Origin of the sequence: Microtetraspora malaysiensis, from assembly GCF_001528665.1 — a bacterium.
Taxonomy (GTDB): domain Bacteria; phylum Actinomycetota; class Actinomycetes; order Streptosporangiales; family Streptosporangiaceae; genus Microtetraspora_A; species Microtetraspora_A malaysiensis.
Genome location: NZ_BBYJ01000039.1, coordinates 1 through 55,285 on the forward strand (window position 1 = coordinate 1; position 55,285 = coordinate 55,285).

Annotated in this window: 59 protein-coding genes and 1 tRNA gene (1 of these 60 cut by a window edge); 38 read left to right on the forward strand and 22 right to left on the reverse strand. The window is 69.7% G+C overall.

All coding sequences use genetic code 11. The features are described from left to right. Positions 1-105 (reverse strand): transposase (locus AWQ71_RS44790; protein ID WP_169806719.1); only part of this gene is annotated, 105 nt, incomplete at its 3' end. A 269-nt stretch (positions 106-374) separates the two neighbouring features. On the opposite strand from AWQ71_RS44790, the gene AWQ71_RS36675 reads away from it, so the two are divergent. Further along, positions 375-755 carry a hypothetical protein gene (locus AWQ71_RS36675; RefSeq protein WP_218002118.1) on the forward strand — a complete coding sequence of 127 codons (381 nt, stop codon included), beginning with the start codon at positions 375-377 and terminating at the stop codon, positions 753-755. 23 nt (positions 756-778) lie between these two features. Here AWQ71_RS36675 and AWQ71_RS36680 read toward each other — a convergent pair whose 3' ends face one another. Next, positions 779-1,639 (reverse strand): helix-turn-helix domain-containing protein, encoded by an 861-nt coding sequence (locus tag AWQ71_RS36680; protein ID WP_218002119.1) that lies wholly within the window; start codon positions 1,637-1,639, stop codon positions 779-781. Here AWQ71_RS36680 and AWQ71_RS36685 point away from each other — a divergent pair. The 3 genes from AWQ71_RS36685 to AWQ71_RS36695 all read left to right on the forward strand — a co-directional run bounded on the left by AWQ71_RS36685 (position 1,605) and on the right by AWQ71_RS36695 (position 5,173). Next, the gene (locus tag AWQ71_RS36685; RefSeq protein ID WP_067142991.1) at positions 1,605-2,147 is read left to right on the forward strand and encodes a TIGR03086 family metal-binding protein; all 543 of its coding nucleotides are present in this window, start codon (positions 1,605-1,607) and stop codon (positions 2,145-2,147) included. The genes AWQ71_RS36680 and AWQ71_RS36685 overlap by 35 nt on opposite strands. A gap of 562 nt (positions 2,148-2,709) precedes the next feature. Then, positions 2,710-3,756, forward strand: a complete 1,047-nt coding sequence (locus AWQ71_RS36690) for a beta propeller repeat protein (protein ID WP_157570799.1) — start codon at positions 2,710-2,712, stop codon at positions 3,754-3,756. Positions 3,757-4,465: 709 nt separating this feature from the next. Then, on the forward strand, positions 4,466-5,173 hold the full coding sequence (locus AWQ71_RS36695) for a carbonic anhydrase (protein ID WP_067142997.1): 708 nt from the start codon (positions 4,466-4,468) through the stop codon (positions 5,171-5,173). A 484-nt stretch (positions 5,174-5,657) separates the two neighbouring features. Here the strand turns inward: AWQ71_RS36695 and AWQ71_RS43510 are convergent, their stop codons facing one another. After that, positions 5,658-6,002, reverse strand: a complete 345-nt coding sequence (locus AWQ71_RS43510; protein ID WP_218002120.1) for a hypothetical protein — start codon at positions 6,000-6,002, stop codon at positions 5,658-5,660. A 597-nt stretch (positions 6,003-6,599) separates the two neighbouring features. Further along, the gene (locus tag AWQ71_RS36705; protein WP_218002121.1) at positions 6,600-7,241 is read right to left on the reverse strand and encodes a maleylpyruvate isomerase N-terminal domain-containing protein; all 642 of its coding nucleotides are present in this window, start codon (positions 7,239-7,241) and stop codon (positions 6,600-6,602) included. A 233-nt stretch (positions 7,242-7,474) separates the two neighbouring features. On the opposite strand from AWQ71_RS36705, the gene AWQ71_RS36710 reads away from it, so the two are divergent. The 3 genes from AWQ71_RS36710 to AWQ71_RS36720 all read left to right on the forward strand — a co-directional run bounded on the left by AWQ71_RS36710 (position 7,475) and on the right by AWQ71_RS36720 (position 10,314). Beyond that, positions 7,475-7,870: a tautomerase family protein gene (locus AWQ71_RS36710; protein WP_067143007.1), complete on the forward strand. Its 396-nt coding sequence runs from the start codon at positions 7,475-7,477 to the stop codon at positions 7,868-7,870. A 153-nt stretch (positions 7,871-8,023) separates the two neighbouring features. Continuing rightward, positions 8,024-9,289, forward strand: coding sequence for an IS256 family transposase (locus tag AWQ71_RS36715; RefSeq protein WP_157570804.1), 1,266 nt, complete (start codon positions 8,024-8,026; stop codon positions 9,287-9,289). Positions 9,290-9,330: 41 nt separating this feature from the next. Further along, positions 9,331-10,314 (forward strand): tyrosine-type recombinase/integrase, encoded by a 984-nt coding sequence (locus AWQ71_RS36720; RefSeq protein WP_067143013.1) that lies wholly within the window; start codon positions 9,331-9,333, stop codon positions 10,312-10,314. A 100-nt stretch (positions 10,315-10,414) separates the two neighbouring features. Here AWQ71_RS36720 and AWQ71_RS36725 read toward each other — a convergent pair. Further along, positions 10,415-10,488: transfer RNA gene (locus tag AWQ71_RS36725), tRNA-Gly, on the reverse strand. A gap of 214 nt (positions 10,489-10,702) precedes the next feature. Here AWQ71_RS36725 and dcd point away from each other — a divergent pair. The 3 genes from dcd to AWQ71_RS36740 all read left to right on the forward strand — a co-directional run bounded on the left by dcd (position 10,703) and on the right by AWQ71_RS36740 (position 13,070). Then, positions 10,703-11,278 (forward strand): dCTP deaminase, encoded by a 576-nt coding sequence (gene dcd / locus AWQ71_RS36730; RefSeq protein WP_067143016.1) that lies wholly within the window; start codon positions 10,703-10,705, stop codon positions 11,276-11,278. Between the two features lie 175 nt (positions 11,279-11,453). Beyond that, complete coding sequence (locus AWQ71_RS36735; protein WP_067143018.1) at positions 11,454-12,071, forward strand: DUF47 domain-containing protein; 618 nt, start codon at positions 11,454-11,456, stop codon at positions 12,069-12,071. Further along, complete coding sequence (locus AWQ71_RS36740) at positions 12,072-13,070, forward strand: inorganic phosphate transporter (protein WP_067143020.1); 999 nt, start codon at positions 12,072-12,074, stop codon at positions 13,068-13,070. It abuts the gene before it with no gap. A gap of 56 nt (positions 13,071-13,126) precedes the next feature. Here the strand turns inward: AWQ71_RS36740 and mshD are convergent, their stop codons facing one another. Continuing rightward, on the reverse strand, positions 13,127-14,029 hold the full coding sequence (gene mshD / locus AWQ71_RS36745; RefSeq protein ID WP_067143023.1) for a mycothiol synthase: 903 nt from the start codon (positions 14,027-14,029) through the stop codon (positions 13,127-13,129). A gap of 109 nt (positions 14,030-14,138) precedes the next feature. On the opposite strand from mshD, the gene AWQ71_RS36750 reads away from it, so the two are divergent. Then, entirely contained in the window at positions 14,139-15,911 is a 1,773-nt protein-coding gene (locus tag AWQ71_RS36750) for a bifunctional metallophosphatase/5'-nucleotidase (RefSeq protein ID WP_067143027.1), read from the forward strand. A gap of 67 nt (positions 15,912-15,978) precedes the next feature. Here the strand turns inward: AWQ71_RS36750 and AWQ71_RS36755 are convergent, their stop codons facing one another. Continuing rightward, positions 15,979-16,698, reverse strand: a complete 720-nt coding sequence (locus AWQ71_RS36755; protein WP_067143029.1) for a winged helix-turn-helix transcriptional regulator — start codon at positions 16,696-16,698, stop codon at positions 15,979-15,981. A 369-nt stretch (positions 16,699-17,067) separates the two neighbouring features. Here AWQ71_RS36755 and AWQ71_RS36760 point away from each other — a divergent pair, with 369 nt between their 5' ends. From AWQ71_RS36760 to AWQ71_RS36810, 12 genes are all read left to right on the forward strand, one after another. Next, entirely contained in the window at positions 17,068-17,316 is a 249-nt protein-coding gene (locus AWQ71_RS36760; protein ID WP_067143032.1) for a MoaD/ThiS family protein, read from the forward strand. A 62-nt stretch (positions 17,317-17,378) separates the two neighbouring features. Further along, positions 17,379-18,059 carry an LmeA family phospholipid-binding protein gene (locus AWQ71_RS36765; RefSeq protein WP_067143035.1) on the forward strand — a complete coding sequence of 227 codons (681 nt, stop codon included), beginning with the start codon at positions 17,379-17,381 and terminating at the stop codon, positions 18,057-18,059. 31 nt (positions 18,060-18,090) lie between these two features. Beyond that, positions 18,091-18,603: a sigma-70 family RNA polymerase sigma factor gene (locus AWQ71_RS36770; RefSeq protein ID WP_067143038.1), complete on the forward strand. Its 513-nt coding sequence runs from the start codon at positions 18,091-18,093 to the stop codon at positions 18,601-18,603. Then, positions 18,600-19,397, forward strand: a complete 798-nt coding sequence (locus AWQ71_RS36775) for an anti-sigma factor family protein (protein WP_067143040.1) — start codon at positions 18,600-18,602, stop codon at positions 19,395-19,397. The genes AWQ71_RS36770 and AWQ71_RS36775 overlap by 4 nt, the downstream gene beginning before the upstream one ends. Continuing rightward, positions 19,394-19,921, forward strand: coding sequence for a thioredoxin family protein (locus tag AWQ71_RS36780; RefSeq protein ID WP_245658886.1), 528 nt, complete (start codon positions 19,394-19,396; stop codon positions 19,919-19,921). The genes AWQ71_RS36775 and AWQ71_RS36780 overlap by 4 nt, the downstream gene beginning before the upstream one ends. Positions 19,922-20,042: 121 nt before the next feature. Further along, positions 20,043-20,126, forward strand: a complete 84-nt coding sequence (locus tag AWQ71_RS44795) for a putative leader peptide (RefSeq protein ID WP_352231756.1) — start codon at positions 20,043-20,045, stop codon at positions 20,124-20,126. Between the two features lie 56 nt (positions 20,127-20,182). Beyond that, positions 20,183-20,593, forward strand: coding sequence for a DUF4395 domain-containing protein (locus AWQ71_RS36785; protein WP_067143043.1), 411 nt, complete (start codon positions 20,183-20,185; stop codon positions 20,591-20,593). Next, positions 20,590-21,429, forward strand: coding sequence for a sulfurtransferase (locus tag AWQ71_RS36790; protein WP_067143046.1), 840 nt, complete (start codon positions 20,590-20,592; stop codon positions 21,427-21,429). Before AWQ71_RS36785 ends, AWQ71_RS36790 begins: the two co-directional genes overlap by 4 nt. Then, positions 21,429-21,731: a DUF1416 domain-containing protein gene (locus AWQ71_RS36795; RefSeq protein ID WP_067143049.1), complete on the forward strand. Its 303-nt coding sequence runs from the start codon at positions 21,429-21,431 to the stop codon at positions 21,729-21,731. The genes AWQ71_RS36790 and AWQ71_RS36795 overlap by 1 nt, the downstream gene beginning before the upstream one ends. A 106-nt stretch (positions 21,732-21,837) precedes the next feature. Beyond that, entirely contained in the window at positions 21,838-22,083 is a 246-nt protein-coding gene (locus tag AWQ71_RS36800) for an AbrB/MazE/SpoVT family DNA-binding domain-containing protein (RefSeq protein ID WP_218002122.1), read from the forward strand. Between the two features lie 28 nt (positions 22,084-22,111). Further along, on the forward strand, positions 22,112-22,504 hold the full coding sequence (locus AWQ71_RS36805) for a type II toxin-antitoxin system VapC family toxin (RefSeq protein ID WP_067143051.1): 393 nt from the start codon (positions 22,112-22,114) through the stop codon (positions 22,502-22,504). A gap of 292 nt (positions 22,505-22,796) precedes the next feature. Further along, positions 22,797-24,086, forward strand: a complete 1,290-nt coding sequence (locus tag AWQ71_RS36810; RefSeq protein ID WP_157570800.1) for a hypothetical protein — start codon at positions 22,797-22,799, stop codon at positions 24,084-24,086. A 19-nt stretch (positions 24,087-24,105) separates the two neighbouring features. Here the strand turns inward: AWQ71_RS36810 and AWQ71_RS36815 are convergent, their stop codons facing one another. The 3 genes from AWQ71_RS36815 to AWQ71_RS36825 form a co-directional block, all read right to left on the reverse strand. After that, a complete protein-coding gene (locus AWQ71_RS36815; protein WP_157570801.1) occupies positions 24,106-25,038 on the reverse strand; it encodes a hypothetical protein in 933 nt (310 codons plus the stop codon). A gap of 97 nt (positions 25,039-25,135) precedes the next feature. Continuing rightward, positions 25,136-25,813 (reverse strand): DUF4352 domain-containing protein, encoded by a 678-nt coding sequence (locus AWQ71_RS36820; protein WP_067143060.1) that lies wholly within the window; start codon positions 25,811-25,813, stop codon positions 25,136-25,138. Further along, positions 25,813-26,466, reverse strand: coding sequence for a hypothetical protein (locus AWQ71_RS36825; RefSeq protein WP_157570802.1), 654 nt, complete (start codon positions 26,464-26,466; stop codon positions 25,813-25,815). Before AWQ71_RS36825 ends, AWQ71_RS36820 begins: the two co-directional genes overlap by 1 nt. A gap of 146 nt (positions 26,467-26,612) precedes the next feature. On the opposite strand from AWQ71_RS36825, the gene AWQ71_RS36830 reads away from it, so the two are divergent. From AWQ71_RS36830 to AWQ71_RS36845, 4 genes are all read left to right on the forward strand, one after another. Next, positions 26,613-28,577 carry a hypothetical protein gene (locus AWQ71_RS36830; RefSeq protein WP_067143066.1) on the forward strand — a complete coding sequence of 655 codons (1,965 nt, stop codon included), beginning with the start codon at positions 26,613-26,615 and terminating at the stop codon, positions 28,575-28,577. A gap of 77 nt (positions 28,578-28,654) precedes the next feature. Continuing rightward, the gene (locus tag AWQ71_RS36835) at positions 28,655-32,215 is read left to right on the forward strand and encodes an ATP-binding protein (RefSeq protein WP_245658888.1); all 3,561 of its coding nucleotides are present in this window, start codon (positions 28,655-28,657) and stop codon (positions 32,213-32,215) included. An 84-nt stretch (positions 32,216-32,299) separates the two neighbouring features. Further along, positions 32,300-33,529, forward strand: a complete 1,230-nt coding sequence (locus AWQ71_RS36840; protein ID WP_067143069.1) for a MurT ligase domain-containing protein — start codon at positions 32,300-32,302, stop codon at positions 33,527-33,529. A 33-nt stretch (positions 33,530-33,562) separates the two neighbouring features. After that, a complete protein-coding gene (locus AWQ71_RS36845; protein WP_067143071.1) occupies positions 33,563-34,270 on the forward strand; it encodes a type 1 glutamine amidotransferase in 708 nt (235 codons plus the stop codon). Positions 34,271-34,343: 73 nt separating this feature from the next. Here the strand turns inward: AWQ71_RS36845 and AWQ71_RS36850 are convergent, their stop codons facing one another. Next, positions 34,344-34,706, reverse strand: coding sequence for a DsrE family protein (locus AWQ71_RS36850; protein ID WP_067143075.1), 363 nt, complete (start codon positions 34,704-34,706; stop codon positions 34,344-34,346). 103 nt (positions 34,707-34,809) lie between these two features. Here AWQ71_RS36850 and AWQ71_RS36855 point away from each other — a divergent pair, with 103 nt between their 5' ends. Together AWQ71_RS36855 and AWQ71_RS36860 are read left to right on the forward strand one after the other, a co-directional pair. Next, the gene (locus AWQ71_RS36855; protein WP_067143079.1) at positions 34,810-35,307 is read left to right on the forward strand and encodes a heme-binding beta-barrel domain-containing protein; all 498 of its coding nucleotides are present in this window, start codon (positions 34,810-34,812) and stop codon (positions 35,305-35,307) included. 157 nt (positions 35,308-35,464) lie between these two features. Further along, positions 35,465-36,460, forward strand: coding sequence for an NAD(P)-dependent oxidoreductase (locus tag AWQ71_RS36860; protein ID WP_067143082.1), 996 nt, complete (start codon positions 35,465-35,467; stop codon positions 36,458-36,460). Positions 36,461-36,900: 440 nt separating this feature from the next. On the opposite strand, the gene AWQ71_RS36865 is transcribed toward AWQ71_RS36860, so the two are convergent. Further along, entirely contained in the window at positions 36,901-39,852 is a 2,952-nt protein-coding gene (locus AWQ71_RS36865; protein ID WP_067143085.1) for a S8 family serine peptidase, read from the reverse strand. Positions 39,853-40,165: 313 nt separating this feature from the next. On the opposite strand from AWQ71_RS36865, the gene AWQ71_RS36870 reads away from it, so the two are divergent. Both AWQ71_RS36870 and ygfZ read left to right on the forward strand, forming a co-directional pair. Then, positions 40,166-40,576, forward strand: coding sequence for a Fur family transcriptional regulator (locus AWQ71_RS36870; RefSeq protein WP_066933898.1), 411 nt, complete (start codon positions 40,166-40,168; stop codon positions 40,574-40,576). A gap of 54 nt (positions 40,577-40,630) precedes the next feature. Beyond that, a complete protein-coding gene (gene ygfZ, locus AWQ71_RS36875) occupies positions 40,631-41,671 on the forward strand; it encodes a CAF17-like 4Fe-4S cluster assembly/insertion protein YgfZ (protein WP_067143088.1) in 1,041 nt (346 codons plus the stop codon). 221 nt (positions 41,672-41,892) lie between these two features. On the opposite strand, the gene AWQ71_RS36880 is transcribed toward ygfZ, so the two are convergent. After that, complete coding sequence (locus AWQ71_RS36880; RefSeq protein ID WP_067143090.1) at positions 41,893-42,705, reverse strand: hypothetical protein; 813 nt, start codon at positions 42,703-42,705, stop codon at positions 41,893-41,895. A 70-nt stretch (positions 42,706-42,775) separates the two neighbouring features. Further along, the gene (gene dtd, locus AWQ71_RS36885) at positions 42,776-43,201 is read right to left on the reverse strand and encodes a D-aminoacyl-tRNA deacylase (RefSeq protein ID WP_067143093.1); all 426 of its coding nucleotides are present in this window, start codon (positions 43,199-43,201) and stop codon (positions 42,776-42,778) included. Positions 43,202-43,309: 108 nt separating this feature from the next. Between dtd and AWQ71_RS36890 the strand changes: the two genes are divergently transcribed. Further along, positions 43,310-44,251 (forward strand): asparaginase, encoded by a 942-nt coding sequence (locus AWQ71_RS36890; RefSeq protein ID WP_067143097.1) that lies wholly within the window; start codon positions 43,310-43,312, stop codon positions 44,249-44,251. Positions 44,252-44,279: 28 nt separating this feature from the next. On the opposite strand, the gene AWQ71_RS36895 is transcribed toward AWQ71_RS36890, so the two are convergent. Beyond that, positions 44,280-45,902, reverse strand: coding sequence for a DUF2207 domain-containing protein (locus AWQ71_RS36895; RefSeq protein ID WP_067143100.1), 1,623 nt, complete (start codon positions 45,900-45,902; stop codon positions 44,280-44,282). Between the two features lie 60 nt (positions 45,903-45,962). On the opposite strand from AWQ71_RS36895, the gene AWQ71_RS36900 reads away from it, so the two are divergent. Beyond that, positions 45,963-46,934: a magnesium transporter CorA family protein gene (locus AWQ71_RS36900; RefSeq protein ID WP_174550786.1), complete on the forward strand. Its 972-nt coding sequence runs from the start codon at positions 45,963-45,965 to the stop codon at positions 46,932-46,934. A 265-nt stretch (positions 46,935-47,199) separates the two neighbouring features. Next, a complete protein-coding gene (locus AWQ71_RS36905) occupies positions 47,200-47,934 on the forward strand; it encodes an SGNH/GDSL hydrolase family protein (protein WP_067143105.1) in 735 nt (244 codons plus the stop codon). A gap of 23 nt (positions 47,935-47,957) precedes the next feature. Here the strand turns inward: AWQ71_RS36905 and AWQ71_RS36910 are convergent, their stop codons facing one another. From AWQ71_RS36910 to AWQ71_RS36930, 5 genes are all read right to left on the reverse strand, one after another. Then, a complete protein-coding gene (locus AWQ71_RS36910; protein ID WP_067143108.1) occupies positions 47,958-48,299 on the reverse strand; it encodes a DUF2516 family protein in 342 nt (113 codons plus the stop codon). Between the two features lie 142 nt (positions 48,300-48,441). Then, the gene (locus AWQ71_RS36915; protein WP_067143113.1) at positions 48,442-48,867 is read right to left on the reverse strand and encodes a hypothetical protein; all 426 of its coding nucleotides are present in this window, start codon (positions 48,865-48,867) and stop codon (positions 48,442-48,444) included. A gap of 3 nt (positions 48,868-48,870) precedes the next feature. Continuing rightward, positions 48,871-49,311, reverse strand: coding sequence for a helix-turn-helix domain-containing protein (locus AWQ71_RS36920; RefSeq protein ID WP_067143116.1), 441 nt, complete (start codon positions 49,309-49,311; stop codon positions 48,871-48,873). A 70-nt stretch (positions 49,312-49,381) separates the two neighbouring features. Beyond that, a complete protein-coding gene (locus AWQ71_RS36925; RefSeq protein ID WP_067143119.1) occupies positions 49,382-50,296 on the reverse strand; it encodes a M56 family metallopeptidase in 915 nt (304 codons plus the stop codon). After that, the gene (locus tag AWQ71_RS36930; RefSeq protein WP_281196510.1) at positions 50,296-50,649 is read right to left on the reverse strand and encodes a BlaI/MecI/CopY family transcriptional regulator; all 354 of its coding nucleotides are present in this window, start codon (positions 50,647-50,649) and stop codon (positions 50,296-50,298) included. The genes AWQ71_RS36925 and AWQ71_RS36930 overlap by 1 nt, the downstream gene beginning before the upstream one ends. 51 nt (positions 50,650-50,700) lie before the next feature. Between AWQ71_RS36930 and AWQ71_RS36935 the strand changes: the two genes are divergently transcribed. Beyond that, complete coding sequence (locus AWQ71_RS36935; protein WP_067143125.1) at positions 50,701-51,216, forward strand: O-acetyl-ADP-ribose deacetylase; 516 nt, start codon at positions 50,701-50,703, stop codon at positions 51,214-51,216. Positions 51,217-51,276: 60 nt separating this feature from the next. Here the strand turns inward: AWQ71_RS36935 and AWQ71_RS36940 are convergent, their stop codons facing one another. Further along, positions 51,277-52,065, reverse strand: coding sequence for a class I SAM-dependent methyltransferase (locus tag AWQ71_RS36940; RefSeq protein WP_218002123.1), 789 nt, complete (start codon positions 52,063-52,065; stop codon positions 51,277-51,279). A gap of 71 nt (positions 52,066-52,136) precedes the next feature. Next, positions 52,137-52,874, reverse strand: coding sequence for an SDR family NAD(P)-dependent oxidoreductase (locus AWQ71_RS36945; protein ID WP_067143131.1), 738 nt, complete (start codon positions 52,872-52,874; stop codon positions 52,137-52,139). A gap of 162 nt (positions 52,875-53,036) precedes the next feature. Here AWQ71_RS36945 and mshA point away from each other — a divergent pair, with 162 nt between their 5' ends. From mshA to AWQ71_RS36960, 3 genes are all read left to right on the forward strand, one after another. Next, positions 53,037-54,320 carry a D-inositol-3-phosphate glycosyltransferase gene (mshA, locus tag AWQ71_RS36950; RefSeq protein WP_084259713.1) on the forward strand — a complete coding sequence of 428 codons (1,284 nt, stop codon included), beginning with the start codon at positions 53,037-53,039 and terminating at the stop codon, positions 54,318-54,320. A gap of 103 nt (positions 54,321-54,423) precedes the next feature. Next, a complete protein-coding gene (locus AWQ71_RS36955) occupies positions 54,424-54,921 on the forward strand; it encodes a type III secretion system chaperone family protein (RefSeq protein WP_067143134.1) in 498 nt (165 codons plus the stop codon). Between the two features lie 25 nt (positions 54,922-54,946). Continuing rightward, positions 54,947-55,285: the 5' end (the start) of a phosphoglyceromutase gene (locus tag AWQ71_RS36960; RefSeq protein ID WP_067143137.1), read on the forward strand. It continues 405 nt past the right edge of the window; 339 of the gene's 744 nt are visible here — the first part of the coding sequence; its start codon is at positions 54,947-54,949; its stop codon lies beyond the right edge, outside the window.

Here is a 55,285-nt window from a genome sequence, read left to right on the forward strand (position 1 = left end):
AAGGTCCCGCGCGACGTGCGAGACGGGTTTGCCGGTCTCCTTGACGATGCGCACCGCTCCAGCCCGAAACTCCGGATCAAAGCGGCGCCTCGTGGTACCTGCCACGACCAAACCTCTCTCGGTTCGGTCTCCACGCTAAGAGGGGAAGCTCAGGGGTCATCCCCTCCTGGATCTCCCATGGTCGAGAACGCGCTGTCAGCTTGGGAACTGCATGGATCAAGGACCGTACGGACGCTGACCTGCGCGTGGAGCCGGTCATGAGTGACCGTGGTTGCCCCCTCGTCACCCTGCCTAATGGCACGTTAATGGCACGGTGATCGCGGCGGGATTGGAGGTGGGACGCTTCTTGGATGGATCCCTCGGAGTTTGCCGCTGTGAAGCAGCAGGTGATGGGCGAGTCGTTCCCCAGCTCTGGGGCCGACCTCGACGGCATGGCGATGGACTTTGATGCTTATCTCTGGCAGTCGCCATTGATCACGGAGGTGTCGGTTCGCCGTACCGGCGATACGAACAACCTGATCGCGGCTACGTGCTGGACCGTGCCAGAGGTTTCGACTGTGGAGATCGCGGCAGAGCTCGAACGGATCTGGTTGCGGGATCTCAGCTACTGGCACTTCGAGGTTCACATGATTACTGCGGACGAGCGGGGAGTCCGCCTTGATGCGGTGACGCAGGTCGCTCCGGACGGTTTTTACGTCACGGCCGACATTGTCACCGAGGTCGCGGGGCCGACTGCGGGAGGCGTAACAGGGTGATCATTTTCGACGGAACGCTGGGATCAGCCCTGGCTTCTGAGCCGGGCGTAGGCCGCGGGAGGCATGCCAACTGCGGCGGTGAAGTCGCGGGTCAGGTGGGCTTGATCGGTGTAGCCAAGCTCGGCGGCCAGCGTGGCGAGGTCGAGGCCCTGGTAAACCCGCTCCGCGGCCTCGTGCAGGCGGAAGCGGCGGATCACCCACTTGGGGCCGATGCCGACATAGTCCCGGAACAGCCGCTGCAACGAGCGCACCGACCGCCCCGATCTGGCGGCCAGCTCGTCGACCCTGGTCACGGACACGTCGTTCTCCACCATCGCCGCCAATGCCGCAACCTCTTCCGTTAGCGGATCCTGATGTGGCCCCAGACTCAGTAGGAACGTCTCGGTGAGCGCGATGGCGGCCTGGGCGTCGGGCTCGGCCAGGACTTGCTCGACCAGGGTCGCGCCGGCTGCGCCGTACATCTCGCTGATCTCCACGAACCGGCCGGTCAGCTGGGATACCGGACCGCCGAGGAACGGCCGGAAGCCACCCGGGCGGAAGCGTGTGCCGAGCACGCGGCCGTTGCCCCGCATCGTGTAGGAGAACCCGCCCTTGATCACTCCCGCGATCCGGCGGAAGTTCTGGGTGATCGTCATGTTCACGGTGGGGTGCGAGACGATGCGCTGTTCGTACGGCTCGGCGAGATCGGTCCACGTGACGACCCAGAAATGCTCCACGTACGCCGCAATCTCGGGCGCTGGCGCCTGCCGGACGAAATTGAACGCGTTGAGCCCCGCGTACGGGTTGACCCAGCCGCGCTGTCGCGTTTCTACAAGCCGCCCTTCGGGCAGGCGAGGCACGCTGGTCGCCATGGAAGACATGATGCCGCTGATGACGCGCGCCACCGAACGGACCGCGAGATTGGTGCGTGCGGTGCGGCAGGAGCAGCTCGGGTTCTCGACGCCATGCGCGAAGTTCGACGTCAAGGACCTGATCAACCATCTCGAATGGGTGGCGGAGATGTTCGAGTCGTTGGCTCGCAAGGGGCCGAGCGTTGAGCAGGGGCCTTACGCGGGCGACTTTCCCGAGCGAGCGGAGGGCATGCTGGCCGCCTGGTCGCGACCCGAGGCATGGGAGGGAACCAGCCCCGCCATGGGACTGCCGATGACCGCGCTGGGCCACATGTACCTCGTCGATATGGTCGTGCATGGTTGGGACCTGGCCAGAGCCACCGGTCAGGAGTACGAGCCGGACCCCGATGCCGTCTCGCGGGTGCTGCACTTCACTGACCAGATGGTGGAGATGGGCAGGCAACGCGGTGTCTTCGGGCCGCCCGTGGCAGTGCCGGACGACGCCCCACTGTTCGACCGCCTGCTCGGCGTCATCGGTCGGGATCCAGCCTGGACAGCGTGATCTGCTCCAGCCCTATTAAGACGTCGTCCAGTGGGGCGGGGTTGGTGTGTGCCGTCCTTGATCGACGAGCGGCCGGGGTTGCGTCCCAAGACGGCGGGTGACGGGAATCGAACCCGCACTGTCAGCTTGGGAATCGCATGGATCACGGCCCGTACGGGCACTGACCTGGGCGTGGGGCCGGTCAGGAGTGACCGTAGCTGACCCTTCCTCACTCTGGTTAATGGCCCTCTAATGGTCCGGCGATCAGGGTCACGGGTTACCGGCGGAGGCGCGCGCGATCCGTCCCCTGGTCCACCGAGAGATGACCTATGTCGCGTGCGGGGCAGCGATGCCCGCCGTAGAAAGGCACTCGCTCGTCCTTCTCGTTGTCAATCTTCTCTATCAGGAACGAGTCGCGTCGCCACGGCTTGTGGGTGATGTTGACGGTCCATTTCTCGTAGTACCACTCGGTGTCGTGTCCGGTAGCGTGGCGCCGCCGAGGTGATCATCCATTGATCCCGATGGTGCGGAAAGATTGGCGATACGTAGGTTCCGGCTACAGGATGATCTACTTATGCGATGGATGGCAGTGCCTCTCGCGGCAATGATCGCAGCTCTGTGCTGGGGTGTCTGGGTGATGCTGGCCGACTCGTGCCCGCCCGAGGCCTGTGACAGCGGTGAAACGGTTCCGCTCAGTGTTCCCCTTCCCGTGGACTTCGCTCGCTGGACTATCTCCCACCACCGTCCCGTCGAGCTTCCCAAGGGTGCGCCCGACTCACCCGACATCGTGAAGAGGTTTGCCCGCGATGATATTTGGGTGTTCAGCGTGAGCCACGGCGGCCTGAAAGCGGCGCGCTGGGATGGGAAGCGCTGGCTGAAATCGACCCCGCCGCTTCCAGAAGATCTCCAAATCGAGGACGTCGCCGGCACGGACTCTGATGACATCTGGATCTCGGGGTGGAGCACGCGGCTCGGGGCTCCGGGCGATCAAACCAGTCCGGACGGGACGCTTGTGCACTGGGACGGCGACCGATGGGAGCGCATCCCGGTCGCTGCGAATACGATCAACCTCGCCGCGGTAGCGAGAAACGACGTTTGGGCGCTGTTCGACGGAGAGATCATGCACTGGGACGGGCGTACGTGGACCCCAGCCTCCACGCCTGAAGTTCCGATGCCCGACTCCCTCGACGGCGAAGGCCCTGGAAGCCTGCTGACCGACATCACCGCGCTTGCCGCGGACGACGTGTGGGCTGTCGGAGCTGTCGCCACCTACTTCTGCTGCGACCAGCGGGTCTATCACCGTGATGTCGTGATGCACTGGAACGGTCACGTCTGGAATCTTTTCGACCTCGGGCTTCGCGGCCTCGACCTCCGTCAAGCGATCCCGGACGGACATGGCGGCGTATGGATAGCCACATGGCATGACGGCGAACCCTGGGCACCTATCATGATCCATTACCGCGGTGGGCGCTGGAGCAAGAGCACGCTCCCACGGCCGAACAACTCCCAGAGAGTGCAAGCCACCGAGATCAAGCTCACGGACACAGGAAAGGTCCTGGTAACCGGCATCGCCTACACCGACACCGACACCGATCTTCCAACGACCGTGGAATACAGCCTTTCCACATAGCCTCGGGGCGCTTCCTTCACAAGGACATTCGCTGCTCAGGTGGGAGCAAATTTCTCGAGCAGCCTGCGGATTAAAGAAATCGATTCGATCGAGGTCCGAGACTCTGACCTGCGGGTGCGGTGTCCGTAGACGTTCGCCGAGTTCCGTCCTCGTCCGCTCACTTGGCTGTACTCGCGGCTGCACAGCCAAGGCACTATCAGCTTGGGAATTGCATGGATCACGACTCGTAGGACCACTGACCTGCGGTTGGCGCCGGTCATGAGTGACCGTGGGTGCCCCGTCGTTACCCTCCTTAATGGCGCGCTAATGGCACGACGATCAATCTGTGACCTGGCCTTACCGCGCGGCGCCTTCCCCAACCGGTGTGACCTTCAGCATGAGCTCAGGTGGATCACGGGCCGCGCGCTGGTCGGTCAGTACCGACAAGCGCGGCGATCACGAGGAACAGGACGACCCCCCTCGAAGGATCCGTTCGTCTCGCGAGACTGCATCACGTGCGCGCCGAGAATTCATCCGTGTGAAGGACCAGCGTCCGCGTCCGGCAGTCGGACTACTACCAGGTGGGCGCCGACATCGCCCTCACCCTCGCCAGTCGAAACGGGTGTATCGTGGCAGATGTGACTATATGCAACATCAGATGTGCTGAGCGTTACATCGCCTGGTGTGTCGGCATGACAGCAGCGGATACTCCTGTTCGTCGCCAAATCACATGATCAACCGGCGAGCCCTCCTGCGCGCCGGCATCGTCGCCGGAGGCCTCCTGACCGGTGCGGTATCCGCGGGCACCGCCGTATTCGCCCGCACCGCTCAGCCGTCGAACGGGACCGCGCCGGACCAGCGTCCCGCCACCCCCGACCAGGCGTGGGCGACCCTGCGCGAGGGCAACCGCCGCTGGGTGGACGGCACCGCCACCCACCCGCACCAGGACGCCGATCGCCGCAGGGAGGTGGCGCAGAAGCAGAACCCGTTCGCGGTCGTATTCTCGTGCATCGACTCGCGGGTCCCCCCCGAGCTAGTCTTCGACACCGGGCTGGGCGACCTGTTCGTGATACGGACCGCCGCGCAGACCATTGACCCGCTGGTGACAGGTGCCGCCGAGTACGGCCCAGCCGAAATCGGCACCCCGCTCGTCGTCGTGCTCGGCCATCAGCGCTGCGGGGCTGTCACGGCCGCCGCAGAATCGCTGCACGAGCACAAGAAGCTGCCTGGCGAGCTGAGCACGATCGCTATCGTCCTGCGTTCGGCCTTCACGCGTTCGGGCGGCGACGTCGACAAGATGATCCGCATCAACACCGTCGACGTGGTGAACCAGCTCAAGAAGGACAAGCTCTTCGCTCCTCGCATCGCCAAGGGCGAGCTCAACGTCATCGGCGCGTACTACTCGATCGACACCGGTACAGTCACCCGCCTTGTCTGACCCGGCGGAAATAGAACCTTGCTCGGCGAAAGGAGGGTGCTCGCCGCGACCTTCGTCACACCGGCAACATGCTGGCCGCCACGTCCGGCGCGGGGCTCAAGGACTTGATGGCCCGGATGGGGCAGGTCCGGGCGGCCATGATCTACCAGCACGCCGTAAGCGGGGCGGACAAGGCGATCACGGATGCGATCGACAAGAACATCGGCCGCGCAAGGGACGAGGGCGAGGACGGCTCGGCGGGCGGGCTCGTCCCGTGGGCCAATTGCACGCCAATTGCACGGAAGATCGAGAAGGCTGCCAGAAATGACCTCCGAGCACTTCTCGCCGAGGGAAAATCAATATGGGCGGTCACCGACACCCGCGACGCCTTGATACTCCGCCAGGATCGGACCGTAACGGAGGCAGCTCACAGTGCTTCTGTGGCAGCCCGTACCGCCCTGCGAGACACGGCAGCTTCGCGCCTTGAAAGTGCATGGCACGCCGCCTACGCACTTAACTCCGCTCGTGCGTGGTACTGGTGCGCACCCACTTCGTCCTGACTAGCAGAAATGTGGAGCGTAGCGTCGATCCAATCCAGGAGTATGTTTTCCGGCAGCAGACTGACCGTTTCTAAGTAGCCCATGCCCCACATGCCGTCGTCGAATTCGACATGCTGGAAGCGTGCGAAAAGGCGGCCACGTACTGTCTCTGACTTCAACAGGCGTTGTAGCCACATCCTTAGAGGATCCTTCAGCCATGGTGGAACGCCTTCATGCAGATCAAGGTCTGCAGGAATTCCTGCTGCACGATCGCTGAGCGGTCGCCAGGGTTCGGAAGTCTGCTCCGTCATAGCCGTTACGCTATACCCCGCCTGGGTCCGGAGTTCAGCCCATTTAGCTGCCACCTTGGTACCCAGATGGCACAAGGGGAGACAGTACGGCCATCACGCCATCTGCGTTGGTCTACAAAGAGCGATCCACATCAGCATAAGCGCTGGCATGGCCGGTCACTCGAGTCAGCGAGTTCGTTGCGGTACGGCATGGCGGGCGTGCGGCGGGCGGCCCGAGTCGCCGTCGGCCGGGACCGGCCCCCAGGCCGCATGCCCGGCCGGCGAGCGGGCGTAGGGCCGCGAGGCGGCGCGGAGCGCCGCCCTTGATCTCTATGAGGACAATTCGGCAGACAACATGTACGGTCCATTGTCCTGTCCCGGGACATGCTTGACACATCAGTCCCATCAGTCCCAGGACATGTTTGACAGGTGTCCGGTGTCGGCCGATCTTTCGTGCGTCGTTTGCGGGTGGCGCGCTGTAGCGATGCTGGTCAGGTGGATCTGATGGGCCGACCGGTCGCGGTGAGGCACTCGTTCATTGGGTTGTTGCGGTTCGCTGAGGGCTTGCCGTTGCTGGTAGGCCCACTTGGCCTCCTGGCCTAATCCAGGCAAGTCCGCCTACAGCACGCGCAAAGCCTGGTCGACGTCACGCTCACGCCTGGCGAGCGCATGTAGCACAGCCTGATCGCCGTGCCGGTCACGGGCAGCTGCGACAAGGACATCGACCGCGATGGCGAGCGTGGCCTCGGGTGTCTGGCAGTGAACGCCCACGCTCAGGGCCAAGTCGTCGAGGTGCACTGCCAATTCGACGCATCGGGTTTGGAGGTAGCCGTCGAGCAGCATTTCCTCTCCCGGTCGGTGGAGGATGGCCACTCGCCGACCGGCTGGCTCCTGGCCCAGCCGTTGTGCCAGCCTTTGCCATGCAGCGCGCGCCTGCGCAGCCACGACGGCGGGGCCGGCGGCTGCCGTCTCCTCGCTCCGCGCGCGTACGCCGACGTTGAGTGCGGAGTCCGGCAAAGACGTGTCGACGAGCCGCGCGTAGTAGCGCACCGGTGAGACTGGCTCCGCGCCGAGTATCGCGCCGTCGATAAACCATTCGACCTGCAGGACGCTGCGCGCAAGGTGACCAGCCAGTCCACCTACCGTCATCCCCGGCAGCACTGATTCCTTCTCCCAGCAACGCGCCACCTCTGCCGTGGCCAGCAGGTGCACAGCCTGCTCGGCGCCCAGCAGATATGCCTTTCGTATCTCCTTGGTCATACGAGGCATCTTGCTCACACCAAGATAGCCACGACCGAGACGTCCGCATGGTGGAACGGTTCACGCCCGACCTGGCACACGCCTGCTACTCTCCCCGAAACTGGCCTCTCGCCAGCGGACATACCAAGCCCTGCTGGAGTACTTATGGGTTGCCGCCCAGGGGTGCAATGTGGTGGGGTCATGATTTTGGATTCATCGCCGCAGCCCGATCGATTCGATGGAAGGATTCCTGCATGCCAACCGCCCTCGTCGAGGTACGCCGCCAATACTCCGAGGCGGAAGAAGTGGCCATTATCGACGCGATTCATGGCGCACTTGTGGCCGCGTTCCTCATCCCGGCCGAGGACAAGAGTGTGCGCCTCATGGTGCACGAGCCGCACAGGTTCGCCTGTTCGCCTAGCCGGACGAAGCCCGAATTCTCGACGCTCGTGTCCATTGACTGCTTCACAGGTCGGTCTGTGCAGGCCAAGCGGAAACTGTACGGGGAGATCGTCGATCGGCTGGCGGCACTCGGCATTCCACGGGACCACGTCACGATCACCCTCCGGGAGTTCCCCACGGAGAACTGGGGGATTGGGGGAGGGCAAGCAGCCTGTGACATCGACTTGGGCTTCAACGTGAACGTGTGACGAGTCAACGCGCACCCGGAAGGTATCCACGCCGTCAAGGCAAAAACAACGCCGATCGACACTAGCCTTGGGACTGTAAGAACAACGGTGTAACTCCTGATTAAGGAGACACCTGTGACGAGTACGGTGACCCAGGCATCCGAAACGACGGACCTGGAGGACGCCGCGGTGACGCGGAAAGAGCACAAAGCGTCGGATCGCGAGCTGGTGGCCAAGCTGGTCGACCAGGCCCGCACCGAAGGGCTCGAACTGGTCGGTGAGAACGGACTGCTGGGCCGGCTGACCAAGCTGGTGCTGGAGTCGGCGCTGGAAGGCGAGATCACCGACCACCTCGGCTACGACAAGCACGATCCGGCCGGTCACGGCAGCGGCAACACCCGCAACGGCACCCGCACCAAGACGGTCATCACCGATGTCGGGCCGGTTGAGATCGCGGTTCCCCGAGACCGAGACGCCAGCTTTGAACCGAAGATCGTGCGCAAGCGGCAGCGGCGCCTGTCCGGTGTCGATGAGATGGTCATCTCGCTTGCCGCCAAGGGCCTGACCACCGGTGAGATCTCCGCTCACCTGGCCGAGGTCTACGGCGCCGAGGTCTCCAGGCAGACGATCTCCACCATCACCGACAAGGTGATCGAGGGCATGGCCGAGTGGCAGAACCGGCCGCTGGACCCCGTCTACCCGGTCGTGTTCATCGACGCCATCCACGTGAAGATCCGCGATGGGCAGGTCGCCAACCGGCCCATCTACGTCGCCTTGGCGGTCACGGTGGACGGCGAGCGCGACATTCTCGGGCTGTGGGCCGGCGACGGCGGCGAGGGCGCCAAGTTCTGGCTGCATGTGCTGACCGAGATCAAGAACCGGGGCGTCGGGGATGCGCTCATGCTGGTCTGCGACGGCCTCAAAGGGCTGCCGCAGGCCATTGAGCAGGTCTGGCCTCAGGCTGTGGTGCAGACCTGTGTGGTGCACCTGCTGCGCGCATCCTTCCGCTACGCCGGCCGCCAGCACTGGGACGCGATCGCCAAGGCGCTGCGGCCGGTCTACACCGCGCCGACGGAGGCCGCCGCGCGGGAGCGGTTCGACGAGTTCACCGAGGCCTGGGGCGAGAAGTATCCGGCGATCGTCAAGCTGTGGGAGGACGCCTGGGCCGAGTTCGTGCCCTTCCTCAACTTCGATGTCGAGATCCGGCGGGTGATCTGCTCGACGAACGCGATCGAGTCGGTCAACGCCCGCATCCGCCGGGCGGTCAAGGCCCGCGGCCACTTCCCCAACGAGCAGGGGGCGCTCAAGTGCGTCTACATGGCGATCATGAGCCTGGACCCGACCGGTAAGGGCCGCAAACGCTGGGTAACCCGCTGGAAGGCCGCCCTCAACGCCTTCGCCATCGCCTTCGAAGGCCGCCTGACCCCAACCGCCCAGTAGAGCCAATCAAAACCGAGTTACGCCGTTGATTGGACAGACCCATGATCCGTCAGTGGCGGGCCGACCTGCTCGGCAATGGCGTCTCGGTGTCGATGGCGGCCAAGGCATACCGGCTGCTGCGGGCGGTGTTGATGACGGCGGCTGAGGATGATCACATCATCCCGGCCAACCCGTGTCGGATCCGCGGGGCCGGCGACGAGCACCCAGAGGAACGCCCGGTGCTCACCGTGGCCCAGGTCTTCGAGCTGGCCGACCGCGTGGGCCGTCGTCCTGTCGGCAACGTCCGCAAGCTCAGGGATGGTGCCTACCGGTTGCGCTTCCAGCGGAACGGCGAGATGCGCACCCATCCCGAGCATTTCCACAGCCGTGCTGATGCCGAGCGAGCGCTATGGAAGATGGGCACGGACGGCCGGGCCGACTCCACCCAGGACCGGCGGTTCCGCGCCCTGGTCCTGCTGGCGACCTTCGCGAGCCTGAGATGGGGTGAGGTGAGCGCGCTACGCCGTAGTGACATCGACCTCGACGCGGGGACCGTGCGCGTCCGAGCCGCCTTCGTCGAGCGCTCCACGGGGGAGCTGGTCCTTGGCCCGCCCAAGTCCAAGGCGGGACGGCGGATCGTCGGCCTCCCACAGCCCATCGTCCAGGCGCTCAAGGAGCACATCGCGACCTACGTCCAGGACGAGCCGGGCGCGCTGCTCTTCCCAGGCGCGAAGGGCGGGGCGCTGCGGCGGAGCGGCTTCAACACCCGTACGCGGTGGGTGGACGTGGTCAAGGAGATGGGGATGCCGGGACTTCACTTTCATGACCTTCGTCACACCGGCAACATGCTGGCCGCTGAGTCAGGCGCGGGCCTCAAGGACCTGATGGCCCGGATGGGGCACGACAACGTGCGCGCGGCCATGATCTATCAGCACGCGGTACGCGGGGCGGACAAGGCGATCACGGATGCGATCGAGCGGCAGATCACCGGGCGCGATGGCGACGAGGACGGTCGCTCCGGTGAGGTCCTGGTTCCGGTGGGCTGATCAGAGCTAATGGCACGTTAATGGCACGCGAAGATCGATCAGCTCAGAAAACAATCAAGGCCCGGGTCGGGAATGTGTCCCTGACCTGGGCCTTCGCTCATGGAGCGGGTGACGGGAATCGAACCCGCGCTGTCAGCTTGGGAAGCTGATGTTCTGCCATTGAACTACACCCGCATCGGCTGTTCTGAGGAGCAACCGCGACCAACACTCTAGCGGAAACTCGGCATGGTGATGCCGTCGAGGGTGAGAAGTTTTGACGGCCTCCCCTTCCTGGGCCGGACGCCGCGACCTCGAAGGCGGTCGACCGGTCCTGGGGTTCGAGTGGCCGGAGGTGCTTCCTGTGGATGTCCGCGACCGGGGCTGAGTGGGGGCGGTTACCCTTGCACGCGTGTTGCTTTCCGACCGTGACATCCGTGCCGAAATCGAGACCGGACGGGTCAAGATCGACCCGTACGAACCGGAGATGATCCAGCCGTCCAGTGTGGACGTGCGGCTGGACCGGTTCTTCCGGGTGTTCGAGAACCACCGGTACCCGCACATCGATCCGGCCATGGAGCAGCCCGACCTCACCCGCCTGGTCGAGCCGGAGGGCGACGAGCCGTTCATCCTGCATCCGGGCGAGTTCGTGCTGGCCAGCACGTACGAGGTGATCAGCCTTCCCGACGACATCGCGTCCCGGCTTGAGGGCAAGTCGAGCCTGGGCCGCCTCGGCCTGCTCACCCACTCGACGGCCGGTTTCATCGACCCGGGCTTCGAGGGGCATGTCACTCTGGAGTTGTCCAACGTGGCCACCTTGCCGATCAAGCTGTGGCCGGGCATGAAGATCGGTCAGCTCTGCATGTTCCGGCTCAGCTCGCCCGCGGAGTTCCCGTACGGCTCCCATCGGTACGGCTCCCGCTACCAGGGGCAGCGCGGGCCGACGCCGAGCCGGTCGTTCCTGAACTTCCACCGCACGAAGGTGTGAGTCGCCGGTTCACCGGCGGCACCGTGCTTCACCAGCGTCTATGTATTAACAGATGACTACGGGGCAGCGATGAGCTTGTTACGAGCAGGCATGCATACCCTTAAGTTCGCATCCCATCCGGTTACCCGTACTCTTCTCTGCGGACTATCCCCGCACCTCACCTCTGGAGAATGACGTGCGCATGCGTCTCACGCCCCGTGAGGACAGCTATTACGACTTGTTCGCCGACTCCGCGAACAACCTCGTCACCGCATCCCGGTTCCTGGTAGAGATCATCAGCGACGGGTCGGACCGGGAGGCCCTGGCCGACAAGATGCGGGCCTGCGAACACGCGGGTGACGAGCGCACTCACGCGATCATGAAGCGGCTCAACGAGAGCTTCATCACGCCGTTCGACCGCGAGGACATCTACCGCCTCGCCTCGAACCTCGACGACGTGATGGACTACATGGAGGCCGCCGCCGACCTGATCGTCCTGTACCAGATCGACCACCTGCCCAAAGAGGTCGTCCGCCAGGTGGAGGTGTTGGAGAGGGCCGCCGAGCTGACCGCCGACGCCATGCCGCGGCTGCGCTCGATGCAGAACCTCAACGAGTACTGGATCGAGATCAACCGTCTTGAGAACCAGGCCGACCAGGTCTATCGCCGGCTGCTCGCCAAGCTTTTCAGCGGTGAGTACGAGGCGCTCATGGTCATGAAGATGCGCGAGATCATCGAGCAGCTCGAGCTCGCCGCCGACGCGTTCGAGCACGTGGCGAACACGATCGAGTCGATCGCGGTCAAGGAAAGCTAAGTGGAGCTCGCACTTATCATCGGCGTCATCGCCATCGCCCTGGTGTTCGACTACACCAACGGCTTTCATGACGCCGCGAACGCGATCGCGACCTCGGTCTCCACGCGGGCGCTGACCCCGCGGATCGCGTTGCTCCTCGCCGCCGTGATGAATTTCATCGGCGCGCACCTCGGCACCGCGGTCGCGCAGACCGTCGGCAAGGGGATCATCGACGCGCCCAACGGCGCGCACGGCCTGGTGGTCGTGGCCGGCGCCCTCATCGGGGCGATCGTCTGGAATCTCATCACCTGGTACTTCGGCCTGCCGTCGTCCAGCAGCCACGCCCTGATCGGTGGCCTGGTCGGCTCCGCCCTCGCCGCCAGCGCGACCGTGCACTGGTCCGGCGTGGTGCAGAAGGTCGTCATCCCCATGGTCGTGTCGCCCATCCTCGGGTTCGGGCTGGGCGGCCTCGTCATGATCGCCATTTTGTGGATCTTCCGTAAGTCCAACCCGCATCGCACCAGCCGGGGCTTCCGCTTCGTCCAGCCGGTGTCCGCGGCCGCCATCGCGCTCGGCCACGGTCTCCAGGACGCGCAGAAGACGATGGGCGTCATCTTCCTCTCGCTCGTCGTCGGCGGCTACGTCTCCCCGGACGCCGACATCCCCGAGTGGGTCATCACGGCCTCGGCCGCCGCCATCTCCCTCGGCACGTACGCCGGAGGCTGGCGCATCATGCGGACCATGGGACGGCGGATCATCCACCTCGACCCGCCGCGCGGGTTCGCGGCGGAGGCCGCGGCCTCGTCGGTCCTCTACACGGCCGCGATCGGATTCGGCGCGCCGATCTCGACCACCCACACCATGACCACCGCGATCATGGGTGTGGGCGCGACCAAGCGCCTCTCGGCCGTGCGATGGGGGATCGCCGGCAACATCGTGACCGCCTGGGTGCTCACGATCCCCGCCGCCGCGCTGGTGTCCGCGCTCGCCTATCTCGGCCTGCACTGGATCGTGGAGTAGCGGCCCCGACGGGGGACCGGCCCTTCGGCGGGCCGGTCCGGGACGTCGCGGGCGACTCAGCGGCGATACATCACGTCCGTGTTCCATCGGGTGAACCCGAGCGACTCGTACAGCCTGATCGCCGGCCGGTTCTCCTCGTCCACGTACAGCATCACCTGGGCGAGGCCGCGCGAACGCAGGTGCTCGATACCGGTGAGCGTCAGCGCGCGGCCGAGCCCCGATCCCTGCTCGGCGGGGTCCACGCCGACCACGTAGACCTCGCCGACGGGCTCGGCGTCCTGCCCCTCGCCGCCGTGGACCTTGGTCCAGTGGAAACCGGCGAGGGAGTCGTCCCGTACGGCGAGGAAGAAGCCGTCCGGGTCGAACCACGACTCTCCCTCGCGGAGCTCCAGGTCCTCGATCGTCCACGCGCCCTGCTCGGGGTGCGCGGCGAAGGCACGGGCGTTGAGCGCGAGCCACGCGTGCTCGTCCTTCCCCGGGACGAACGCGCGCAGCCGTACGCCGTCGGGCACGGTCACGGCGGGGAGCGGCGCGTCCAGCGGGCGGCGCATCTGCCACAGCGACCTGGCGCGGGTGAGCCCGGCGGAGGCGGCGAGCGCGGCGGCGCCGGGGTGGTCGCCGTGCGCCCAGACGCGGACCCGTCCGCCGGTCTCCGCGAGCACCGCGTCGAGCAACTGCCGCCCGAGGCCGCGGCGGCGGAGCGCCGGGCGGACGACCAGCTCCCCGCCGGATCCCTCGACGGGGTCGGCGGGATCCAGATGCGCGAACCCGGCGAGCGTGTCACCGTCGTACAGGAGTACGGCCCGGGCCCCCGGCTCGGCGCCGTGGTGTACTTGCAACATCGTGTGCTCGTTCAGCGGGCGAACCCCGTCGGCCTCCGTGGCCTCCCGAACCAGGTCCAGGATGTCGGAGACCTGCCGGTCATCGAGTCGTCCTCCGGTCACCACACGCACGTCCACGTCGCGTACCTCAGTTCCCTCTAGTGGCAAAAGCCGCCATCATGACGCGTGGCGAATCGTTGTTTCTTCGCCATCTCATGTAAAGGTCGCGGCCCTAGTGTCGTGTTCCATGACCTCTCGCACCCTTCTTCGCTTTGCGGTGGCGGGCGTCGCCGCGGCGACGGGCCTGGCGATCGCCGTGTACCCCGCGGCCGCCTCGCAGACCGCGCAGACTCCCCCTCCCAAGCAGATCCGCCTGCTCACGATCAACGACTTCCACGGCAACCTGGAGACCCCGACCGGGTCCAGCGGCCGCATCGTCAACGAGACGGGCGTGACGGTCCAGGCCGCGGGCGGCGCGGCCTACCTCGCCACCGCGATCAAGCAGAGCCGCCTCCCGGGCCGGACCGACGTCGTCGCGGCCGGCGACCTGATCGGCGCGTCGCCGCTGGTCTCGGCGGCGTTCCACGACGAGCCCACTGTGCAGGTGCTCGGTGAGCTGGGGCTTGACGTCTCCTCCGTCGGCAACCACGAGTTCGACGAGGGGCTGAGCGAGCTGCAGCGCCTGCAGAAGGGCGGCTGCCACCCCACGGACGGCTGCTCGCCCGCGGGTAAGTGGAAGGGCGCCGATTACGAGTACATCGGGGCCAACGTGGTCGACGACGCCGGCAAGAACGCGCTGCCGCCCATCGCGATCCGCGTCGTGAACGGCGTCAAGATCGGCTACATCGGCCTGGTGACCAAGACCACTCCGTCCATCGTGACGCCCGCCAGTATCGCGGGTCTCACCTTCCAGGACGAGGTCGAGGCCGGCAACCGGGCGGCCGCCTGGCTGAAGAAGCGTGGCGTCAACGTCATGGTGGCGCTGGTCCACGAGGGTGACTCGGTCGCCGCCAACCAGAGCCCGAACGCCTGCCCGCTGACCACGGGCGTGGGTAGGGCGATCGCCACCAAGCTCAGCGCGGACGTCGACCTCGTGGTCATGGGCCACTCGCACCAGGCCTACGTCTGCACGACCAAGGACCCGGCCGGCAACACCCGGTACTTCACCCAGGGGTCGTCCTTCGGCCGGGTGATGACCCAGATCGACTTCCGGGTGGACGCGAAGACCGGGGACGTCATCCGTTCCTCGGTGACGGCGGACAACAAGGTCGTCGCCGTGGACGGCGAGGCCAACAAGGGTCTCGACATCCCCAAGTACGCGGCCGACCGGAAGGTCGAGAAGCTCGTCTCGTACTGGACGTCGGCCGTCTCGACCAAGGCCAACGCGCCGGTCGGGAAGATCACGGCGGACATCTCCAACGCCGTCCCGGCGGGCGGCAGCGGCGAGACCACGCTCGGTGACGTGATCGCGGACGCCCAGCTCGCGGCGGCCAAGAAGGACGGCGGCAACGCCGACATCGCCCTGATGAACCCGGGCGGCGTCCGGACGCTCCTCACCTACGCCTCCTCCGAGGCGGGCGAGGGCGACGGGGTCGTCACGTACGGCGAGGCGTTCGCGGTGCAGCCGTTCAACAACCTGCTGCAGGCCGTCACGCTGACCGGCGCCCAGCTCAAGACCGTGCTGGAGCAGCAGTTCACGGGTGGCCCGAACGCGCAGGCGTTCACCAAGATCCTGCAGCCGTCGTCCAACCTCAGCTACAGCTACAACGAGAGCGCGGCCTGGGGCTCCCGGATCTCCGAACTGAAGATCGACGGCGTGGCGGTGGCCGACGGCCAGTCGGTCCGGGTCGCGGCCAACAACTTCCTGGTCTCGGGCGGTGACGCCTTCGCCGAGTTCACCAAGGGCACCGACCTGTGGACGTGGGACGGCGGCTTCGACGTGGACGCCTTCACCGCCTATCTCACGGCCAACTCTCCGCTGGCGCCGCCCGCGCTGACCCGCATCACCAAGATCGGCTGAGCCGTACGCCGATGAGGAGGCCCGTCCCGGCCCGGGGCGGGTCTCGTCCGGTGGGCCTGCGAAAGGCTCAATTCCGGGCGGGTTCCGGGTTGTCGTTCTCGGCCTGTTCGCCCCCGCGGTCGGGGACGAAGCGGTAGCCGACGTTCCGGACCGTTCCGATGAGTGACTCGTACTCGGCCCCGAGCTTGGCGCGCAGTCGCCGGACGTGGACGTCCACCGTGCGGGTGCCGCCGAAGTAGTCGTAACCCCACACCTCCTGCAGCAGCTGGGCCCGGGTGAACACCCGGCCCGGGTGCTGCGCGAGGTATTTGAGCAGCTCGAACTCTTTGAAGGTCAGGTCGAGCGCGCGCCCGCGCAGCCGCGCGGTGTAGGTCGCCTCGTCGATCGCCAGGTCGCCGCTGCAGATCTCGTCCGGGACCTCGTCCGCGGCGGCCAGCGACAGCCGGCCGACGGCCATGCGCAGCCGGGCCTCGACCTCGGCCGGGCCGGCGCTGTCGAGCAGCACGTCGTCCACGCCCCACTCGGCCGTCATCGCGGCCAGTCCGCCCTCGGTGACGATCACCAGCAGCGGGCAGGTGAGCCCCGTGGTGCGCAGTAGCCGGCACAGCCCCTTCGCGTGAGCCAGTTCGCGGCGGGCGTCGACCAGGATGGCGTCGGCGGGCGGGGCGTCGATCAGGGCGGAGGCCTCCGCGGGCGCGACGCGTATGGAGTGCAGCAGCAGGCCGAGTGCGGGCAGCACCTCGGCGGAGGGTTCCAGCGCGTTCGTCAGCAGGAGCAGATTGCTCACTTCGACCTCCTGGCCCCGCCCCCGCCGTGGCGGGATTGTCGAGATCGCTCGCTCACATGCCCTCCTCTTCACAAGTGAAACGGCAGGGCGCGCCGGGAGAGCACCGCGCTGTGCACGATCACAGGCTCGCCTCCTCCGCGTCATCACGGCGTGAGCCGTACAAACACGTAGGGACCCGGGGGCAACGTCGCCCAGGTCCCGTCTTTCATAGGCTAGCCCACAGGAATATTGCGTCCAATGTGAGTCGGGCGTGTAAAAAGTTCTGTACGCGACCCGTCCGCGTAACCGATCGGTCACGCACGGGTCGCCGCCGGAGCCCCGGCGAACGCGGGAGACCGGGCGCACGGCCGGCAAGTGAAGGGGAGGGACATGGCGACGGGCACCGTCCGTTACTGGGCGGCGGCGAAGGCCGCGGCGGGGGTAGCCGAGGAGCCGTTCGACGCATCCACGCTCGGGGATCTGCTGGCGGGGATCTCCGCCAACCCGGACCTGGCCCGGGTGCTGCCGCGCTGCTCCTTTCTGGTGAACGGCGCGCCGGCGGGCACACGGGAGCCGCGCTCGATCGATCTGCCCGAGGGAGCGGTCGTGGAAGTTTTACCTCCCTTTGCAGGGGGATGAGGCGCTAGGGTGAGCCGACCCGCCTTGCCCCCCGTCAGACCACGCCCCCGGAGGAAAGACGGATGCGCAAGCTCGTCGTGTTCCTGATCCTGCTCGTCGTCGCGCTCGCCATCCTGGACCGGGTGGCGGTCGCCGGTGTGCAGCGTGAGATCGCCAGGCAGATCGAGGCCAAGTACGACCTCTCGTCGACCCCGACCGTCCACATCGAGGGCATCCCGTTCCTGACCCAGGCGGTCGCGGGGAACTATCAGGAGATCACCATCGCCACCGGCCCGCTGACCCGCGAAGGGATCACGATCTCGAAGATCGACGCCACCCTGTTCGGCGTGTCCGCCCCGCTGGCCGACCTGATCCAGGACGCCTCGAAAGCCGATCTCCGTGCTGAGCGGGTGGCCGGCACCATCGTGATCTCCCGAAAGACCCTCGAAGAGCGAGCGCCCCGCGGCGTGAAGATCGAGGGCGGCGGCGACGACAAGCTGCGCGTGTCGGGGAAGATCACCGTGCTGGGCCGGGACATCCCCGTCACCGCCGACCTGAAGATCGACGCGGTCAAGGGCGGCATCCGGCTCATTCCGGCCAACGTCGAGATCGCGGGAGGCATCTCCGTGCCCAACGTGGAGCGGCTCGTCGGCTTCACCGTCCCGGTGAAGAACCTGCCGCTCAATCTCAAGGTCACCAAGGTGCGGTCCGTATCCGAGGGGCTCGCGGTCGAAGGCTCGGCGACGAATGTCCCCCTCCACTGAACCCGACGACCCGTCCCTACGTCAGGAGGGCGTGAGCTCAGCAGGAACCGCCGATGAGGAGCTCGTGCGCGTCCTCTTCGACGATCATGCCGGGCCCCTGTACGGATTCGTGCTGCGGCTGACGGGCGACCCCGGCCGCGCGGAGGACGTCGTCCAGGAGACGCTGCTGCGCGCCTGGAGGAACCCCTCGGCCATGGCCGGGCGGCCGGTGCGCGCCTGGCTGTTCACCGTGGCGCGTAACCTCGTCGTCGACCAGCACCGGGCGCGCCGGTCGCGGCCGAAGGAGACCGGCGACGAGGCGCTGGCGGTGCTGCCGGCCGCCGACGAGCTGGACAAGGCCGTCGAGTCGTGGGCCGTGGCCGAGGCGCTGGCCTCGCTCAGGGCCGAACACCGCGAGGTGCTCCTGCAGACGTACTACCGGGGGAGATCGGTGAAGGAGGCGGCGGAGATTCTCGGCATCCCGCCGGGAACGGTCAAATCGCGCACCTTCTATGCGCTCCGGGCGCTCAAGCTGGCTCTGGAGGAACGGGGGCTGGCACCATGACCTGCGACGACGACGTCCGCATCTCGCTCGGCGCGTATGTCCTGGGCGCGCTCGACGACGAGGAGACGGCCGCGGTCGAGGCGCACCTGGACGAGTGTCCGGACTGCATGGCCGAGCTCGCGGAGCTGTCCGGGCTGCCGCCGCTCCTCGCTCAGGTGACCGAGGAGGACATCCGGAACGCGGCGGAGCCGCCGCGCCAGGTGCTCGACCGCCTCCTCGCCGCCACCGTACGGCGCAGGCGCCGCTCGCGGATCACGCTCGCGCTCGCCGCGTCCGTCGCGGTCGTGGCGCTGGGCGGGACGACGTGGATGGCGTTCGCGCAGCAGGCGGCGGACACCTCGGCCGGGTCGCCGTCGATCGCGTCGGCGCAGGCGGCGCCCGAGGCGTCCGCCGCCGCACGGACTGACGCGGCCGCGGACAGCTCTGACAGGCAGCAGAAGAAGCTGAACGCGGGCGGGCAGGAGCTGTACGCCTCGATCGCCCCCACAACGGCGTCCGCGCGGCAAGGGGGCGTCGAGGTGGCGGTGCGGCTCACGCCGGACGTGGGCGGCACCCGGGTGGAGGCGACCGTCACGGGCCTGCGCGCCGGAGCGGTGGTCCGCCTCACCGCCGTGGGCGCGGACCGCAGGAGGTCCGCGGTGGCGAGCTGGTCGGCGGACGCCCAGGGGGTCGGCGCGACCCCGGTCGACTTCGGCGGGTCGACCGAGCTCCCGCTCGATGGCATCACTCAATTCGAGCTGACCACCGCTGACGGGCGGACGCTGGTGACCGTCCCGGTGAAGCACGGGGAATGACCCGTGCCGCGCGCGGGTTGTCCCTCGCGATGGTAGGGATCGTCGTCCTGCTCGCGACGCTCGCCGCCGGCCTGGTCATCGGGCTGCTGATGCGGTGGCGCGACGGCAGGCTGCGCGCCGTACGGCCGCGCGCCGGGGCGGGGACGGCGGCGAGCGGGGGCACGGCCCCGGGGGCGAGCGAGAGGGCGGGTGGCGTGACCGGTGAGGAGATCGGCGCCGAGCTGGGGGAGCGCGCCACGCTGGTGCAGTTCTCCACCGCGTTCTGCCAGCCGTGCCGGGCGACCCGCAGGATCCTGGACGAGGTCGCCGCGATGGTGCCCGGGGTCCGGCACGTCGAGATCGACGCTGAGAACCGCCTCGATCTGGTCCGCCGGTACGGCGTCATGCGCACGCCGACGGTGTTGATCCTCGACGGTTCAGGAAATGTCGTGAAAAGGGCATCAGGGCAGCCCAGGAAAGTCGATGTGATCGCGGCGCTCGGCGCGGCGGTCGCGGCTGACGGGGGCTCCGACGGGCGCCGGTGATCAGAACTCGGGCAGGCCGACGGTCGGAGCTCGGACAAATCGGTGATCAGGGCTGGGACAATTCGTCTCACCAATCGGACACGGTGTGACAGATGGCGAGACGCCGGGTACTGTCGAGGCCATGACTCCCACGACAGAGCTGCTGACGAAGCGGCGCGCGGTTGATTTCTGCCGCGTCGCGACCGCGCTCTGTCGCATGGCCTGAGGGTGATTCCGCGCGGCTGACCAGCCGCATTCCGAATCCTTCAGGAGCATCTCACGATGCAAGCCGATCCCCGAAGCCCGCGCTTCAGCGCGGCGATCACGACTGTGGTTCTCGCGCTCGTCCTCGTGACGGGCAGTGCATGGCTCCTCGCCCTTCAGGCGATCGTGTTCGTGCTCGGCGCCCTTGACTCCTCTCCGTACGGCTACCTCTTCCGTAGGTTCGTGCGTCCGAGGCTGGGGCCGCCGCGAGAGTTGGAAGACGTGGCGCCGCTCCGGTTCGCGCAGGGTGTGGGCATCGTCTTCGCGGTTGTCGGCCTGATCGGGTTCACCGCCGGGATCACCCCCCTGGCTTTGGGTGCGACAGCAGCGGCACTGCTGGCCGCCTTTCTCAACGCCGCCTTCGGCTTCTGCCTGGGCTGCGAAATGTACTTGATCATCCGCCGTCTACAACCTGGGAGAACCACATGAGCCGCTCCGCCGTCCTGGTGGATGCCGATTGGGTCGAGGCCAATCTCGACACGCCGGGTGTCGTGCTCGTCGAGGTCGACGAGGACGTCAGCGCCTACGACAAGGGTCACATCCGTGGCGCCGTGAAGATCGACTGGAGGAAGGACCTCCAGGACCCCGTACGCCGCGACTTCGTCGACCGGGCCGGTTTCGACGCCCTGCTCTCGTCCCGCGGCATCACCAACGACGACACGGTCGTGCTTTACGGCGGCAACAACAACTGGTTCGCGTCCTACGCGTACTGGTACTTCAAGCTGTACGGCCACGAGAACGTCAAGCTGCTCGACGGCGGCCGCAAGAAGTGGGAGCTCGACTCCCGCGAGCTGGTCACCGAGGTGCCGCAGCGTCCGGCCACCACCTACACGGCCAAGGAGCAGGACCTCGCGCTGCGCGCCTTCCGCGACGAGGTCGTGGCGGCGATCGGCAAGCAGAACCTGGTCGACGTGCGCTCCCCTGACGAGTTCACCGGCAAGCTGCTCGCTCCGGCGCACCTCCCGCAGGAGCAGTCGCAGGTCGCGGGCCACGTGCCCACCGCCCGCAACATCCCGTGGTCGAAGGCGGCCAACGACGACGGCACCTTCAAGTCGGACGACGAGCTGACGAAGCTCTACGCCGCCGCGGGAGTCGAATTCGGCAAGGACACCATCGCCTACTGCCGCATCGGGGAGCGTTCGGCGCACACCTGGTTCGTGCTGCACGAGCTCCTCGACCAGCCCAATGTGAAGAACTACGACGGTTCCTGGACCGAATACGGCTCGCTCGTGGGCGTGCCTGTGGAGCTTGGGGAGGCTCGCTGATGACCACCACTCAGGGTTGCGCTGCTCCGGAGCAGACCGTGGCGCTGCCGGCAGGTGTCGACCTGTCGAATCAGGCTGTGATCCAGGGCGTCGTCTCCGGCGCCGGTACGGCCTACGCCCGCCTGCTCGACCACTCCGGCGAGTTCACCGGCGAGGTCGTCGTCTCCGACGAGGGCATCTTCCGGTTCTTCGCCGCTCCCGGCCAGTGGACCGTCCGCATCATCGCGGGCGGCGGCGTCACCAAGGATGTCGCGGTCGAGGCCAAGCTCGGCGAGGTCGCCCAGCTCGCCGTCGCTGTCTGACCTGCGTTCTCCCAGAAGGGCCGGTGCGTCTCCCGACGCACCGGCCCTTTCGGCTTCTTGTTCCGTTCCGCCGACCCCGCTTAGTGTTACGTGGTAGGTGTAATACGTGTCTGGAGTGAGCTCCATGCGGCTGAACAGCAAGGGGCAGGTCACCATCCCCGCCGAGATTCGCGAGAAGTACGGCCTGCACGAAGGTGACGAGGTCGACGTGATAGAAGTCGGCAACACGCTGCAGATCGTCCGTCGTGAGGCGAGCGCCACTCGGGGACAGCGTGCGACGCGGCGGCTTCGCGGGACCGCGACGACGACCATGAGCACTGACGAGATCATGGGGCTGCTGCGTGGCGACTAGCCTACGTGTCGTCGGCGATCGGGTCACCATGGTCGACTCCTGTGTGCTTCTTGATATCGCCACCGACGACCCGAAATGGGGCGACTGGTCGGACCAAGCCGTCGCCTGGGCGCGGGACAAGGGACGCGTGGTCATCAACCCGGTGATCTACGCGGAGGTGTCGGTCGGTTTCCCGGGCATCGAGGCCGTCGACGCGGCGCTGCCGTCCGACGATTTCGAGCGTGAAGACATTCCATACGAAGCCGCGTTTCTGGCCGGCAGGGCGGACCTCGCCTATCGAAAGCGTGGCGGTGAGCGGAGATCTCCCCTGCCGGACTTCTTCATCGGCGCGCACGCGGCCGTACGGAACTACACGTTGCTGACAAGGGACGGGGCGCGCTACCGGACCTATTTCCCGACCTTGGACCTCGTCACGCCGTGAGCGCCCGGATTCTCGGCACTTCGGGGCGCACATCGGGGTCCATATGCCCGTACGCCGCTGCCGTGCAGGGGGACAGGTGGAGGAACCGCCGCGATTCACATCGAAAGGCGTTCCCGTCAGTGAGGAGCGCATCGAGCGGCTCGCCGCCGAGGCGGAGGAGGGATACGACGCGTCGGTGATCCGCTCCAGGGCGGTGAGCGCCGGGCGCGATCGCTCGTAAGGTCGGACCGTCGCGCACATCCCGGGCGCATGTTGCCTATGGGGCACGACTGGACCCGATACCATGCACCAGATGTCCGGAACGTCCGCGCTTGCCGCACCCCGCCAGGCCGCCGAACCGCGTACGCGGCCGTGGAAGCTGTCGCCGTACTCGCTGCCGTGGCACATGCTGCGGATCGCCGGGTCGTGCGCGCTGCCGTTGATCATGTGGTTCGCGCTCGGGCGGGTGGTGCGCTGGGGCCTCCTCCTGCTCGCCGCGACCGTCTCGCACGGCTCCTGGTACCAGGCGCGCCTCGTCCTGACCGTGTTCCTGTTCACGCTCGTCGTGATGACGTCCCTGGCCACCACGGTGGGCATGCTGTACGTGATCCGCGGCGCGCTCATGGAGACCCGGGCGCGCCGGGCGGCGGGAGAGGGCCACGAGAGCATCTTCGGCGCGTTCAACCGGACCGCGCTCCTGTTCTCCGGCATCTACATGACGTGGGGCTTCGTCCTGCAGGACGTGCGGGACTTCATGGACATCGACTATGCCCGCACGCCGGACATCATGATCCTCGACGCGTTCACCGGTGAGGACAGCCACGTCATGCAGGGGCTGACCAACCTCGGCCTCGTCCCCTCGGTGGTCGGGATGGTCCTCGCGTACGCCCTGAAGACGGTGGCGGGGCGCAAGCACGAGGCGAACGAGGGGCGCTTCTCCGGGATCGTGGCAGCGTTCGGCGAGCTCACGTTCGTGTTCTACGGCATCAACGTGATCGCCGCCGCCGTGGAGACGCGCACGGGATGGATGGGGAGCCGCACCGCCCTCGTCGCCCTGAACGAGTGGGTGACCGACGCGCAGGCGAACGTCCCGGGATTCGCGGCGGTCTCCGAGTTCGTGGGCGAGGTGTGGCCGCACGTCGTGGCGGCGCTGATCCTCCCGCTGACCTGGCTCACGGTCGGCGTCCTGGCGTACGGCGCGTACGTGGAGGACACCGAGAGCACGCTCAAGGGGACGCGGCTGGAGGCGGTCGCGGAGCACGGGAAGCGGCGGACTCACACGATGACCCGCCGCGTGGCCGCGCGGCTGACGGCCGGCTGGTCGGAGCGGTGGATCCCGCTCATCAACGCGTTCCGGCTGACGGCGCGTGGAGGCGCCCCGCTCTTCGGGCTGTTCGCCCTCTGCTACGTCGGCCTCCAGGTCGGGTCGGACTATCTCGGCCGGGCGGGCCGCTACCTCCTGGCGAGCGACAAGCCGTACTTCTGGATCGTCACGGACGTCCCCGTGGACTTCGTCGCCGACCTGGTGACCACGACGCTGACGATGTGCCTGATCGCCGCCACCTTCGACCTGGCGGCGACCCGGAAACGGCTCGACGGCTGACGCGGCTCACGACGCCGCGTCAGCGGAGGAACCTGAGCACCCGGTCCCGCTTCTCGGTCGACGCCCCGGCCTCCTTCATGAAGTCCTCGACGGACTGCCCCGGCACGCTGCGGTAGGTGCTCGGGCGCAGGTCGACCATCACCTCGTCCGCGGCCGCCGGGGGCACCACCCCGACGAACTCGACCCGGTACGGCGTGCCGATCTTGTTGTCGAGGGTGTCCGGAGGGGTGTCGTCGTTCAGGAGCCGGGCCTGCCAGGTGCGCCCGGCCCGGTCGGTGAACTCCACGTCGGGGGCGCCGTGCCGGATGGCCCCCTCGTCGTCCAGGGCCGTCCTGGTAGCGACGATCTTCAACCACTGGCGGTCCGGGGCGCCGGGCTTGCCTGTGGGGTCGGAGATCCGCTGCACCGCGACCCGCCACGAGACGTGCTGCCAGGTGGCGGTCGCTCCCGGCCGCACCGTCTGGATGTGGTCGGACGGTTGGCCGTATTCGTAGACGCCGTACGAGAACCAGCCGGGGGCGGCGACGGCGACCACGATGGACATCAGCGCGCCGGTGCCCTGGAGGGCGAGCCGCTTGCCGCGCGGCATCGGGGCACGCCGCCGGGACGCACCGGGTTCGGGCGGAGGCGGTACGGCCTCCTGATCGGTGGGGCGGCGACTCTGCGCGCCGGGTCCGGGCGCCTCCGGTGCGGGGGCCGGAGAGGCCGCGCGGGGTGTGGCTTCCTCGTCGCCCGTGACGGCCGGGAAGGGCTGGGTGGACCTGTCCTCGTTCTCCGGCAGCGGCGGCCACACGCGCAGGTCGGGGAGGTTCCTGCGGAGCGTCCCGGGGATCGGGATCTGCGGCGCCGGGGCGGGGCGGGGGCGCTGCCGGGGTGGGGGCGAGAACCAGTCCCGCGCCCTGTTCCGCTCGCGCTGGCGGCGGCGCCGCCCCTCCATCGGGGACTCACTCATCTCTCCACCTCGCCTGACGAGACAGCCGGTAGGTCTGCCGAGCCCTGCGCCTCGTGGGCCGGGCTCCGCCCGTTGGTCGGGTCGTCTGACGCGCGCATCAGCTCTTGCCCACCAGGGAGTGCACCCGCTCCGCCTGGGACGCCAGGCGGGCGGCGGCGGCCTCCGACAGACCGAGGTCGATCTCCGCTTCGGGAATGAAGGTGTCGACGACGAGGCCTCCCTGTGGCGGGGTCAGGACCAACCGCAGACCGGGCAGCGCGTCCTCCGGGACCTCGAAGACCAGCACACCCCTCGACCAGAGACCCGGCTGGATCACCTTGTTGAACAGGGTGAGGCTCTCGTCGACCTTGTCCGTGGCCTTGTAGCGCCGGCCGTCCGCGGTCAGGAGGACGGGCGGCTGCACCCGGTTGAACTGCATCGGCCGCTTGGGCGTGGTGGCCGTGACGTCGGCCACGAGGAACAGATTGCTCGTCTCGACCTCGGTGTCCTGGCCGGTGGTGCCCTTGGTTTCCACGGCGTGCGCGGCGACCACCGAGGTGACCTTCGCGCTGAACAATTTCGTCTCGACCAGCTCGCCCGCCGCCCCCTTGATCGTGAGGGCCGATCCGCGCTGCTCGTACGGCAGGGTGAAGGTGTGGGCGTAGACGGCGGCGGCCGCGACGGCGATGCCGGCCACGACCCCGGCGATCCGCCGGGCCGCGCCGCCGCGGCGCGTCCGCTTCTGGCCGCCCGCGGTCGCCTCGCGACTTTCGGTTTCGGACGACGTCACGGCCATCACGCCTCCTCCTGGCGTACGGGGAGGGTGACCCGGGCGGCCACGACGGGGACGGCGGGTTCCGCGTCCTCCTCCAACTCGAGCTTCCACGTCCGGGTCTGGTCCCGCATACCGAGCTTTTCGTAGACGAAACGCCCCATGGCCAGCGTGACCGACTCGGGCGCCTTGGCCGAGGGATCGAGCTCGTACTGCACGACTACCGTCGCGGTGATCCCGGGGTGGAGCTGCTGGCTCTTCACGCCGTAGCTGAGGACGTGGACGCGCGGGCCGTACTCCTGCTTGATCTCGGGGGTCATGGAGACGAAGGAACTCGCGAAGCCGGCGTCAGGGGACCACGGCCGGCCGGGGTCGTGCAGCACGCCGATGCCCGCGGTCGTGTCGCCCATGTTGGTGACCTTGAGCACGAGGTTCAGGTAGCGCTTGGTCTTGCCGAACTCGGATCGCTCGACGGTGTCGACGGCCTTGAGGAACTGGGTGTGGAACTCGCCCTGGTCGATGACCTCACCCGGCTGCACCTTCGGCGGGGGCTCATCCGGAGCCTCTTTCAGGCCGCCGAGGGCGGCGGTGGCCCCGATCCCCACCGCGACTACCGCGAGGGCGACCGGGACGAGTACCGGGCGTCGGCGGCGTGCGCCACGGGGGGAGGACGTCATGGCAATGGATGCTAGTACGACCACACTTGCACCATTAGCCGCAAACATCCCACCGGCGAGGTCGCAAATGTGTCCGAATGGCGAGAACGCCACCCTGATCGGCTTTCCAACTCCTACGCTGTGATCCAGGCGGACATGGAGGGTCAGTGGGCGACCTGCACCCCGAGCATGGCCGGCTTCAGGCGGATCGGATCTACCTGGGCTGGCAGTACGCCCTGTTGCATCCCGACCCGGGGCCGCCACCGAAACGTCCGGCGCGCGAGGACCTCGCCGAGCCGGCGCACGACGACCCGGGCCCGGAGTGGGCCGCGCGGCAGCGGCTCCAGGAGGACCTGCTCAACCGCCCCGTCCGGATCTTCCGGATGTTCATGGTCGTGCTGGCCGCGGTCATCCTCATCCTCGGCGTCGCCGGTCCCGTGACCTGGTCGTTCGTCCTCATCGGCCTGGTCGCGACCGGCGGCGTCGCCGGCATCTGCACGTACGCGATCCGGCAGGGCGACCGGGCGGTCAGGCAGCGCGCGGACGAGCGCGCGGCGCGGGCGCGGCGCGAGCGGGAGCGCCGGGAACGCGAGCGCGCCGCCGCGCAGGAGGAGCACGCCGCGAAATACCGCGAGTGGGCGGAGCGGAAGAACGCCTTCGACCGGCAGCTCACCTGGTACGGCGTCGCCGTGCCGGACGAGATCGACCGCGTGGACGTGGCCGGGGGCACGCTCCCCGGCTGGTCGGCCCTGGTCACCCTGATCGGCGCCACCCGGCTGTACAGCGGCGGCCACCTGACCGTGCTCGACCTGTCCGAGGGCGCGATCGCCAAGGACCTCGTCGAGCTGGCCAAGAGAGGCAGCGACGACCCGCTCGTCTGGGTGCTCCCCGTCGACCTGCCCCGGCTCGACCTGGGGGCGACGCTGCCGCCCGACGCGTTCGCCGACGTCCTCGCCCACGTGGTCAGCGTCAGCGAGGAGACCCACAGGGACGTCGGCTTCGACAACGCGATCCTGGAGCGGGTGCTGGAGGTCCTCGGCGAGAACGCCACGATCAACCAGGTCACCGCGGCGCTGCGGGCGCTCGCCCAGGTGGGCGACCCGCGCGACGACATGCGGTACGGCCTGCTCACCGCCGGCCAGCTCGAACGCATCGGCACCCTGTTCGGCCGGGGCGTCGCCGACCGCGTGGTGATCGAGCGCGCCTGGGCGCTGGAGTCCCAGTTGCGCAAGCTGGAGTCCCTCGGCTCCGAGGCCGTACGGCTGCCGCCCGCCCGGCTGCGCGTGGTCAGCATGGACCGCCAGGCCGGGGTGTTCGGCAACCGGATCCTCGGCACGTACGTCGCGACCGCGCTGACGCACATCCTGCGCCAGTCGCCCGCCTCCGAGCGGCCCTGGTACCACACGATCATCGTCGCGGGGGCGGACAAGCTGCGCGGCGACGTGCTCGACCGGCTGATGGACGCCTGCGAGACCTCCCGTACCGGGCTGGTCCTGACCTACCGCAGCCTCACCCCCACGGTCAGGGAGCGCCTCGGGCGCGGCCACGCCGCCGTCGCCTTCATGCGGCTGGGGAACGCCGAGGACGCCCGCGTGGCCAGCGAGCACGTCGGCACCGAGCACCGGCTGGAGCTGGCCCAGCTCACCGAGACGTTCAGCTCGGCGGTCAGCGGCGCGGGCGGCCACTACACCTCGACCGTCGGCGAGGGCCACATCGGCCCGGAGCCGAAGGGCGAGGGGGACCTCAAGGAGGACATCACGGCGTCCACCCAGTGGGGGCGCAGCGCGTCGAGCGCGGCCACGGGCATGGCGGAGGGCGTCCTGCAGCGCTCCCGCGAGTTCCTGGTCGAGCCGCACCAGCTCCAGCAGCTCCCGACGACCTCGGTCATCGTCACGCACGCCACCGCGGAGGGGCGGCAGGTCCGCCTCGCCGACGCCAACCCCGCGATCCTCGCGTTCCCCAAGACGACGCTGGGCGACTTCGAGGAGGTACGGCGGGCGGCGCTCGCCCCGCCCGAGGAGGCCGACCATCCGCCGGACGGGGAGCCGGGGGCCGAACCCGAGCCCGAGGACGCCCCGCCGCCGAACCTCGGGCCGCCGCCGCCGTGTCTTGACTGGCGCAAATCACGGTAAGCACATCGTCAAGACGACGGTGCGAACGTGATCGGCGAAAGAGTCTCTCCCCTGATAACCGTCAACCGAGGGGTCTCATGCATCCGTTCCCCCTGAGCGGGCCCTGGTACCGGATCCAGGCCATCGCCGCGCCTTCACGGAGCTCGTCGGCGGAGTGGGACTTCGTCACGGTCCTGCCGGCCGTGCTGTCCGCCGCGCAGCGCAACCGGCCGTTCGTGATCGGCTGGCTGTCGCGAGGGGCGGGCGCGCCACTCGAACTCATCACCAACGCCGGCCCGCTCACGCCGCCGCGCCCGCCGAAACGCGCCGTCACCTCGATCGACGTCACGCCCACCGGGCCGCAGCCGCTGCTGTTCCCCGGCGGCGCCCGGGGCGTTGAGATCGGGGACGAGTGGCTCGCCGACCTCGCCGACCTGGTCTGGACGCCCTGCCCCGGCCGCCAGGCGCCCCCGCTCAGCGGCCGCAGAGAGCCCGAGCCGGACGAGCCCAAGCAGCCGACGCTGTTCGAGTCCACGCTGGTGACGCTGATGTCCCGGCCGTTCGGCTGGGTGGTCGTCGCCGAGCCCACCAACCTGCTCGACGCCGAGGTCGCCCACCTGCGCACCCAGCTCAACGTGCTCCGCCAGTATGGCGACGCCTCGGAGCGGTCGCGGTTCGACGCCGAGCGGGCCGAGCGCCGGATGCAGGAGCTGGACGCTTTCCGCGAGGCCGGGCTGTGGAACGTCCGGGTCCTCGCCGGCGCCGCCGGTCCGGACGAACTGCGGCAGATCGCCCCCGTCCTGGTCGGCTCCGTCGAGATGAGCCACCACCCGTACCGGCTGCGCAGCGCCATGTCCGGGCCGCTGCTGTCCGATCCGGTCCGCTCCGGCTCGCCGCACGGCTCCTCGCCCGAGTCCGGGTACGGCTTCACCGAGGCGCTCCACGTCACCCTGCAGGACCCCGCCGACGGGGCCGCCGCGCCGTTCGCGGCCACGGCGGGCGCGCTGGCGGCGCTGGCCGGGCTGCCGCGCCGCGAGGTCCCCGGCGTACGCGTGCTCGACGCCGGCTTCTTCGACGTGACCAGCGAGGCGGACAGCACGAGCGGCGAGACGATCGACCTCGGCGCGATCGTGGACGGGCAGGACCGGGCGGTCGGCACGTTCCGGGTCCCGCTCGCCACGCTCAACCGGCACGCCTTCGTCACCGGCGCCACCGGATCGGGCAAGTCGCAGACCGTGCGGCACCTCCTTGAGGAGCTCACCAAGGCCGGCATCCCGTGGCTCGCCATCGAGCCGGCCAAGTCCGAGTACGCCGCCATGGCCGGCCGGGTCGAGCACCTGGCCCCGCTCACAGTCATCAACCCCTCGGCGCCGGACAACGTGCCGTTCAGCGTGAACCCGCTCGCGCCCGAGCCCGGCTATCCCGTGCAGGCGCACATCGACATGGTGCGCGCCCTGTTCATGGCCGCGTTCGACGCCGAGGAGCCGTTCCCGCAGATCATGTCCCTGGCCCTGCAGCGGGTCTACGAGGCCAACGGGTGGGACGTGGTCACCGGCGGCGGCATCCCCGGAGCCGCGGTCCAGCCCGCCGTACCGACCCTGGAGCAGCTCCAGCAGCACGCCCTGGAGGTGATCCAGGAGATCGGGTACGGCAACGAGGTGCAGGCCGACGTCGAGGGGTTCATCAGCCTCCGGCTGCGCAGCCTCCGGGTCGGCAGCGCCGGCCGGTTCTTCGAGGGCGGCCACCCGGCGGACATCGGCGGCCTGCTCCAGCGGAACGTCGTGCTCGCGATCGAGGACGTGGCCAACGATGAGGACAAGGCGTTCCTCATGGGCACGCTGATCATCCGCATCGTCGAGCACCTGCGGATGCGCGCCCGGCAGGAGCTGTCCCAGGAGGAGAGCGGCGGCGGCCTCAGGCACGTCATCGTGATCGAGGAGGCGCACCGGCTGCTCCGCGACCGGGGCGCGCAGCGCGCCTCCACCCACGCCGTCGAGTTGCTCGCCGGGATGCTCGCCGAGATCCGCGCGTACGGCGAGGGCATCATCGTGGCGGAGCAGATCCCCACCAAGCTGGTCTCGGACGTGGTCAAGAACACGGCGCTGAAGGTCGTGCACCGGCTGCCCGCCGAGGACGACCGGCAGCTCGTCGGGGCCGCCATGAACCTCAGCGAGGACCAGTCCCGCCAGGTCGTCTCGCTCCAGCCCGGGTACGCCGCCGTGTTCGCCGACGGCATGGACCGCCCGCTGCGCGTCCAGGTCCCGCTGGGCGAGGGCCGCGAGCGCGCCATGCTCAGCCCCATCCCGCCCATCTGCGGCCGCCGCTCGGCCGCCTGCGGACGCGAGTGCCGTACGGGCAAGGCGTGCACGCTCTTCGAGCTCCGGGAGGCGGACCTGCTCGCGGTCGCGCCCGAATGGGCGTGGCTGCGCATCTGGACCGACACGGTCGTGCTGGCGTTCGTGGCGAACCGGCCGTTGCCGGGCGTGCCGCGCATTCTCGCCGACATCTGGGCGGAGCTGCCTCCCAAGCGCCGCGAGTGCCTTCTCGCCACGTTGGTGGAGCGGTGCGTGGCGCGTCGTTCCTGGTCCCTGCGGACCTGGTTCGACCCCGCGCTCCTCACCGAGAAGGCGGCCGAGGTCGCCGCCGCGCTGCTCGACTCCGCCGCCGCGGTGTCGCAGTCCGCATTGCCGTCCGCGGTGTCGCAGTCCGCCGCCGACTCTGTCCCCGCCTGCCCGGCCGCGCACGCCGTACGGGCCGAGGCGGAACACGTGGCCTCGGCGGTGCCCGTGCCCGTGCCCGCGGCGGTCGCGGCGGGGGCCGAGAGCGCGGCCGCCGGACCGGACCGCACGACCGAGCCTTCGGCGGGAATCGACGATGAGCCGGGCGACGATGAGCCGGGCGACGATGAGCCGGGCGATGAGGAGGGCGACGAGGTGGAGGCGGCCGAGAGCCCGTCCGAGAGCCCGGCCGAGAGCGCTGTAGAGAGCGCTGCCGGGGGAGCGGAGGACTTCGCCCGGCGACCGGAGCCGGTGGCCCCCACGCGCCCCTCGGGCCGGACCGGGCCCACACAGGCGGGGGAGCGGCCGGGAGCCGCCTGGGTGGTCCCCCAGGTGCGCTGGCTGCACGAGGTCGAGCGGCTGTTCCCCTTCGGGCACCCGGCGCCCAATCTGCGCAGCCCGGCCCCCGTCATGGAGTACGCGCTGTTCGGCACCGACCCGTCCGGGCGGCCGTACCCGCACCAGGGGGTCAACGGGGCGTACGGCGGGCACGCCGACCAGGACGAGGGCGACGAGAACGGGACCGGCCGTGCGGACCGCGACGGGACGGGCGACGCGGCAACGGGCCGGACGCCCACAGGCGCCGCGGCCCGGACGGAGCTGCTCGGCCACCGTGCCAAGGCGCTGCGCCACCACCCGCTGTCCATGGAGGTGGACCGCAACCGCGCGCTCGCCTGGCGGGTCATCCTGGGCGACGACGAGCACGAGGGCATCCAGCGGGACATCACGACCGTCGCCATCGCCGTGGAGCCGCGTGAGCGCCTCCGGTACGTCGCCCAGACGATGGGGGCGGGCTGGCTGGAGACGGTGCTGTCCTGGCCGCGCCGGTTCGTGCTCCCCTTCGACGGCGACGCCCCGGCCGAGCTCTCGTTCCCCGACTAGCCGGTGGGGGTCCAGGGCGATGACCTGGACGAATCCGAATAGGATCGATCGGCGCATTATGGTGAGCGGCATGAGGAGGAGCGCATGAGTCAGCTTCCGTTGCGGGCGCAGCTCGCCAGTGCTCTGGGCCGTACGGCCGCGACTCTGTCCCGGGCGACCGGGCGCGGCGACGGCTCGGTGATCGGCGGACGGGTCGGATTGATGCTGGAGCCGGACCTGCTCCGCCAGCTCGCGGCGGATCGCAGGCTCGCCCTGGTGAGCGCGACCAACGGCAAGACCACGACCACCCGTCTGATCACCTCGGCTCTGCGGCAACTGGGCGAGGTGGCCACCAACGCGTTCGGCGCGAACATGCCCGCCGGTCACGTCTCGGCGCTCTCCTCGGCGAAGGAGGCGCCGTACGCGGTGCTGGAGGTCGACGAGAAGTACCTCCCCGAGGTGCTCGACACCACGCAGGCCGGCGTCGTCTGCCTGATGAACCTCAGCCGCGACCAGATGGACCGCGCCGGGGAGATCTGGCTGCTCGCCCAGAAGTGGCGCCGCGCCCTCGCCGCGCAGTCCACGCTGGTGATCGCCAACTGCGACGATCCGCTGGTCGCCTGGGCGGCGACCGGCTCGGCCCGGGTCACGTGGGTGTCCGCGGGCCAGCGCTGGCGCGAGGACTCCTGGTGCTGCCCCGAGTGCGGAGGCCCGCTCGACCGTAAGGGCGTCGACTGGGCCTGCCGGGAGTGCGCGTTCCGCCGTCCCACGCCGTCCTGGGTGCTCGACGGCGAGGACGTGATCGACCCGCGCGGTCAGCGGTGGCGGCTGGACCTGCAGCTTCCCGGCCAGGCGAACCGGGCGAACGCCGCGATCGCCCTCGCCACCGTGGCGGCGTTCGGGCTCGAACCCGGCCACGCCCTCCTGGGGCTGCGCGAGGTGACCTCGGTCGCCGGGCGCTACACCACGGTCGAGCGCGACGGCCGGTCGCTGCGGCTGCTGCTCGCCAAGAACCCGGCCGGCTGGCTGGAGGCGTTCGACGTCGCCGACCCCTCGCTGCCGATCATCCTGTCGGTCAACGCGCAGGGACCCGACGGACGTGACACGTCCTGGCTCTGGGACATCGACTACCGGATCCTGCGCGGGCGTCCCGTCCTGGTGACCGGGGAGCGCCGCCGCGACCTCGCCCTCCGGCTGTACGTCGCCGGGGTGCCGTTCCAGCTCTGCGAGTCGTTCGGACAGGCGGTCGCCGTGCTGCCGCCCGGCCGCATCGACGTGATCGCCAACTACACCGCCTTCCAGCAGATCCGTACGGAGTTCGGCCGTGCGGAGTGACCACGGCCGCCGCCCGACGAGTGGAGTCCCGGCATGACCTCTCACGTTCGCCTCGTCTGGATCTATCCGGACCTGCTCAGCACGTACGGTGACCAGGGCAACGTCCTGATCCTGGAGCAGCGGGCCCGCGCGCGCGGCCTGTCGGTCGAGACGGTCCACGTGCGCTCGTCCGACCCGGTGCCCGAGCAGGGGGACATCTACCTGATCGGCGGCGGCGAGGACCGGCCGCAGATCCTGGGCGCCGAGCGGCTGCGCAAGGACGGCGGCCTCCACCGTGCCGTCGCCCACGGGGCCGCGCTCCTGGCCGTCTGCGCGGGCTACCAGATCATGGGCTCGGTCTTCGGCGGCGAGGAGGGCCAGCCGGTGCCCGGCCTCGGCCTCCTGGACATCAGCTCAGGCCGCGGAGAGCGCCGAGCGGTCGGCGAGCTGGCCGCGGAGGTCGATCCGGCGCTGGGCGTGCCCACGCTGACCGGCTTCGAGAACCACATGGGCGTCACCCGGCTGGGGCCGGGCGTGCGGCCGCTGTCCCGGACGATCGTCGGCACGGGCAACGGCGACGGCACCGAGGGCTGCTACGCGGGCAAGGTGATCGGCACCTACCTGCACGGCCCCGCGCTGGCCCGCAACCCGGCTCTCGCCGACCTGCTGCTCGCCTGGACGGTCGGGCCGCTCGCGCCGATCGACGACACCTGGTACCAGCGGCTGCGTGAGGAGCGGCTGGCGACCGTCCTGCCCGCCTGAACCCGCCCGGCGGGCGGTCGGCCTCGCGTTCCCGCGGCCGATCGCCTCGGAGCCGCCGCGGGAGCGGCGCGGGTCAGTAGACCAGGGCCTGGACGTCGTCGGCGAGGATCTCCTCGACGAACGTGGGCGCGCCCGCGATCCGGACGCCGTCGATCACGTCGTCGACGGTGATGCCGCGCCGTGCCGCGCACTGGGTGCAGAGCGTGACCTTGCCTCCGGCGAGCACCGCGTCGAGGAGGTCGGCCAGCGGGGCGGCCTCCTCCAGGTTGAACTCCTTGGCCCGGCCCGGCAGGGCGAACCAGGAGGACTCGCCGGTCAGCCACAGGGAGACCGGTACGCCGCTGACCAGAGCCGCGGTCGCGACCGTGAAGGCCTGGTTGCACCGCTCCGGCGCGTCCGCCCCGGCCGTGACCTTGATGACCAGAGATCGTGCCATGCCCGCAGCCTACATCCGCCGCAAAGCCGTACAAGGTGGGACATGAGGGGCGAGGGGTAGCGACCGGGTCGGACACCTGGACCACGCCCTAAGCTCGTGTCTTATGGACGTACACCCTGACCTTGAGCCGATCGCCTTCCTGCTCGGCCGCTGGGAGGGAGCCGGCGTCGTCGGCTACCCCACGATGGAGAGCGCGAACTTCGGGCAGGAGATCGTTTTCGGGCACAACGGCAAGCCCTTCCTGACGTACACCAGCCGGACCTGGCTGCTCGACGACGAGGGCGCCAAGGTGCGGCCGCTGGCGACCGAGTCGGGCTTCTGGCGGATCCAGCCGGAGCGGCAGCTCGAAGTCTGCATCGCGCACCCGACCGGCATCGTGGAGATCTACCTGGGTGAGGTCGTCTTCCACAAGATCGAGCTGCGCACCGACCTGGTCGCCCGCACCGACACCGCGAAGGACTACGCGGCCGGCCACCGGATGTACGGGCTGGTCAACGGCAACCTGATGTACGCGTACGACATGGCGGCCATGGGGCACCCGCTGCAGTCGCACACGTCGGCCGAGCTGAAGAAGGTCGCCGACTTCACCCCGGACGAGTAGGCCCGCGCCCTCCTCGCCGCACGGCCTGTCGCGCCGCGCGGAGTCCGGCTGTCACGCCGCGCCGCTTCCGCCCGATATCTACGCACCAACCTATTTGGGCCGACATATACGGACCGATGGCGGTGGGCGGATACCGACGGGCGGACGAGGAGATGCGATGAGGCCACGGGCGTTGGTGCGGGCGCCGATGCGGGGTCCCGCGTGGGCCCGGCTGTGCGAACTGGCCGAGGTGATCTACGAGCCGGTCTCGGTACGGCGTCCGCCGCGCGGCTATGCGGCGGCGGAGCTGGCCGCCCGGCTGGAGGAGGAGCACGCCCGCATCCTCATTACCGACGGAGACGAGGTCGGCGGGCCGGTGCTCGACCTGCCCCTGATCGCGGTCGCCTGCACGCGCGCGGAGCCGGTCAACGTGGACGTCGCGGCGGCCACGGCCCGGGGGATCCCCGTGCTGTGCGCCCCCGGACGCGACGCCGACGGCGTCGCCGAGCTCACCCTCGCCCTGCTGCTGGCGGTGAACCGCCGGCTGCTGGTGGCCGACCGTGACCTCCGGGCGGGCCATACGCGTGATGAGCGCGAGCGGCACCGGTCCTGGGAGCTGGCCGGCCGGACCTTCGGCATCGTCGGAGGCGGCCCGTCGGCGCGGGCGGTCACCTGGCGCATGAAGGGGCTCGGGATGCGGGTGATCGTCCACGGCCCCGAGGCGCCCCGGGCCCGGCCCGGCATCGACCGGCTGATCGCCGAGGCCGACGTGGTCTCCGTCCATGGCGTTCCGGTTCGCGACGGCGGCCCGATCGGCACCCGAGGCGCGTTCGGCATCCCCGGAACGGGCGCCGTGATCGGCGCGGCCGAGTTCGCCGCCATGAAGCCGGGAGCGATCTTCATCAACACCGCCGGCCCCGAGTTCCACGACGCCGAGGCACTGGTCGGCGCTCTGAAGACTGGGCATCTCGGCGGTGCGGCGCTCGACCACGTCCCCCCGGATCCGCACCACCCTCTGCTGGGCATGGACAACGTCGTGCTGACCCCGGGCATCGGCGACGGGACGTACGACACCGAGGTGAACCACAGCCGGATGATCTGCGGGGACATTGTGCGCCTGCTCGGCGGAGAGCCGCCGCTGCACTGCGCGAACCCGGAGGCGCTGGGCGTCTGACCCCGATCCCGGCCCTTGGAGAAAAGAAAGAACCCCGGGCGCGCTCCGCCTCTGGGTGAGGCGGGCCGGCTGGACCAAGGCGGGGAACGGGTCCCACACCGCCGGCTGCCCGGGGTTCCGGTGTCTGTCGAGGATTCGCCGGACGTCGTACGACATCCGGACGGAGGTCCGAATGGACGGCGTCCTAGCGGACAGCCACCTCGCTAGCCCAATTATGGATAACCATTGTCTGGACCACCTCCTTTCTGCGTGCCTGTACGTTATGCGACGCCCGGAGGGGGTGGCAACCGATTATTCGGCGATCTTTTCCGCGGCCCTGACCAGGCCTGATGGGAACAAAAGGGAACAGTGCGCCGGTGATCACGACGAAACGGCGCGGGGCCGGACGAAGTCGTCCGGCCCCGCGCTTTCGTTTCTCCGGGTCAAATCGGATCAGGCCGTCAGTTGACGCTGATCACGGTTCCGGCCCCGTTGGGGTACTCGATGTAACCGGTGTGCGGCCGCCCGTCGGGGAGCCCCGACCAGCTGGCGGTGAGCGTCTCGGCGACCCCCGGGATGCCCTTGAGCTTGCGCGGCGACACGGCCAGACCGCCCGTGCCCGGGGTGCCGGTCACCACGTTGGCCTGCGCGTGGAACGGAGTCGACGTGGTACCCGGCGCGGTCAGGAAGCTGACGAGCACGAAGGTGTACGTGCCGGCCTTCGGCCGCGGGAGGACCAGCCGGTAGTCGTCGCCGTCGCGATCCACCCAACCCGCCATCTCGGTGCCCTGGTAGATGACCAGTCCGCCGAAGCCCAGCTCCAGGTCGTTGTCGGGGCGGGCCCGGAACTCCACGGCCTTGGCCCCCTCAGGGACGTCGATCGTGTACTGCTTGCCCATGACCTCCTCGGGGCCGACCGAGCCGACGATCTCCGGGCCGGAGACCAGCCCGTAGGTCGTGATGTCGGTCTTCTTCGCGACCGGGGTCACCTCGAAGGACACCGACCCGTCCGTGCCCGTGCCCCGCACGTCGGCGGGAGCGATCATGCCCTGGACGGTCACCGCGATGGCGCTGCGAACGGTGTGGCCCTCGCCCGTCCAGGTCAGCGAGCCGGTGACGCCGGTCGCGTCCTCGTCCTTCACCTCCATGGTGACGGTGAACGACTTGGTCTCCCCCGCCCGGTCGAAGCGGAGCATGGACGGGCTCACCTTGGCCTTGACGCCGGGCAGGTCGATGTCGGCCTTGTACTTGCCGGGCGTGACGGCCGTCAGCGTACGGGTGATGGTACGGGTGCCGGCTAGCGAACCGACGGCGATCGAGGGGTAGTTCAGGTCGCTCGTGGCGATCGGCGCCACCCCGCTGCCCGTCCGGACGCCCAGACCCTCCAGGTAGCCGAGCCAGTCCTGCTCCGCGGAGTCGTAGACCAGGCCGGGCTCGAGCATCCGGGCCGGGTCGACGTTGCCCGCGCCCTGCGCGTAGACGTCGGTGCTGCTCGTGCCGTCGGCGTTCTTGGTCGGCGCGGCGGTCGTCATCATCGCGGACTTGATCGCCATCGGCGACAGGTCAGGGTACTTGCCCAGGTAGAGCGCGGCCAGACCCGCGATGTGCGGCGCGGCCATCGAGGTGCCGTCGTAGAAGCCGAACGTGTTGCCGTTGTTCGCCGGAGGGGCCACGGCCGCCAGGACCGAGACACCGGGGGCGGCGATGTCGGGCTTGATCAGGTCGCCGTGGTTGGTCAGCGACGGGCCGCGCGAGGAGAACCCCGCCACCTGCGGGTAGACGGCCCCCTCGGCGCTCGCGGCCCGCAGGGTCGCGGTCGCCCCGTCCGTCGCCGCGTACGCCGGCACGGCCCGCGCGTCGGACCCGGTGATGTGCACGGTCGGCACGGCGTGCGAGTCGGCGACGGTGTCCTCGTCGGCCATGTTGACCATGATCATCCCGATGCCGCCGGCCCGCTTCACCTCACCGGACTTCTCCAGGCGCGGGACGATGCCCCGCTCGCAAACGATGATCTTCCCGGCGGTCTTGGCCGGGTCGAGGCTGTTCTTGGCGCAGATCTGCGCGTCCGAGTCCGTGGCGGAGTCGTTCTTCACCAGCAGGCCCGTGGCCAGCGGCTTGGGCCCCAGCGGGTCGGTGACCGTGGTGCTCGAACCGCGGTACCTGGTGCCGTCGCCCAGCTCGACCTCGCCCAGGTACGGCGCGGTCGTGCTCGCGGCCACGGTGGTCGTCCACGGCATGGTGTTGTCCAGCGTCGAGGCGCCCGGCCCGCTGTTGCCTCCGGCGGTGGAGACGAAGATGCCGCTCGCGGCGGCCGCGCGGAAGGCGAGCCCGATCGGGTCCGACGCCCGGGATTCCGATTCGCTGCCCACCGAGTAGTTGATCACATCGACGCCGTCGGCCACCGCCTGGTCGATGGCGGCCAGGATGTCGGAGCCCGCGCCGCCGGACTGCTGGCCGTCGGCGCTCTCCCAGAGTGCCTTGTAGACGGCGATCGCCGCGCCGGGCGCGACACCGGAGATCCGGCCGAAGTCGACGCCGTTCACGCTCGCCGGCACGTCCGCGTTGCCCGCGGCGGTGGAGGCGGTGTGCGAGCCGTGTCCTCCCCCGTCACGCGGAGAGACGTAGTCGGCCCGATTGGCCGGCGGAACACTCCGCAGCCAGGCGTCGCCGTAGTAACGGGCGCTGATCACCTTCTGGTTGCACAGGTCCGCGGTGAACTGCTCGCCGGTCTGGCAGACGCCGGTGAAGGTGCCGCCGTCGGCCTTCTTCATGACCGTGGTCGAGCCCTGCAGATAGGGCCGGTACGGGTCGGCGTCCGTGGGCGCCTCGGTGCCGAGGGCCGGGGCCGCGAACAACGGGTTCTCCGGCCAGATGCCGGTGTCGATCACGCCGACCACGACGCCCTTGCCCGCGTTCGCGGTGCCGCCGAGCCTGGACCACAGGCCGGACTCGCCGGACAGGCCGAGGAAGTCGGTCGACCTGCGGTCGTCGAGGGCCTTGTGCAGGCGGTCGGGGACGACGGAGAGCACATCCTGCGTGGCGTTCAGTTGGGCCGCCTGGGCCATGGTGAGCTTGGCGACGAACGCGTTGGAGGCCACGGAGAACTGCTTGGCCGGCGTGGCGCCGACACTGCGGGAGACCTGGTTCTGCTTGCCCCTGAGGTGGTCGCGGTAGCGCTTGGCGTTCGCGCCGGCGGTGTCCACCTTCTTGCCCTTGCCGGGCTTGGTGGCGGGGATGCCGGCGACGCCGCCGTCATAGGTGGCGAGCGGCTGGTCGGCCAGCGTGACGATGTAGGTGTCGGTCTGCTCGGCGGACGGAGGTGTCTCGGCCAATGCGGGGTTCGCCGTGAACGCCAGGGCGGCGGCCAGCAGGGCGGCGCCGTACGCACTGACGCGTTGGGTCGTGCTGTGCATAGTTCCTCTTGGGGGGAGGGGGAGGGCGTCGTCCACCGGGGCGAGATCACCCGGGATGGACAGCAAGAAGTGAACGCTGCGGCGGATGCGCTTGTCGAGACACGGCGCTGTCAGCTTTGGTCACGTGACGGATTTCGTCACCGACGACCATGATCCGAAGCCGCACGATCACGTGACCTGACCCGGCGGGAACAGCCGGCCCGCGGCGTTCCGCGCGCCGGGGCGACGGCTTCGTCATACGCGTGAGCTGCCGGGAGGTAATCGGCGACGGATTTGTACAAATCGGTGGCGCGGAGACTCGTACACTCTGTGCATGACCGACACTTGGCACGAGGAGTTGCGGGCACGCGGCTACCGGGTCACACCTCAGCGTCAACTGGTGCTGGAGGCGGTCTCCTCGCTCGGTCACGCGACGCCGGAGGACATCTGCTCGCGGGTGCAGGAGACGGCGCGCGGCGTCAACATCTCGACCGTCTACCGCACGCTGGAGCTCCTCGAAGAGCTCGGCATGGTCACCCACACCCATCTCGGGCACGGCGCGCCGACCTACCATCTGGCGTCCGAGGCCGACCACGTGCACCTCGTGTGCCGGGGCTGCGGCGAGGTGACCGAGGTCCGGCCCGAGATGGTCCAGGGGCTCGTCGGCACCCTGGAGGACGAGCTGGGGTTCGCGACGGACGTCCGCCACCTGACCGTCTTCGGCCGTTGCCGCGACTGCCGCTGATCTCGGGGCGCTCCCGCTGCGCCGCGTCGCTGCGGGCGGCAATAGCCTTGAGCCATGCGCAGCCCTTTGCTGGACACACCCGGAGCCGTCGCCGCCGAAGGCCCTGACGCGACAGTCGCCGCTCACTACGGAGAGCCCTTCGCCGAGCAGCGGGCCCTCGCGAACGGCGAGGCCCTCGTGGACCGGAGCCACCGCGAGGTCATCCGTGTCTCCGGCCCGGACCGGCTCAGCTGGCTCAACAGCCTGAGCTCCCAGAAGCTCGACGATCTCGCGTCCGGCACGCCCACCCAGACGCTGTTCCTCGATCCGCAGGGGCGGGTCGAGCACCACCTCGTCCTGGTGGACGACGGAGCGGCCGTCTGGGCGCACGTCGAGCCCGGCACTGCCGCCGGTCTGGTCGCCTTCCTGGAGAAGATGCGCTTCATGCTCCAGGTGGAGGTCGCCGACGTCACCGCCGAGTACGCCGTCGTCTCCGTCGCCGCCCCCGGCGGTGCCGTACGCGTGCCGGACGGCCTGCCCGAGGGGAGCGTTGTGATCGGCGGAGACCTGCTGATCCCCCGCGCCCGGCTGGCGACCGCGGCGGAGGACCTCGGGCTGCGCCCGGCCGGGCTGTGGGCCTACGAGGCGCTGCGCATCGAGGCGCACGAGCCGCGTCTCGGGTTCGACACCGACCACAAGACGATCCCGCACGAGGTCGGCTGGATCGGCGCGGCGGTGCACCTGACCAAGGGCTGCTACCGCGGGCAGGAGACGGTCGCCCGGGTCCACAACCTCGGCCATCCGCCGCGCCGGCTGGTCTTCCTGCACCTGGACGGCAGCGTGGACACGCTGCCCCCGCACGGCGCCCCGGTGACGCTCCAGGGGCAGGGAGCGGAGGCCCGGGAGGACGGCGAGGCGCCGCAGATCGGCTTCGTCGGCTCGTCCGCCCGCCACCACGAGCTCGGGCCTGTCGCGCTGGCCGTGGTGAAGCGGACCGTCCCGGTGGACGCCGTCCTGCTCGCGGGCGGCGTGGCGGCGTCGCAGGAGGTCGTCGTCCCGCCGGACGCGGGGCGCAACGTGCAGATCGATCCCGGCCTACGCCGCCGCATCCGGTAAGGGGTGGCGTGAAGGGCGTGATCAGGAATGATCACGCCCTTTTCTTGCCTCTCGACTTTCCTCAACTACCCGTGCGAGCACCGTCAATCATTACGGCGCGGAACCATCACGCGAGGGGCGCGGCGGTGTCTGGACTGAGGAACGAGTGAGGAGCGACTCCGAGTGACGAGGGAAGACATCGACTGAGGGCGCCCCGAGCCCGCGCGAGCGGGCGAGCGCAATCAATTCGTCCAGATGGCGGCGTACTTGCCGTCCTCGCTGTTCACCTGGGCGGGGTAGTAGCCCTTGGCCATGAGCTCGTTGAACCGGCTCTGGTAGCCGGAGCTCGACATCCCGGTGTACTCGAACCAGCTGCCGGCCTTGTCCTGGCGCCAGACGGTCGTGAAGGTGCCGCCGGGGGCCACCGCGACGTACGCGGGGCGGTAGCCGTTGGCGACGCGTAGTTTGAACGCCTCGCTGTCATCCGCGGTCGACAGGCTGTAGTTGACGTGCCACTTGACGCCGGAGCGGTTAGGCGTCCAGATCGCCGCGTACGTCGGGGCGGCGGCGGTGCCGTACACGTCGATCGACGTCAGCATGAGCCCCTTGGCCTTGGCCTCGAGGTTCGCCGAGGTGAGCTGGTCCATGGTCATGTTGTGCCGGGCGAGGAAGTCGCTGGACTTCTTCACGAAGACGGCCGCGAAGCGGGCGGCGTCGCCGCTGCCGGTGGCCGTGACGACCGTGGGCTGGTAGCCCTTCGCGGAGTACTCGTTGAACCGCTGCTGGTAGCCCTGGGCGGACATGTCCTGGAACATGGCCCAGGCGGGGCCGGACGACTTGACCCACACGCCGGCGTAGCTGGGGCCGGAGGAGATGCTCAGGCTGACGGGGGTGTAGCCCTTGCCGCTCAGCTCCTGGAACTTCTGCGTCTGCTGTGCGGAGGTGAGGCCGTGGTAGGCGACGGGCGCGGTGGGCGCCTGGGCGTGCGCCGCGGCCGGCGTCGCCGCCACGGCGAGCGTGACGGCTGCGACGGCGAGCGTTCGGATGGTACGCATGACCCTCCCCGGGGGTTATGGGCGTTCATGATCTTGGGCGGGGAACGACCCTAACAGAGGAAGATCCGCTTCAAACCTCGATCAGTAAAGTGATCGGCCCGTCATTTGTCAGTGACACCTTCATGTCGGCGCCGAAGACTCCGGTCTCCACCCGTGCGCCCAGCGACCTGAGTTCGGACACGACCGCCTCGACCAGCGGCTCGGCCACCGGGCCGGGCGCGGCCGCCTGCCACGTGGGCCGCCGCCCCTTGCGGGCGTCGCCGTACAGTGTGAACTGGCTCACCACGAGCAGCGGGGCGTCGACGTCGGAGCAGGACTTCTCGCCGTGCAGGACGCGCAGCCCCCAGAGCTTGCCGGCCAGCCGGGCCGCCTCGGCCGGGCCGTCGGTGTGGGTGGCCCCGACCAGGACGAGCAGGCCGGGCTCGTCGATCGCTCCCACGACTTCGCCGTCCACCACTACTGACGCGGAGCTGACCCGCTGCACGACCGCACGCATGGCCCCGAATTCTGCCACGTCCGGACGGAAGCGACCGGATCGGGCGGAAGAAAACCGGGCGGCCCGCGGCGGGTCGGGTGTGTCCCTGTTCATGCGTACACTCGCCGTATGTCCGAACTGATCGTCGAGGTGGTCCGCTCCGGGTTCGTGGAGTCCGTTCACAGGGCGCGGGTGCTCGCCGTGGACGCGTCCGGGGCTCCGGTCATGCGCCACGGGGAGACGGCCACCCTGGTGTCGCCGCGATCCTCGATGAAGCCGCTGCAGGCGCTCGGCATGGTGCGTTCGGGGCTCCCGCTTGAGCACGAGCTGCTCGCGCTCGCCTGCGCCAGCCACGCGGGCGAGGACTTCCACGTCGATGGGGCGCGCAAGATCCTGGCCGAGGCCGGGCTGGACGAGAGCGCCCTCGGCTGCCCCGAGGCCCTGCCCCAGGACGCGGAGGCGCGGAACCGGGCGATCCAGGCGCACGCCGAGCCCGCCCGGATCTTCATGAACTGCTCGGGCAAGCATTCGGCCATGCTGGCGACCTGTGCGGTGAACGGCTGGCCGGTCGAGACGTACCTCGACCCGGCCCATCCGCTGCAGAAGGCGATCCGGGCCACCGTCGAGGAGCTCACCGGGGAACGGGTCGCCGCCACCGGTGTGGACGGGTGCGGCGCCCCGCTGTTCTTCGTCTCCATGGCCGGCGTGGTGCGGGCCTTCCGGAGCTTCACGCTCGCCGACGAGGGGACCCCCGAGCGCCGGATCGCCGACGCCATGCGCGCCCACCCCGAATGGACCAGCGGTACGGCACGGGCCGAGGCGGCGCTGATGCGGGCGCTGCCCGGCCTCATGGTCAAGGCGGGCGCCGAGGCGTTCGACGCGTTCGCGTTCACCGACGGGCGGGCCGCCGCCGTCAAGATCGAGGACGGCGGCGACCGGGCGCGGGTGCCGGTGACCGTGGCCGCGCTGCGCGCGCTCGGGCTGGACGCCCCGGAACTCGACGAGCTGGCCACCCCGCCCCTGCTGGGCGGCGGCGGGCGGGTCGGCGAGATCCGGGTCCGCCGACCCTGATCGCTCGCCGGACCGGCTTAAAGCACGCCTAGAAGGAGCGGAACAGGCGCGCAGCCGAGATCGCGCCCGACGTCGTCATGGTGAAGGTCCGCATCGAGTCGGCGAACTTCGACAGGTCCCACTCCGCCGGCCCCTGGTACCAGTAAAGGTTGTCCGCCGGTCTGCCGTCGCCGTGGATGGAGGCCACCACGCGGGCCCAGCGGTCCACGCTGTCGAAGACCACCGCGTACGGCAGATAGCGGGAGAACAGCTCGATCCGCTGTGCCGTGGGGATGTCGCCGATCTCCCCGGCCATGAGGTGCTCTCGGAAGCCGAGCGTCTGGGCGAGCACCGCCGCACCCTTGGAGGTCTTCGCGGGCATGTAGTGGCCGCCCACCGCGAGTGCGGCGCCCGCGATGATCAGTGCCAGGCCGAGCAGCGCGTACGTGGTGAACCAGGCGAGCGCCACGGTCGTCACGACACCCAGGACGGCCGCGATCACGCCGATGGTCGTCCAGTGAGTACGGACCGAGTCGGGGCGCCGGGCGAACCAGCCCTGGGTCACCATGTCCCGATAGAGCTCGTCGCGGACCTTGCTGAGCCCGGCGGTGAACGACCCGCGCAGCTGCGACAGCAGTACGGCGTCCCGCCCCTCGAAGAGGGCGTCGTAGAGCGCGCGCTCGTACGGGAGCAGGGAGGCGATCGGCGCGGACGGCATCCTGACCAGGAGCCAGTCCGGCGCGTCGTACGCCTGCCGGGGCTGCTCGTCGATCCGGAGGTAGCCGCGTACGGCGAGGTCGACGACGGTCGCGGTCACGTCGATCACGTCGGCCTGCTCGTCGATCAGCGTGCCGATCTGCCCGGGCCGCACGTCGTTCGGGGGCGTGAACTGGCCGTTCTGGTGGCCGACGACCACGCCGGACCGGGCGCCGACCACCCGGGCGTCCCGGCCGCGGGTCCAGTAGAGCAGTCCGACGCCGCCGCAGAGCACGAGCAGCAGCAGCGCCAGCGCGCCCCCGGTCACCATGTTCAGCGTGAACGCGTTGGCGAGCTCGAAGCGGCGCTCCAGGATCGGCGCGGCGCCGGTCGCCCCCTTGGGGTAGCCGACGACGATCGTCAGCATCTCGCCGTCCCGGAGCCCCTGCTGCTCGAACATGGAGGTCGCCCCGGTCTCGTCGATCGAGGCGCCGGTGCAGCCGATCGCGGAGGCGGGCTCCCCGGCGAAGCAGGAGATGTTCTCGGCCCGCCCGGGGCCGCTCACCGTCACGGTCACGTGCTCGGCCGGCCCCGCCACCGCGTACCAGCGCAGTTCCTCGCCGCCGCTGAGGGGTGTGACCGCGCCCCGCACGTCGTACTCGACGGTGCCGCTGCCGCTGATGGTCATGGTCGTGCCGTCGAAGGTGGCCCCGCGGACGTTCTCTACGCGGTAGACGCGGTCGTTGCCGTTGTCGTAACGCGTCCGGGTGAGCAGCGTGCGGCGCAGCGGGCCGCCGGACAGTTTGATCTTCTCCACGACATGGAGTGCGCCGTCCTTGCGCAGCTCCATGGTCACGTCGTCCTGCGTCGCCGTCACCCGGTCCGCGTGTGCCGGGCCGCCGACGGCGCCGGCGGTGAGGAGCGTGAGCGCTGTCAGCAGGATGGACAGGCCGAGCCGGCGAGCGAGATTTGCCATGAGCCAGCACCCTATCGGTCCATGTTTGTCCCGTTGTAGCTGTCGCTAGTCTGTGACGTCATGGCTCGTACGCGCGTGTATCGGGATGGGGTGCTGGCGGCTGAGGGCTTCCCGGTCGCGGAGGTCTCCGACCACCTGCGCGACCCCTCGGCGGTCATCTGGCTCGACATGTGCGCGCCGTCCGAGGAGGACCTGGCCGAGATCAGCCTCGAACTGGGCCTGCACGAGCTGGCCGTCGAGGGCGCGCTCGGGCATCGGCAGCGGCCCAAGCTCGACGTCTACGACAGCCACATGTTCCTCACCGTCTACGCCGGGGCCTTCGACCAGGAGACGGGACGCCTCGACGTGGCCGAGGCGGCGGCCTTCGTCACCGGGAACGTCCTCGTCACCGTGCGCAAGTCGGAGGACTTCGCGATCGACGAGGTGGTCCGGCGCTGGGACTCCTCGGCCCGCCTGGCCCGGTACGGCGTGGCCTTCCTGCTCCACGGGCTGCTCGACTACGTGGTGGACAGCCACTTCGAGGCGGTCGAGGCCATGGACGAGCAGGTCGAGGCGCTGGAGGAGACGCTGTTCGACGAGCGCCCGATCGGCCCGGCCGAGCAGCGCCGCACCTTCGAGATGCGCAAGGGCCTCGCGGTGCTGCGCCGGATCGCCATGCCGATGCGCGAAGTCGTGAACACGCTGCTGCGGCGCGACGGCGACTTCGTCGACGGGGCGATCACGCCCTACTACCAGGACGTGTACGACCACGTGCTGCGGGTCACCGAGTGGGTGGACTCGCTGCGCGACCTCATCGCGAACATCCGCGAGGCGCATCTGACCATGCAGGGCAACCGGCTCAACCTGATCATGAAGCGGGTGACCGGCTGGGCCGCCATCATCGCGGTCCCCACCATGATCACCGGCTTCTACGGTCAGAACCTTCCGTTCCCCGGGTTCGAGCGGCCGTGGGGGTTCTGGGTGTCCACGTTCCTCATCGTGCTGGTGTCGGCGCTGCTGTACCGGGCGTTCCGCCGGCGCGACTGGATCTGACGCGCCCCGAAAAGGGGCAGCCGAAACACCCGGTACGTCTCGACCGAAACGCCCATGCGCTTTCACCGCATTACCGGAGGAACCCTCCCGATTCACTACGTCGCGCGCGCGGGGGCTGCGACGGAGTCCCTCGATCCCCGGAGTCGGCCCCACCTCGCTGGATAAACTGCGGGCCCGGCCGCCGCCCCGGCACGGGCATGTGCCGTACTCGCGGGACCGGGGGTTCCAGCCGCGGCAGGACGTCACGAGACCCACCCGAGGTGCCATGCGCGAGCACAGGAAAGCCCGGCGTTCCCTGACGGTCTGCGCCGCCGCCCTGCTGGCCGCCGGCCCCCTGCTCACGGGATGCGCCGAAGCGGTGAGCCAGGCCGCGCAGAGTACTTCCGTGCCGGAGGGAAGGCCGCCGGTGGTGATGTTCCTCGGCGACAGCTTCACGGTCGGCTCGGGACCGGTCGCCGAGTGGGATACCTACGCGGCCGACACGGCGAAGACCCTGGGCTGGCAGCTCGTCACGGCCGGCGGCTCGGGCACCGGCTACGTCGCGACGGGACGGGTGGGCCGCACATTCGAGCGGTCCTTCGACCGGCAGCTCTCCTGGCGGCCGGCGCCGGATCTGGTCGTGGTCTCCGGAGGGCACAACGACCGGCGGGTACGGCCCTCGACGGTCCGCGCGGCGGTGCTCCGCCTGGTGGCGCGGGTCAGGGAGCGGTGGCCGGTGACGAGGATCGTGCTGGTCGGGCCCATCTGGATCGACACCGCGCCCCAGTCGGCGTACCCGACCAGGGACGCCGTCGCGAGCGCGGCCTGGCTGGCCGGGGTGCCCTTCCTCGACCCGCTCACTCAGCGGTGGATCGCGGATGACCGGGCCAGGGTGCTGCTGCCCGACGGCGTCCACCCCACCCTGTACGGCCATCTGAGGCTGGCGCGCTGGCTGGCGGAGACCCTGCGGGCGCGCGGCCTCGCCGGTGACGAGGCGGCTCCCGCGGCCCTCCCCGGCTGAGCGGACGGATCGGCGCGGTCAGATCACCAGGGGCCGTACGGGCCCTGGTTGCCGCCGCCGCGGTACTGGCTGACCGCGGGCTTCACATCGGCCAGATAGACGCCGGACGCGATGACGGCGAGGATGGTGAGCAGACCCGGCATCCCCATCCCCATGCCCATGTAGTTGACCGCGGGCGCGAAGGTGAACAGCGTCGCCAGCCCCAGGATGACCAGCCACAGCTGCTTGGTCAGCTTGCCCGCCGCGGCGAACGCGCGCGCCGGCATCCGGACCGCGTGGACCAGCGCCCAGAGCGACAGGATGAAGGCCCCGACGGAGAGCAGCCAGAAGATGAGGGTGAGGAAGTTGTTGACGGGGCCGAACATGGACTCTCCCAAGCGGTCACGGTCTCTGTCGCCTCCAGACTAGTGCGGCGCGGGGCCACCCGGTCTCGCCGTCCCGGTGCGGATGCCGCACACGGCGCGGGCCCGCACCGGACGAACCGGTGCGGGCCCGCATGGCGGCGTGTCAGGCCTTGGACGTGGTGCGCGCACGGCTCGGCTTGCGCCCGGCCGTCTGGTCCGCCGTCTTGGAGACTTCCTCCAGCTCCAGCGCGGCCTCGCCGCTCACCTTGCTGATGATCCGGCGGCCGCGCCCGGCCAGCTCGTTGTACAGCTCGTTGAACCGGGTGGTGGCGGTGTCGGCGTACTCGCGGGCCTTGTTCGGGAAGTCCTTGGCGACGGCCTCGGCCTTGCCCTGGACGGTCGTGGCGTACTCGCGGGCGCGGACCGGGATGTCCTTCGCGGTCTCGCGCAGCTCGCCCCGGCGGGCCTGCAGCTTCTGGATCTGCTCGGGCAGCTCACGCAGCTTCTCGACGGCGTAGTCGCCGGCGCCCGCGACCGCGTAGAACGGCTTGGACTCGGTGATCTTCTTGACCTCGGCGGTAAGGGTCATCGGTTAACCTTCCTTGGAATCCGGTGTGGCGGTGTTCTCCGTTAGAACCGCGTCACCAGTCGGGGGCTCAGCCGGTCGCGACGGCTGGGCCTCCGGATTTCCGGCGCGGTTCTCCTTGCGGAACGACTCGTAAATGTCGATCAACACCTGGCGCTGCCGCTCGGTGACGGTGACATCGGCCCGGATCGCGGCCAGCACGTCGCTGTCCGGCTCGCGGTCCTCGATCAGGCCGGCCTGCACGTACAGCACCTTCGCGGAGATATGCAGACCCTTGGCGATCTGGTTGAGGATCTCCGCGCTCGGCTTGCGCAGCCCGCGCTCGACCTGGCTCAGATAGGGATTCGAGACCCCCGCCTGCGCGGCGAGCTGGCGCAAAGAGATCTTCGCCTGCTGCCGCTGCTGGCGGATGTACTCGCCGATCGAGCCGACCTTGGGTAGTTCCATACCCCCAAGTCTGCCCTCAAAGTGCTTGCAATTGCAAACTCGGCGGCAAACACCAGCAAGCGCCAGGGGTTCAGGCGGGGAGCAGCCAGAGCAGCGGAGCCGAGACGGCCAGGGCCGCGGACGCGGCCAGGATGCCGTACCTGACGTGCGCCGGAAGGTCGATGTCGGGCTTGATGAGCCGGTTGACGCGGGCCATCACGTTCTGGCCCGACGTGGCGCCCAGCGCGCCGTGCGGCGTTGGGACGGCGGTGGCGGCGCCGAACCGCAGCAGGGCGGTGGCGAGCCGCTTCGGCGAGCAGAAGCGGCGGGCGCGGTCGTCCGCGGCCATCTCGATCAACAGCGCTACGGCCGCCTGCGCGTCCCGCACCACGGCCGACCAGGGCAGCGCCCGGAGCAGCGCGCCGAACGGCAGCAGCACCAGATCGTGCCGCTCGCGCGCGTGCGCGATCTCGTGCGCGAGCATCGCGTCCAGCTCGTCCTGCGAGAGCAGGTCGAGCGTGCCCGCGCTGATCACGACCTCGGACTTCAGCCCCGGCAGGCAGTACGCCGCCGCGCCCGGGTGGTCGACTACGCGGACGCCGGGGACGGCGGGCTCGTCCCGTGCGATCAGCTTGAGCAGCATGCGGTGGCGGCGCCGGGCACGCAGCGTCTGGGCGCCGGCCGCGAAGAGCACGACCACGAGCACCGTGAGGAGGGTGAAGCCGCTGAGCAGCGCGCACAGCCTGATCACGTCGTGCGGCTCGCGCACGTCGAACTCGGCGCTGGTCAGCAGAATGGAGAGCCCGTGCACGACCCCGGCGCCGTAAGGGGCCAGCGCGTACGCGAAGAGGGCCCCGGTGGTGGCGAGCCCCCACGTGACGCCGAGGGACTGCCACAGAAGGATGGCCGTGCGAGGGGCACGCCAGGGCCAGCGCGCGGAGGTCAGACGCCAGGCGCCGACCGCGCATGCCAGGGCGAGGACCGCCAGGACAGCCGCCGCGATCACTACTCCTCCAGCTCCAGGAGGGCTCTTCGCAGGATCTCGGCCTCGGACCCGGAGACGGCCTGGGCGAAGCGCGTCAGCGCCGCGCTGCGGTCTCCCGTCAGGTCCAGGGCTTCGAGCATGAGCTCGGTGACGTAGGCGTCGCGGCTCTCGGCGGGCTCGTAGCGCCAGGCGCGCCCGTCCCGGGTGCGGTTGAGGAACCCCTTGCGGGAAAGACGGTCCAGTACGGTCATCACGGTTGTGGGCGCGAGATCGCGGTCCTGGATCAGGCGGCCGACCTCGCGTGCTGTCAGGGGAGCGCTCTGCGCCCAGAGGATGTCCATGATGCTACGTTCAAGATCGCCAAGTCCTTTCACGCCAACAAGCCTACCCGGGGTAGTACTACGTGTCGTAGAGGGGCGCATGTCATGAAGCTCACGCTGGTGCAGGGCGACATCACCGAGCAGCCGGTGGACGCCATCGTGAACGCGGCCAACTCCTCGCTGCTGGGCGGCGGCGGGGTGGACGGCGCGATCCACCGGAAGGGCGGCCCCGAGATCCTGGCGGAGTGCCGGGCGCTGCGCGCCTCGCGGTACGGCGGCGGCCTCCCGGTGGGCGAGGCCGTCGCGACCACGGCGGGACTGCTGCCCGCCCGATGGGTGATCCACACTGTGGGCCCCGTGTTCTCGCGAAGCGAGGACCGGTCTCATCTGCTGGCCTCCTGCTACCGCGAGTCGCTCAAGGTCGCCGACGCGCTCGGCGCGGCGACGGTCGCGTTCCCCGCCGTCTCGACCGGTGTCTACCGCTGGCCGATGGACGACGCCGCCCGGATCTCCGTCACCACCGTGCTGCGATCTGAGTCGAACGTCCGCGAGGCGCGATTTGTGCTGTTTGACTCCGCAGCATACGAGATCTTCGACCGGGTGCTGCGAGAATTCGGGTGATTCGACGGCATCCTGCCGACCTGTTTGCCGTGCCATGCGGAAAGCTTGGCGTCGAGCCGCTCAGGCGACGGCGGACCAGGACATCGTCAGCTCACCGAGACGCCAGCGGGACGGCCCGCCGAGCGGAGGCGCGACAGTCACCGGCCAGTCCCGCGCCAGCAGCTCCGCCGTCCTGATCCAGCGCTGGCGGGCGCCGTACGGCGCGAAGGGCGCGCAGCTCGCCCACGCGCGGTCCCAGTCGCGCAGGAAGTCGTGGACCGGCTCGCCGGGGACGTTCCGGTGGATCAGCGTCTTGGGCAGCCGCTCGGCCAGATCCGAAGGGCGCTCGAACCCGGCGAACCGCGCGGCGAACGTCAGCGTGCGCGGCCCCTCGGCCCCGAGCGCCGCCCACACCGCGCGGTGGCCGACCTCCGAGCAGGTGCCCTCGACGATCACGCCGTCCGGGGCGATCCGCGAGCGCAGCAGGTCCCAGTACGCCCAGGCGTCGGCCTCGCCGTACTGCCTGAGCACGTTGAAGGCCCGCACGAGCAGCGGGGGACGCGGCACCGGCAGCTCGAAGCCGCCCCTGACGAAGGCGAGCCCCTCCCGCTCGTACGGCAGGGCTGCCGCCACCCGCGCCGGATCGATCTCGACGCCCACGACCTCGACCCGCGGGGACACCGCGCGCAGCCGCAGGAACAGCTCCAGGGTGGTGACGTGCGAGGCGCCGTAGCCGAGGTCGACGGCGAGCGGCGCCCCGGCGGCCCCGCGCAGCAGCGGAGCGTGGACGGCGGCGATCCACCGGTCGGACCGGCGCAACCGGTTGTGCCCGGTTGTGCCACGGGTGATCTCGCCGACGGGTTTGCGCACACCAGACCGTACATCGGGCCGCGCACCCGTCCGCGTCTCAGCCGCCATGCGGGCGCTCTCCGGACCGCGCGTCAGACCCGGTGGACCTTGTGCTGGGCGGCCTGGGCGCGCGGCCGGATCACCAGGCGGTCGATGTTCACGTGCGCGGGGCGGGTGACCGCGAAGGAGATCACGTCGGCCACGTCGTCGGCGGTGAGCGGGCCGGGCACGCCCTCGTAGACCTTGGCGGCCTTCTCCGCGTCGCCGCGGAACCGCGTGAGCGAGAACTCCTCGGTCTGCACCATGCCGGGCGCGATCTCGACGACGCGGACCGGCTCGCCGCACAGCTCCAGCCGCAGCGTCTCGGTCATCGACGTCTGGGCGTGCTTGGCCGCGCAGTATCCACCGCCGCCCTCGTACGAGACCAGGCCGGCGACCGACGTGAGCATGACCAGCACGCCGTCCCCGGACGCGATCAGCTTGGGCAGCAGGGCGCGCGTCATGCGCAGCGAGCCGAGCACGTTGACGTCGTACATGCGCTGCCAGTCGTCCACCCGGGACGAGGCCACCGGTTCGAGGCCGAGCGCGCCGCCCGCGTTGTTGACCAGGACGTCGCACCGCTCCAGCTCGGCGGCGAACGCGTCGACGGATTCCTGCGAGGTTACGTCGAGCATCGCCGGTCGGATGCCGGGAACCTCGGCGGCCAGTGCGTCGAGCCGCTCGCGCCGCCGGGCCGCGGCCACGACGTCGAAGCCCTCCGCCGCGAGCCGCCGGGCCGTCGCCGCCCCGATGCCGCTGCTGGCCCCGGTCACCACCGCCGTCTTCGCCATTACTTCGCTCCCAACAGGTTTCCAACCTCGGCTGCTCGCCCCGGTCTCTGGACCACGGGCCGGGTTCATATCTTTCCAGGAGCTCTGCAAGGCTGCGGAACCGCATGATTCGGGAATCTTGCCGGGTTTCTTGCGGTTACTAGCCTTCTGGAGGTGGTTCGGGTGGCGCTGAGTCGGCGTCGGGTCAACCGGGTGGCGACCATCAGCATGCACACGTCGCCGCTGGACCAGCCCGGCACGGGCGACGCCGGCGGCATGAACGTGTATGTCGTCGAGGCGGCCAAACGGCTGGCCGCCCTCGGCGTCGAGGTCGAGATCTTCACCCGGCAGACGGCCCGGGATCTGCCGCCGACCGCCGAGATCGCCCCCGGCGTCTCCGTACGGCACGTCACCGCCGGGCCGTACGAGGAGCTGGACCGGGGCGACCTGCCCGCCCAGCTCTGTGGCTTCCTGTCCGGCGTCCTGCGCACCGAGGCGATGTACGAGCCCGGCCGCTATGACGTCATCCATTCGCATTACTGGCTTTCCGGTCAGGTGGGCTGGCTCGCCAAGGAGCGCTGGGGCATCCCGCTCGTCCACACCATGCACACCATGGCCAAGGTGAAGAACCTGCTGCTCGCCGAGGGCGACCGGCCCGAGCCCACCGTGCGCGTGCTCGGGGAGGAGCAGGTCGTCGACGTGGCCGACAGCCTGGTCGCCAACACCGCCGACGAGGCGCGCGAGCTGATCGAGCTCTACGACGCGCCCGAGGAGCGGGTGGCCGTCGTCAACCCCGGCGTGAACCTGACCGTCTTCCAGCCCGCGTCCAAGGGGGCGGCCCGGCGGCGCCTCGGCCTCCCGCAGGACGCCCACATGCTGCTCTTCGTGGGCCGGATCCAGCCGCTGAAGGGGCCCGACGTCCTCATGAAGGCGGTCGCCCGGATGCTGGAGCGGGATCCGTCCCTGCGCTCCCGGCTCGTCGTGGCCTTCGTGGGCGGCCCCAGCGGCAACGGCCTGGCCCGCCCGTCCCTGCTCACGGAGCTGTCCGCGGAGCTCGGCATCACCGACGTCGTACGGCTTGCGCCGCCCGCGCCGCAGCACGAGCTGGCCGACTGGTACCGGGCGGCGGACGTGACCGTCGTCCCCTCCCACAACGAGTCCTTCGGGCTGGTCGCGCTGGAGTCCCAGGCGTGCGGCACCCCCGTCGTCGCCGCCTCCGTCGGCGGCCTGCGCACCGCCGTCAGGGACGGCGTCTCCGGCGTCCTCGTGGACGGGCACGACCCCCGCGAGTGGGAGGTGGCGCTGCGCGGCCTCCTCGGCCGGCCCGACTGGCTCGACTACCTCTCCGGCAACGCCGTACGGCACGCGGCGGCCTTCGGCTGGTCGGCCACGGCCGCCCGGCTCGTGGACGTGTACACGGGAGCGATGGCCCGGCTGCCCGGCGTCCCGGTCGCCGTCAACTCCTGAGCCCCGGCGGGCTCGGCCTAATCTGGGAAAAACCGGCGGCGCCGGGGTTCGCGCCCCGGACGGCGGGGCAGGGGAGCACGGCCCCGCCCGGCGAGGAGGAGACATGAGTGATCTGGAAGGCGTGATCGAGGACGCGCTGAAGGCCGCCGACCTCGCCTACGAGCGGCCGCGCCCCGGGGCGTTCCTGGTCAGGCTGCCCGGACAGCACAAGCTCGCCACCATGACCTGGCTCGCCCTCGGCGACCAGGCGCTCAACGTGGAGGCGTTCTTCTGCCGGCAGCCGGACGAGAACCACGCTGAGTTCTACCGGTGGCTGCTGACCAAGAACGGCTCCATGTACGGCGTCCACTTCGCGCTCGACGCCGAGGGCGACGTCTACCTCGTCGGCCGGGTGCCCTTCGACGCGGTGACCGAGGCCGAGATCGACCGGGTGCTCGGCTGCGTGCTCACCTACTCCGACGAGTCCTTCGACCGGGCGCTCGAACTCGGGTTCGCCTCCTCCATCCGCAGGGAGTGGGAGTGGCGGGTCAAGAGGGGCGAATCCCTCGCCAACCTGCAGGCCTTCGCCCGGTTCGCCGATCCGGCGAGGAACCCCGCATAAGCCGTACGGACTAAGCTTTCTGCCTATGGCGACTTTGGTGCTGCTTCGGCATGGCGAGAGTGAGTGGAACGTCAAGGGCCTGTTCACCGGGTGGGTGGATGTCACGCTCTCCCCGGCGGGCGAGGAGGAGGCGCGGCGCGGCGGGCAGCTCCTGCTCGACGCCGGCGTCCGCCCCGACGTGGTCCACACTTCGCTCCTGACCCGGGCGATCAGGACGGCCAACCTGGCGCAGGAGGTGGCCGACCTGCTGTGGCTGCCCGTTCACCGCTCCTGGCGGCTGAACGAGCGTCACTACGGCGCGCTCCAGGGCAAGGACAAGGCCCAGACCCGCGCGGAGTTCGGCGACGAGCAGTTCATGCTGTGG

Coding starts and splice junctions, on each gene's coding strand:
- AWQ71_RS36685 (WP_067142991.1), top strand. CDS start 1,605: ATGGAAGACATGATGCCGCTGATGACGCGCGCCACCGAACGGACCGCG.
- AWQ71_RS36690 (WP_157570799.1), top strand. CDS start 2,710: ATGGCAGTGCCTCTCGCGGCAATGATCGCAGCTCTGTGCTGGGGTGTC.
- AWQ71_RS36695 (WP_067142997.1), top strand. CDS start 4,466: ATGATCAACCGGCGAGCCCTCCTGCGCGCCGGCATCGTCGCCGGAGGC.
- AWQ71_RS43510 (WP_218002120.1), bottom strand. CDS start 6,002: ATGACGGAGCAGACTTCCGAACCCTGGCGACCGCTCAGCGATCGTGCA.
- AWQ71_RS36705 (WP_218002121.1), bottom strand. CDS start 7,241: ATGACCAAGGAGATACGAAAGGCATATCTGCTGGGCGCCGAGCAGGCT.
- AWQ71_RS36710 (WP_067143007.1), top strand. CDS start 7,475: ATGCCAACCGCCCTCGTCGAGGTACGCCGCCAATACTCCGAGGCGGAA.
- AWQ71_RS36720 (WP_067143013.1), top strand. CDS start 9,331: ATGATCCGTCAGTGGCGGGCCGACCTGCTCGGCAATGGCGTCTCGGTG.
- AWQ71_RS36750 (WP_067143027.1), top strand. CDS start 14,139: ATGACCTCTCGCACCCTTCTTCGCTTTGCGGTGGCGGGCGTCGCCGCG.
- AWQ71_RS36760 (WP_067143032.1), top strand. CDS start 17,068: ATGGCGACGGGCACCGTCCGTTACTGGGCGGCGGCGAAGGCCGCGGCG.
- AWQ71_RS36765 (WP_067143035.1), top strand. CDS start 17,379: ATGCGCAAGCTCGTCGTGTTCCTGATCCTGCTCGTCGTCGCGCTCGCC.
- AWQ71_RS36775 (WP_067143040.1), top strand. CDS start 18,600: ATGACCTGCGACGACGACGTCCGCATCTCGCTCGGCGCGTATGTCCTG.
- AWQ71_RS36780 (WP_245658886.1), top strand. CDS start 19,394: ATGACCCGTGCCGCGCGCGGGTTGTCCCTCGCGATGGTAGGGATCGTC.
- AWQ71_RS44795 (WP_352231756.1), top strand. CDS start 20,043: ATGACTCCCACGACAGAGCTGCTGACGAAGCGGCGCGCGGTTGATTTC.
- AWQ71_RS36785 (WP_067143043.1), top strand. CDS start 20,183: ATGCAAGCCGATCCCCGAAGCCCGCGCTTCAGCGCGGCGATCACGACT.
- AWQ71_RS36790 (WP_067143046.1), top strand. CDS start 20,590: ATGAGCCGCTCCGCCGTCCTGGTGGATGCCGATTGGGTCGAGGCCAAT.
- AWQ71_RS36795 (WP_067143049.1), top strand. CDS start 21,429: ATGACCACCACTCAGGGTTGCGCTGCTCCGGAGCAGACCGTGGCGCTG.
- AWQ71_RS36805 (WP_067143051.1), top strand. CDS start 22,112: ATGGTCGACTCCTGTGTGCTTCTTGATATCGCCACCGACGACCCGAAA.
- AWQ71_RS36810 (WP_157570800.1), top strand. CDS start 22,797: ATGTCCGGAACGTCCGCGCTTGCCGCACCCCGCCAGGCCGCCGAACCG.
- AWQ71_RS36815 (WP_157570801.1), bottom strand. CDS start 25,038: ATGAGTGAGTCCCCGATGGAGGGGCGGCGCCGCCGCCAGCGCGAGCGG.
- AWQ71_RS36820 (WP_067143060.1), bottom strand. CDS start 25,813: ATGGCCGTGACGTCGTCCGAAACCGAAAGTCGCGAGGCGACCGCGGGC.
- AWQ71_RS36825 (WP_157570802.1), bottom strand. CDS start 26,466: ATGACGTCCTCCCCCCGTGGCGCACGCCGCCGACGCCCGGTACTCGTC.
- AWQ71_RS36835 (WP_245658888.1), top strand. CDS start 28,655: ATGCATCCGTTCCCCCTGAGCGGGCCCTGGTACCGGATCCAGGCCATC.
- AWQ71_RS36840 (WP_067143069.1), top strand. CDS start 32,300: ATGAGTCAGCTTCCGTTGCGGGCGCAGCTCGCCAGTGCTCTGGGCCGT.
- AWQ71_RS36845 (WP_067143071.1), top strand. CDS start 33,563: ATGACCTCTCACGTTCGCCTCGTCTGGATCTATCCGGACCTGCTCAGC.
- AWQ71_RS36850 (WP_067143075.1), bottom strand. CDS start 34,706: ATGGCACGATCTCTGGTCATCAAGGTCACGGCCGGGGCGGACGCGCCG.
- AWQ71_RS36855 (WP_067143079.1), top strand. CDS start 34,810: ATGGACGTACACCCTGACCTTGAGCCGATCGCCTTCCTGCTCGGCCGC.
- AWQ71_RS36860 (WP_067143082.1), top strand. CDS start 35,465: ATGAGGCCACGGGCGTTGGTGCGGGCGCCGATGCGGGGTCCCGCGTGG.
- AWQ71_RS36865 (WP_067143085.1), bottom strand. CDS start 39,852: ATGCACAGCACGACCCAACGCGTCAGTGCGTACGGCGCCGCCCTGCTG.
- AWQ71_RS36870 (WP_066933898.1), top strand. CDS start 40,166: ATGACCGACACTTGGCACGAGGAGTTGCGGGCACGCGGCTACCGGGTC.
- ygfZ (WP_067143088.1), top strand. CDS start 40,631: ATGCGCAGCCCTTTGCTGGACACACCCGGAGCCGTCGCCGCCGAAGGC.
- AWQ71_RS36880 (WP_067143090.1), bottom strand. CDS start 42,705: ATGCGTACCATCCGAACGCTCGCCGTCGCAGCCGTCACGCTCGCCGTG.
- dtd (WP_067143093.1), bottom strand. CDS start 43,201: ATGCGTGCGGTCGTGCAGCGGGTCAGCTCCGCGTCAGTAGTGGTGGAC.
- AWQ71_RS36890 (WP_067143097.1), top strand. CDS start 43,310: ATGTCCGAACTGATCGTCGAGGTGGTCCGCTCCGGGTTCGTGGAGTCC.
- AWQ71_RS36895 (WP_067143100.1), bottom strand. CDS start 45,902: ATGGCAAATCTCGCTCGCCGGCTCGGCCTGTCCATCCTGCTGACAGCG.
- AWQ71_RS36900 (WP_174550786.1), top strand. CDS start 45,963: ATGGCTCGTACGCGCGTGTATCGGGATGGGGTGCTGGCGGCTGAGGGC.
- AWQ71_RS36905 (WP_067143105.1), top strand. CDS start 47,200: ATGCGCGAGCACAGGAAAGCCCGGCGTTCCCTGACGGTCTGCGCCGCC.
- AWQ71_RS36910 (WP_067143108.1), bottom strand. CDS start 48,299: ATGTTCGGCCCCGTCAACAACTTCCTCACCCTCATCTTCTGGCTGCTC.
- AWQ71_RS36915 (WP_067143113.1), bottom strand. CDS start 48,867: ATGACCCTTACCGCCGAGGTCAAGAAGATCACCGAGTCCAAGCCGTTC.
- AWQ71_RS36920 (WP_067143116.1), bottom strand. CDS start 49,311: ATGGAACTACCCAAGGTCGGCTCGATCGGCGAGTACATCCGCCAGCAG.
- AWQ71_RS36935 (WP_067143125.1), top strand. CDS start 50,701: ATGAAGCTCACGCTGGTGCAGGGCGACATCACCGAGCAGCCGGTGGAC.
- AWQ71_RS36945 (WP_067143131.1), bottom strand. CDS start 52,874: ATGGCGAAGACGGCGGTGGTGACCGGGGCCAGCAGCGGCATCGGGGCG.
- AWQ71_RS36955 (WP_067143134.1), top strand. CDS start 54,424: ATGAGTGATCTGGAAGGCGTGATCGAGGACGCGCTGAAGGCCGCCGAC.